38 protein-coding genes, 1 tRNA gene and 1 pseudogene are annotated in these 44,162 nt (G+C 62.6%); 23 read left to right on the top strand and 17 right to left on the bottom strand.

From position 1 onward, the window contains the following. Nucleotides 1-348: 348 nt before the first annotated feature. Both NKJ00_RS29745 and NKJ00_RS29740 read right to left on the bottom strand, forming a co-directional pair. Nucleotides 349-867: a disulfide bond formation protein B gene (locus NKJ00_RS29745; RefSeq protein ID WP_352613258.1), complete on the bottom strand. Its 519-nt coding sequence runs from the start codon at nt 865-867 to the stop codon at nt 349-351. A gap of 34 nt (nt 868-901) precedes the next feature. Further along, nucleotides 902-1,489, bottom strand: a complete 588-nt coding sequence (locus NKJ00_RS29740) for a YqaA family protein (protein WP_023811139.1) — start codon at nt 1,487-1,489, stop codon at nt 902-904. A gap of 276 nt (nt 1,490-1,765) precedes the next feature. On the opposite strand from NKJ00_RS29740, the gene NKJ00_RS29735 reads away from it, so the two are divergent. Further along, nucleotides 1,766-1,850, top strand: a tRNA-Leu gene (locus NKJ00_RS29735). A gap of 42 nt (nt 1,851-1,892) precedes the next feature. Here NKJ00_RS29735 and NKJ00_RS29730 read toward each other — a convergent pair. The 6 genes from NKJ00_RS29730 to NKJ00_RS29700 all read right to left on the bottom strand — a co-directional run bounded on the left by NKJ00_RS29730 (nt 1,893) and on the right by NKJ00_RS29700 (nt 9,495). Then, a complete protein-coding gene (locus NKJ00_RS29730; protein WP_352613260.1) occupies nt 1,893-3,017 on the bottom strand; it encodes a coiled-coil domain-containing protein in 1,125 nt (374 codons plus the stop codon). A gap of 378 nt (nt 3,018-3,395) precedes the next feature. Continuing rightward, nucleotides 3,396-4,676 (bottom strand): GNAT family N-acetyltransferase, encoded by a 1,281-nt coding sequence (locus tag NKJ00_RS29725; protein ID WP_128304568.1) that lies wholly within the window; start codon nt 4,674-4,676, stop codon nt 3,396-3,398. Beyond that, on the bottom strand, nt 4,676-6,076 hold the full coding sequence (locus NKJ00_RS29720; protein WP_128304567.1) for a lipopolysaccharide biosynthesis protein: 1,401 nt from the start codon (nt 6,074-6,076) through the stop codon (nt 4,676-4,678). Before NKJ00_RS29720 ends, NKJ00_RS29725 begins: the two co-directional genes overlap by 1 nt. 1,641 nt (nt 6,077-7,717) lie before the next feature. Further along, a complete protein-coding gene (locus NKJ00_RS29715; RefSeq protein ID WP_128304566.1) occupies nt 7,718-7,912 on the bottom strand; it encodes a hypothetical protein in 195 nt (64 codons plus the stop codon). Between the two features lie 215 nt (nt 7,913-8,127). Beyond that, nucleotides 8,128-8,313, bottom strand: coding sequence for a DUF6471 domain-containing protein (locus NKJ00_RS29710; RefSeq protein WP_352613262.1), 186 nt, complete (start codon nt 8,311-8,313; stop codon nt 8,128-8,130). Between the two features lie 192 nt (nt 8,314-8,505). Further along, a complete protein-coding gene (locus NKJ00_RS29700; protein ID WP_128304564.1) occupies nt 8,506-9,495 on the bottom strand; it encodes a hypothetical protein in 990 nt (329 codons plus the stop codon). Nucleotides 9,496-9,905: 410 nt separating this feature from the next. On the opposite strand from NKJ00_RS29700, the gene NKJ00_RS29695 reads away from it, so the two are divergent. After that, nucleotides 9,906-10,115, top strand: a complete 210-nt coding sequence (locus tag NKJ00_RS29695; RefSeq protein WP_128304563.1) for a hypothetical protein — start codon at nt 9,906-9,908, stop codon at nt 10,113-10,115. A gap of 309 nt (nt 10,116-10,424) precedes the next feature. On the opposite strand, the gene secA is transcribed toward NKJ00_RS29695, so the two are convergent. Then, nucleotides 10,425-13,157 carry a preprotein translocase subunit SecA gene (gene secA, locus NKJ00_RS29690; RefSeq protein WP_128304562.1) on the bottom strand — a complete coding sequence of 911 codons (2,733 nt, stop codon included), beginning with the start codon at nt 13,155-13,157 and terminating at the stop codon, nt 10,425-10,427. 268 nt (nt 13,158-13,425) lie between these two features. Here secA and NKJ00_RS29685 point away from each other — a divergent pair, with 268 nt between their 5' ends. Continuing rightward, nucleotides 13,426-14,343 (top strand): peptidylprolyl isomerase, encoded by a 918-nt coding sequence (locus tag NKJ00_RS29685; protein ID WP_023811146.1) that lies wholly within the window; start codon nt 13,426-13,428, stop codon nt 14,341-14,343. Nucleotides 14,344-14,409: 66 nt separating this feature from the next. Here the strand turns inward: NKJ00_RS29685 and NKJ00_RS29680 are convergent, their stop codons facing one another. Further along, complete coding sequence (locus NKJ00_RS29680) at nt 14,410-15,009, bottom strand: TetR/AcrR family transcriptional regulator (protein ID WP_352441706.1); 600 nt, start codon at nt 15,007-15,009, stop codon at nt 14,410-14,412. Nucleotides 15,010-15,312: 303 nt separating this feature from the next. Next, nucleotides 15,313-16,542 (bottom strand): caspase family protein, encoded by a 1,230-nt coding sequence (locus NKJ00_RS29675; RefSeq protein WP_023811148.1) that lies wholly within the window; start codon nt 16,540-16,542, stop codon nt 15,313-15,315. Between the two features lie 169 nt (nt 16,543-16,711). On the opposite strand from NKJ00_RS29675, the gene argJ reads away from it, so the two are divergent. The 5 genes from argJ (at nt 16,712) to NKJ00_RS29650 (ending at nt 19,888) form a co-directional block, all read left to right on the top strand. Further along, a complete protein-coding gene (argJ, locus tag NKJ00_RS29670) occupies nt 16,712-17,953 on the top strand; it encodes a bifunctional glutamate N-acetyltransferase/amino-acid acetyltransferase ArgJ (protein ID WP_352613265.1) in 1,242 nt (413 codons plus the stop codon). Nucleotides 17,954-17,982: 29 nt separating this feature from the next. Beyond that, nucleotides 17,983-18,735 (top strand): GNAT family N-acetyltransferase, encoded by a 753-nt coding sequence (locus tag NKJ00_RS29665; protein WP_352613267.1) that lies wholly within the window; start codon nt 17,983-17,985, stop codon nt 18,733-18,735. Beyond that, nucleotides 18,728-19,150, top strand: a complete 423-nt coding sequence (locus NKJ00_RS29660) for a (deoxy)nucleoside triphosphate pyrophosphohydrolase (protein ID WP_352613269.1) — start codon at nt 18,728-18,730, stop codon at nt 19,148-19,150. The genes NKJ00_RS29665 and NKJ00_RS29660 overlap by 8 nt, the downstream gene beginning before the upstream one ends. A gap of 128 nt (nt 19,151-19,278) precedes the next feature. Next, entirely contained in the window at nt 19,279-19,593 is a 315-nt protein-coding gene (locus NKJ00_RS29655) for a hypothetical protein (RefSeq protein ID WP_352613271.1), read from the top strand. 109 nt (nt 19,594-19,702) lie between these two features. Further along, a complete protein-coding gene (locus tag NKJ00_RS29650) occupies nt 19,703-19,888 on the top strand; it encodes a Flp family type IVb pilin (protein WP_128304558.1) in 186 nt (61 codons plus the stop codon). A gap of 28 nt (nt 19,889-19,916) precedes the next feature. On the opposite strand, the gene NKJ00_RS29645 is transcribed toward NKJ00_RS29650, so the two are convergent. Beyond that, nucleotides 19,917-20,792, bottom strand: coding sequence for a class I SAM-dependent methyltransferase (locus tag NKJ00_RS29645; RefSeq protein WP_352613273.1), 876 nt, complete (start codon nt 20,790-20,792; stop codon nt 19,917-19,919). Between the two features lie 65 nt (nt 20,793-20,857). On the opposite strand from NKJ00_RS29645, the gene NKJ00_RS29640 reads away from it, so the two are divergent. The 4 genes from NKJ00_RS29640 to NKJ00_RS29625 are packed head-to-tail and all read left to right on the top strand — an operon-like array spanning nt 20,858 to nt 23,254. Then, nucleotides 20,858-21,658 carry a ComF family protein gene (locus tag NKJ00_RS29640; protein WP_023811155.1) on the top strand — a complete coding sequence of 267 codons (801 nt, stop codon included), beginning with the start codon at nt 20,858-20,860 and terminating at the stop codon, nt 21,656-21,658. 27 nt (nt 21,659-21,685) lie between these two features. Further along, entirely contained in the window at nt 21,686-21,955 is a 270-nt protein-coding gene (grxC, locus tag NKJ00_RS29635; protein ID WP_023811156.1) for a glutaredoxin 3, read from the top strand. A gap of 10 nt (nt 21,956-21,965) precedes the next feature. Beyond that, nucleotides 21,966-22,832 carry a carbon-nitrogen hydrolase family protein gene (locus tag NKJ00_RS29630; RefSeq protein WP_352632297.1) on the top strand — a complete coding sequence of 289 codons (867 nt, stop codon included), beginning with the start codon at nt 21,966-21,968 and terminating at the stop codon, nt 22,830-22,832. Then, on the top strand, nt 22,829-23,254 hold the full coding sequence (locus NKJ00_RS29625) for a DUF1178 family protein (protein WP_023811158.1): 426 nt from the start codon (nt 22,829-22,831) through the stop codon (nt 23,252-23,254). The genes NKJ00_RS29630 and NKJ00_RS29625 overlap by 4 nt, the downstream gene beginning before the upstream one ends. A 4-nt stretch (nt 23,255-23,258) precedes the next feature. Here NKJ00_RS29625 and NKJ00_RS29620 read toward each other — a convergent pair whose 3' ends face one another. Next, a complete protein-coding gene (locus NKJ00_RS29620) occupies nt 23,259-23,744 on the bottom strand; it encodes a MarR family winged helix-turn-helix transcriptional regulator (RefSeq protein WP_023811159.1) in 486 nt (161 codons plus the stop codon). Nucleotides 23,745-23,843: 99 nt separating this feature from the next. Between NKJ00_RS29620 and NKJ00_RS29615 the strand changes: the two genes are divergently transcribed. Beyond that, nucleotides 23,844-24,770 (top strand): DMT family transporter, encoded by a 927-nt coding sequence (locus tag NKJ00_RS29615; protein ID WP_023811160.1) that lies wholly within the window; start codon nt 23,844-23,846, stop codon nt 24,768-24,770. Here NKJ00_RS29615 and NKJ00_RS29610 read toward each other — a convergent pair. The 3 genes and pseudogenes from NKJ00_RS29610 to NKJ00_RS29600 form a co-directional block, all read right to left on the bottom strand. Continuing rightward, nucleotides 24,767-25,107 (bottom strand): annotated as a pseudogene (locus NKJ00_RS29610) (MmcQ/YjbR family DNA-binding protein). The gene NKJ00_RS29615 and the pseudogene NKJ00_RS29610 sit on opposite strands and share 4 nt — an antisense overlap. A 26-nt stretch (nt 25,108-25,133) precedes the next feature. Then, nucleotides 25,134-25,883 (bottom strand): bifunctional 2-polyprenyl-6-hydroxyphenol methylase/3-demethylubiquinol 3-O-methyltransferase UbiG, encoded by a 750-nt coding sequence (gene ubiG, locus NKJ00_RS29605; RefSeq protein WP_023811162.1) that lies wholly within the window; start codon nt 25,881-25,883, stop codon nt 25,134-25,136. Between the two features lie 211 nt (nt 25,884-26,094). After that, complete coding sequence (locus tag NKJ00_RS29600) at nt 26,095-27,936, bottom strand: CHASE3 domain-containing protein (protein ID WP_352632295.1); 1,842 nt, start codon at nt 27,934-27,936, stop codon at nt 26,095-26,097. 256 nt (nt 27,937-28,192) lie between these two features. On the opposite strand from NKJ00_RS29600, the gene NKJ00_RS29595 reads away from it, so the two are divergent. The 9 genes from NKJ00_RS29595 (at nt 28,193) to NKJ00_RS29555 (ending at nt 41,727) form a co-directional block, all read left to right on the top strand. Continuing rightward, nucleotides 28,193-29,446 (top strand): aspartate kinase, encoded by a 1,254-nt coding sequence (locus tag NKJ00_RS29595; protein WP_023811164.1) that lies wholly within the window; start codon nt 28,193-28,195, stop codon nt 29,444-29,446. 83 nt (nt 29,447-29,529) lie between these two features. Continuing rightward, on the top strand, nt 29,530-31,800 hold the full coding sequence (ptsP, locus tag NKJ00_RS29590; protein ID WP_352632293.1) for a phosphoenolpyruvate--protein phosphotransferase: 2,271 nt from the start codon (nt 29,530-29,532) through the stop codon (nt 31,798-31,800). Between the two features lie 10 nt (nt 31,801-31,810). Further along, the gene (gene prfA / locus NKJ00_RS29585; RefSeq protein ID WP_352632291.1) at nt 31,811-32,890 is read left to right on the top strand and encodes a peptide chain release factor 1; all 1,080 of its coding nucleotides are present in this window, start codon (nt 31,811-31,813) and stop codon (nt 32,888-32,890) included. Continuing rightward, on the top strand, nt 32,883-33,758 hold the full coding sequence (prmC, locus tag NKJ00_RS29580) for a peptide chain release factor N(5)-glutamine methyltransferase (protein ID WP_352632289.1): 876 nt from the start codon (nt 32,883-32,885) through the stop codon (nt 33,756-33,758). Before prfA ends, prmC begins: the two co-directional genes overlap by 8 nt. A gap of 303 nt (nt 33,759-34,061) precedes the next feature. After that, complete coding sequence (locus NKJ00_RS29575; protein ID WP_352632287.1) at nt 34,062-34,985, top strand: DUF4167 domain-containing protein; 924 nt, start codon at nt 34,062-34,064, stop codon at nt 34,983-34,985. 219 nt (nt 34,986-35,204) lie between these two features. Beyond that, a complete protein-coding gene (clpB, locus tag NKJ00_RS29570) occupies nt 35,205-37,811 on the top strand; it encodes an ATP-dependent chaperone ClpB (RefSeq protein ID WP_023811169.1) in 2,607 nt (868 codons plus the stop codon). Between the two features lie 116 nt (nt 37,812-37,927). Further along, nucleotides 37,928-38,293, top strand: a complete 366-nt coding sequence (locus tag NKJ00_RS29565; protein ID WP_023811170.1) for an MmcQ/YjbR family DNA-binding protein — start codon at nt 37,928-37,930, stop codon at nt 38,291-38,293. Between the two features lie 148 nt (nt 38,294-38,441). After that, a complete protein-coding gene (locus tag NKJ00_RS29560; RefSeq protein WP_023811171.1) occupies nt 38,442-39,947 on the top strand; it encodes a L,D-transpeptidase family protein in 1,506 nt (501 codons plus the stop codon). A gap of 220 nt (nt 39,948-40,167) precedes the next feature. Beyond that, the gene (locus NKJ00_RS29555) at nt 40,168-41,727 is read left to right on the top strand and encodes an MFS transporter (protein WP_352632284.1); all 1,560 of its coding nucleotides are present in this window, start codon (nt 40,168-40,170) and stop codon (nt 41,725-41,727) included. A gap of 6 nt (nt 41,728-41,733) precedes the next feature. Here NKJ00_RS29555 and NKJ00_RS29550 read toward each other — a convergent pair whose 3' ends face one another. Next, nucleotides 41,734-43,701 (bottom strand): M23 family metallopeptidase, encoded by a 1,968-nt coding sequence (locus tag NKJ00_RS29550; protein WP_164892966.1) that lies wholly within the window; start codon nt 43,699-43,701, stop codon nt 41,734-41,736. Between the two features lie 252 nt (nt 43,702-43,953). Here NKJ00_RS29550 and NKJ00_RS29545 point away from each other — a divergent pair. After that, nucleotides 43,954-44,162: hypothetical protein (locus tag NKJ00_RS29545; protein ID WP_352441783.1), on the top strand; the 209-nt coding region annotated here is incomplete at its 3' end.

Here is a 44,162-nt window from a genome sequence, read left to right as displayed (position 1 = left end):
ATCTTTCGAAACATCAACTCCACAAATAATCCTGTTCACGGTAACCTGCCTTGTGCGTACGGTTGGAACCAAGCGACTGTTCGGTTGTGCGTGACGAAGGCGAAGATCCCAAGCTCTCCCGCGGTTGTAACCTCAGGTGGTACGGGCGACTTCGCCAAGCCAAGGTCCGGGCGGCCGCCCGGACCTTGGCTCAATCGCTCTAATCCCACGAAATCTCTCTCGTGTAGATACAAGGTGGCTCGGCGAAGCCGAGACGGAGTGGGGGTCGATCTTGCTCGGACGTCGAAAGTCGCGCCATCCGGCTCAGTCTGGCGAATTTTTGCTCGAACTCTGCGTCGCGCTGCTCAATCAGTCGCGCGTGAAAGCGCCGCGGAAGGCTACGGCGGCGAGGATCAGGCTGGCGATGGCGTTCCAGCCGGCCAGCGACAGGCCGAGGATGCGTAAGGCGGCCTTGTCACAGGACGGCGGCACGAATTTGTCGAGCGCGTCGAGCACGCCCTTGCCGCCGGTGTCGACCGGCCCGGCGCCTGCGGTACAATCGGTCGGGCCGGCCCACCACTGCCATTCGACGCCGGAGTGGTAGACGCCGAGATAGAGGCCGTAGAGCATCAGGATGCCGCCGACGGCCAGCAGGCCGCGCGTTAGCCATGCCGGTGCGTGCAGCATCGACGCAATCACCGCCAGCACCATCAGCGGCACGCCGATATAGTAGGGCGTGCGCTGTTCGAGGCAGAGGTGGCAGGGGATGTAGCCGCCGAGATACTGGAAGCCGAGCGCCGAGCCGACGGTGGCGGCCATGGCGACGGCGAGGAACAAGGCGGTTAGCGTGCGCTGGCGTCCGGTGTCGGCATTCATGGTCGCTGTCATTTCAATCGGTCCGTCCGGCTCGCAATGGTTCTGTTCAGAACGCGTATTTGACCAGGATATAGAGCAAAATCAGGGCAGCCGCGCCGGCGCCGGCGATGAGGCCGAGGCGCTTCTCGATGAATTCGCGGATCGGTTCGCCATAATGGCGCAGCAGCCAGGCGAGCAGCAGGAAACGGCCACCGCGGGCCACGATCGCCAGCACCACGAACAACAGCAAATTGACGCCGATGACGCCGGACAGGATCGTCACCACCTTGATCGGCGGCAGGTGGGCAGCGCCCGATGTGATCAGCATCAGGACGATGAAGCCGACGCCTGCCCCCGCGCGCAGCGCTTCGAACTCGTCGTACTTGCCGTAGAATTCGAGGATCGGCCGCGCCACCGCGTCATAGGCGTAGTGGCCGATGAACCAGCCGGCGATGCCGCCCAGCACCGAGGCGACGGTGGCGATCAGCGCATAGCGGTAGGCGCGATCCGGCCGCGACAGCGCCATCGGCAGATAGAGCACGTCGGCCGGCACCAGGAACACCGAGCTCTCGACGAAAGCGATGAAGGCCAGCCACCATTCGGCGGATTTGCGGGCCGCCAGCGACAAGGTCCAGTCGTAAAGTCCGCGAAGCATCGGCACTCCTAATGCGTGTCGTTCAATTGCGCAGGCAGGTTGGGGTGTAACGGCATGCACAGAACAAAGACCCAGAGCACGCCATCCGTCCCCGCAGACGTGCCGCGCTTTGATGCGCCGCCTGTCTAGAAAGATTTTCCGCGCTGCACAATGGCAGCCCCGTCACGAAATCGAAAGGCGCAGTTTGGTCGCATCTTGAGAGCGCCGGAGAATTGGCCAGTTGACGAACAGCCCTCCAACCGTATAGTCCCGCGCCATCCAGGCCGCCCGGCCTGAGCCCCTATGGCGGAATTGGTAGACGCGCTCGACTCAAAATCGAGTTCCGCAAGGAGTGCTGGTTCGATTCCGGCTAGGGGCACCACCCTTCACTCTTCGAGCTTTGGGTGGCAAATCCCCAACGCGATCAAGACGCCTTGCGCGTCGCGGTGGGATCGCCGTCATTGGCCGCGCCAAGCTCGCCAGCCGCCAGCAATTCGTCGAATGTCCGTTCGAGATCGGCATTGTCATCCGCTGCCGGTCCGTTGGGCGGATCCTGGCGTGTCAGCGTTTCCAGCCTGTGGTGAAGCTGGCGGTTCTCATCGCGGCAACGGGCATGCCCGAGCTCGTCGGTCATGTCGCGCAAGCGGAGATCGGCGAGTTGAACCTTCACCGCGCCATAGTCTCGGCGCGCCGCGTCGCGCTCCTGGCGCAACGTCGCAATCTCGGTTTCCGAGGTTTGGCGCCGATGCTCGGCCACGTCCTCGGCGGGCTGTCCCACGCTCGGCGTTGCGCGGACCACGCTTTGATCGGCGGCGCTGCGCTGGAGCGAGCGCAACCTCTTTTCAAGTTCGACGGCCCGTACCTGCGCGGTGGCGGCGCAATCGCCGAGAACGCCGCGCTGATGCTCGACCGTGGACAGCCGCACCTGCAGGTCCTGCTGCACCAGCATCTGCGCAGACAGTTTGCCGGTCAGTCTTTCGTTTTGGAGCTGGTAATCCGCGACCTTGGAACGAAGCAGCATGGCGGCCTGTTGCAAGCTGGCGAGCCGCGATGCAACGTCCTCACGCGCCTGCTCGGCGGCTTGCCTGGCGATGATCTCGTCGCGAAGTTGCCCCGACACGCGCGCCAGGTTCCGGCCCAGACGCTCAACCTCGACATTCGCTTCGAGGAACCGCGTTGCCCGCTGGCCGGCATGCCTGTCCGCTTGCGCAATGGTCTGCCGTGCCTTGTTGAGTTGGACCTCCAGGTCGGCGATTGTCTTACTCGCGATCGATAGCTCGCGCGATTTTCGCCCAAGCTCTTTCGAGGTGCGATCCTGCAAGCGCTGCAGCTTCGCCACCTCTTCCTGCAATTCCCATTTGTCGGTATCGGGAGCGTCGGCATCGTGATCAACCAACGACCACGCCAAGTCGTCATCGGCACGTGGATCCAGCCTATCGTTGGACAAGAGCGAGGAGCCGCGCATGGCGCGGGCCTGGCTCGAGCCCGTCCGGGCCGAAGTCGAGCCGAGGGAGGCGGCCAGCGTGTCTGACTGGGCCAACCCGGTCACGGGCTCCTCTTCGAAGAGAGGCAAAGCTTGATGCGTTGCGGCTCGAATGCTTCGAATCAGTTCTTCGAAGTCTTCGTCGGCCCTTCGGACAACGGCGCTGTCCTCCGCACTGATGTGCCGGGCGCCGTTGGCCTCATGATTCAGCGACATTTCTCTCTCATCGCTACCGAATCACTAGATTATCGTGAATTAAGAACAAGAATGCGAGTAGGTCTTATGGGCTTTCACTGGAAATTTCTGCGAGAAATCTCGTTTTTTTATAAGCAGAGATCAATATTCGCGTTTGCCTGCTGGCAACCGAAGTAAATTCCCGGTCACCCACCTGTCAAATATTGCAGCGAAGATGTGCCATTCTCCAGAACCGCACCCTGCCTTTTCTTACCGCCGCCCCAGCAAGCTCTTCATCCGGTTGCGCAGCAGGCGGGCCATGTTGCGGGTTTCGCGGTAGAGGTGCAGTTGCGAGGCGGCCTGGCGGGTGAGGCGGTCGGCGTCCGGCGCCAGGCCGATCACCAGGGTGCCCATCGGCTTGCGCTCGGCCCATAGCCGGCTCATCACCGGATGGTCGGGCACCGCGCAGGAATCGGTCATCATGATGTTGGGATCGTCGAGATGCTGCCTGGTCACCTCGATCATCAGTAGCGTGCCGGGCGAATAGCTGGCCAGCGTCTCGTCATAGGCCGTCTTCCAGGTGTAGGCGATGCCGGCTTCGACGAAGACGATCAGGCAGGCGATGGTGCGGCCGTCGAGCGTCAGCGAGTGGATGCGGCACATGTCCTGTTCGGCCAGCCGGTGCACGGCTTCGCGGGCGAAGGCGGCGCGGAAGCGGTCGATCGCCATGGCGGTGCGTTCGCGGCCTTTCCAGCCGGCCGCTTCCAGCGACAGGAAGCCTTCGATAGCATGGCGGATGTCTTCGGGGCCGCGCGCCACGACATGCTCAAGCTTGCCAAGGTCGCCAAGGCGCCGCTTCAGGCGGCGGAACTCGCGATAATGGTGCGAGCGCAGCGAGGCCTTCAGATAATCGTCTCCATCGAGCTCGCTCTCCAGCGCCGGGCGCTGGCTCTGGCCGGTGGTGACCAGCGTCAGGCCGCGAGCCTCGGCCACGGTGGCAAGCAGGCTCGCCACCGGGCCATCGAGCCGGATGTCGGGCAGGACGAACACTTTCGGCAGCTTGAGATGCGGGCGCGACAGCATCGCAAAAAAGTCCTCGACGACGCCGACCGGGTCGTCGCGGTCGACCAGCGGCGTGCCGAGCGGACCGAACGGGCTCGACCATGTGCGCATGACCGGAACGCCGAGCGGCACCACCGGCCGCTCAACAGAGAACGGCACCAGAAGGCGCAGCCGGTTGCGGTATTCGTCGCCGTCACGGATGACCGCCAGCCGCACCTCGCGATCCTCCAGCCGCGGCATGGCCGGGGCCAGGAAGCGCGGATTGAAGAAAACATTGGGCTCGACCGTGCGGGCGCAGAGATAGTCCAGTTCCTCGACCAGGTCGAAGCCGGCCGATGCCGGGTAGATGGCGAGCTTGCGCTCGGGCCGGTTGTTGGCGAGGATCTCGATATGGGCGGGGTCGGCATCGCGGGTCAGCCCGGCGAGCCCCGACACCATGGCGCCGGCGGTGCCGCCGCTGGTTTCCTCAAGCAACGGGATGGCAGCCATCACGCGGCTCCTTTGGCAGGCACGAAGATAAGCATGGCGATGCCGAGCTTGCGCCACACCGTGAAGGAGAGCGCGCCGGCTTCGAAGATCATGGCAAAGGCGGTGGCCATTGCCGCGCCCCACAGGCCGAACATCGGGATCAGCACCACATTGAGGGCGATGTTGAAGGCCAGCGTCATGGCATAGACGGCGGCGCAGATGTTCTGGTTGCCGCTCATCGTCAGCAGGCTTTCGCAGGGGCCGACGGCGGCCCGCGCCACGACGCCGAAGACGAGCAGGAACAGCAGCGGATAGCCTGATGTGAATTCAGGGCCGAACAGCACCAGCATCGGCTCGCCGAGCGCCAGCACCAGCAGCGCCATCAAGAGCGATGGCCAGAACGTCCACGACACCGTCTCGCGGGCAAAGGCGGCAAGCCTTTGCGGGTCGCCATGGGTGAACTGGGCGTAGCGCTGGGCAACGCCGGCCTTGACGGCGAAGTAGACGAAATGCACCAGCGCCAGCGTCTTCACGGTGGCGAAATAAACGGCGACGTCGTTGGGATCCATATAGGCGCCGACCATCAGCACGTCGGCATTGGTCAGCAGGAAGAAGAAGCTCTCGACCAGGAAGATCGGCAGCGAGACGATGAACCATTGCGCGAAATGCACCTTCATCGGCCCGGCCGGGATCTGCCTTTCCATGCGCTGGGTGACACCGACGAGTTGTCCCAGCGTGGTGGCGTAGGTGGCGGCGATCGAGGCGAAGATGGCGGTCCTGGCATCGGGTGCGTAGCCCACGAACAGCATCAGCGCCATGAACAGCAGGATCAGCACGGGCCGCACCAGATAGGTCGGCGACAGGGCAAACAGTGCCCAGCTGTTGGCGCGTGCCAGGCCCGACAAAAGGTCGGACATGGCGATCATCGGCAGGCAGATGACGCCGAGGATGAACGGGATCACATAGTAGTTCTCGATCCAGGGTGCCGCCAGCCAGACGCCGAGCGCGCCGAGCCCGGCAATCAGCGTGGAGGCGATCAGCACGAACAGGCGGCTGGCCAGCACGATGCCGCGCAGTTCGTCCATCAGGCCGCGCTCGCGATATTCGGGAATGTAGCGGATGACGGAGGTGTGGAAGCCCAGGCAGGCGAGGTTTCCGACGATGACCATCGTCACCCAGACGAGGACGAAGATGCCATATTCGAACGAGCCCATCCACCGTGCCATCAGCACCTGGCTGACGAAGGCGATGACGGCGCTGACGATGCGGACCGAGAAGGCGATGACCGACATGCGGCTCGCCTCGCCGCGCTCGTCGGCGGTGAACAGCACGGCATCGATGCGGCCAAGCAACGGCCCCATGCGCAGCGCCCAACGCTGCGGCAAGAACCGCCCGGCAGTCGTGGCCGCGGAAAAGCGCACCCCGATTTCTCTCCGTTTTCCGCTTCTTTTCAGGGTTGGGTGTAGCGGAGACACATTAAGAAACGGTTGGGTGAGGGCGGGGTGCGGCGGGCGAAAAGTCAGCGATTTGGCTTTTTCGAGTGACGAACGTCCGGTGCCATAGCGGAGGGCCGGTAGGGGCGGTGCGTGGCACGCGCATAAGTCATGCCGATGGCGTCGCCATAACGAGGGTGGTGCCGTCATCCATTCGAACACCATCGAAAGCTATCTCTCGGCGTTCAAGCGTGGCATGCGCGGCAAGGTGTCGTCGGCAACGCCTGACTTATGAAACGACTAGTGCAAGGTGAGGCACCCTATGGTGTCTGGCGACCGTCTAAATATCGCTCCAAAGCCAAAGCCAAAAAGGGCTGGAGAGCTTAGTCAGAAAGGGCAATCCGAGCGGTTTAAACAAGCCGCCCGGGAAGCTGAGGCCGACGAAACGGATCAGGCTTAGCGGTATTATGGAGCAAACTCGCCAAATTTATTGATGTTTGCCGTCAATAATCGTGCAAATTGCGACTTGTTTGACAAACTTGGGGCGCGGGAGTACCCCATACATGCCAGTCCTGCAGTATGAAGCGTAGGAAACGCACCTCAAGTTTCTAGTTAGCCGAAAATGGGCGATCCGGATCGTTCCTAGGCGCGCTTGAGGAGTCGAGGTTCGAGTCCTCTGAATGGGTGTGTGGATTGTCGCCCGGTATGGGAAAACATAGGAAACGCTGGAAAAAGCCGTAGGCATTGGAAAAATCAGGAAAATAGAACGGCCTTCCAAGCGCTTGGAAGGCCGTTCGCGTTTAGCCACCTACTTTGGTGCCGCTACCTTGCGTTTATGAGATCCGAAAATTCGGCTAATCAAACTCGGCGTAGGGTCAGCATAATAGAAGCTTTCGAAGTGAACGTTTTCGATCTCAGAGCCTGATACAAACATTTGGCCTCGGCTTTGCTCCTGCCTCGATACCCGTCGAGCCTCTCCAAACGTCGTCGTGGGTACAGGATCGTCAAAAACCATATAGAACTTCTCTGGGTCGGAGAGAATTATATGGTCGATGTTATTTCCTTCCCGGAGGCAAATTTCCTCAGGATATCCGCAATACATCAACCTCTGTTTGTCGTGGCCGACTTTGGTAAGGACAAAACACGTTAGGAACGGCGCGCCTTTTTGTGAGAGCATCGGATAGATAGGTCCATACATCATCCGGCCAATTAAGCCGATTTGGCGGGAAAGTCGCTGGACGGTGCGAGCCAACACGTATGCGAGTAGGCACACCAAGGAAAACATGGCAACAGTCCTCATCGGATAATTTATGAGGAAGTTCGCTATTGTAAATCGCCTATTTTCTTGTAGGTGGTCATCAAAGATATAAACAATGTCATTTAGCTCGGCAATGCCGAACCTTATTCCATTGCCTATTTCATTTGCGATATACGTGTTTATCTGCAGAATTGATATCGTAAGCGTAAATATCATCGTCGAATACAATATGACCGCTATCGACGAATACAACGTTCCAGATGCCAAAAAGGGCCGCCTCACGGGCGACCCTTCATATAAAGAAAACCTAAAAATGAGACCAGGAACGAGAAACAGGAAAAGCGCTAGGGTAGATACGCTTAGCGACATGCCTAGTTGGCTTCGACGGCTTGTTCCCTGATGATAGCACGAATGCGCCGCTTCACGTCCTCAACGTCCAGGTTTTTATCCTTCTCATGGTTCGCTTTCGCTGCCTCAGACATAGCGCGATAAACGACCGAAAACGATGCGTTAGATTCCCGACGCAATTCGTCGAGAACCTTATCCCGATATGCGAATGCGTTCATCGAATTGCTCCCTACGAATCCGCGCTAATCCCAACGGATGCATGCAGCCATTGTTCCGAATCAAACGTTTCCAGTTTGTTAATCGCAGATTTTTCAATCCTTACGTACATTCGAATCGTACGTCAATTGCAACGATCAGCGCAATGGTTGCGGATGCAATCGCTGCAAGCGACTTATGCATTACGATTAATACGTTCAAGAATGTGCGCGAAAATTCACACTTCCAAGCTAACATGGCGAACGCCGATCACGTCTATGCAGATCATAAAAAATGCAGCGGTGAAGCTACCACGGCTTATCTTGTTGGCCAGATTGCGCTCGCTTTTGTGGGCGTCCTTCTCGGTCAGTTTTTCGGCAAGCGCCGCATAGGTTATGCCCCGGCGCTTCAGCTCGCCCTTCAATTCTTCTCGCGTATCAGTCGCGCCGCATCGCTGGCAACTATTTCGGCTCCTATGCCGCCGAGATGGTATGGCGCGAAGACAACCGCCGCGAGGCAAACGGCACTCAGTACGCGATGGTTGTCAGCGCGGTAGGTGTCGCGCCGAAGTCGGATCAATGGTGCGGGTACTGGCAGCGCCGCGCAAGGCAAGCCTTTAGGCGCCGGCCTTCTTCTGCTCTTTCTTTAGGAAGACATCCAGATACTGACCAAGAACGGCAAGCCCGTCAGCGGACATGTTTTCCGGGAAGATCAGTGTCACGTCCCCTTCCTCTACGGGGAATACCGCCTTTCGCGATCCCTTTTTCGCTTCAATCACTACAGTTTCGCCTGGGCGGTGGACCACGTAGTCCACGAGATGTTGCGGCATGGCCGGAGGCGTCTGTGCGGGAGAAGGTTCCATAACTTTGATCTCTTTTACTGGAATCCCCGACATCCCCCGATCGGTGAAGATCCATTGATTGTCAGCCGAAAACCCTAAGACGGTCGCGCCGTTCGGGAACTGGTCCGAACCTTGACTGGTCCACTGGATCTTATCACCGACCTTAACATCAGGGGGAGACTTGTCCGCCCCGTCATTATGATTCCCGGCGCCATTTTTGTCCACATCTTTATCGGGACCGTACAGACCGATGTATTGGGCTGTCTCCTTAAATTCGGCCAAAAGCTCGTTGGCTGCGTCCCTGTTGAAATGAAGATCGAAGACCAAAAAATGGATTAGGGAGCCGTCCGATGCTAGCCCCGTGGGGTATTTTTCGAAGATCGCCTTATGTGCCGTTGGGTTAAGAGCAACCCGCCGTACCAAAACTTTTTTCTCCGTGTCGTCTTCGCGCTGGTCGAGCAGAATGCGTCGCGCGATTTCAGAGACTTTCACTTTGCGCGTGTCGCCTTCACCTTGGACTTCGATTAACCCATAATATCCGAGAGTTGCAAGAATCTGGCGCCCCCCACTGCTCTTGGAGCTATAGCCCCATGCGGTTGCCGCCGATTCGATTGGCGCTGCATACTCCCCCTCTCTTTCATAAAGGGCCTTGGTCTTCTCCACGGCCTTCTGGACGCTGATGGCGGGGTAAGAGGGGCTGCGCCCGACCCGACGCTTCTGCGCGCTCTTGGTCTCAGCGCTCATGGTCTCGCTCTGGTCCGACATTTTGGCCTCCGGCTCTGATTTCCAAGCCTTCATATAGGAAGAGGCTGGCAAAGTCAAAAATCCGAATATGTCCAGACGACGTATTGCATTATGACCACATTGCCCGCAGGATGCGCCGTGGAGATTCGTTCCCCACGGTGCATCAAGTAAAGGTATCGGCATGGAACCCATATAGCTTGACCGCTTCCTGATCTGACGAGGTCTGATCCACCTGGTCAGTTTCAGCAGCCGCCGCTGGGCGGTAGGAGCCGGGGCGCGAATGCTCCGGTTCCACAACTGGTCCGGGAATGGTCCCAGATCAGAAACATGCGACCGAATAAACGGCGCACTTACAACCCGGCGACAATGATTCATCCTTGAATCAGCGTCAACTGTTTATTCGGTCGCATCCTTTTCAGAAAGGAAAAGGGATGAACGACCGTAAGGTGACGCCGGATATGGTTCCGGTGATCAAGTTGGCCCGCTATCTAGGAATCCCGTATTCATGGATTTCGGGCTATTACCCCGGCCTCAACTTTGGCCGGATTGCCGACGTGATGGCGGGGCGCTTGTTCCCCGAAATCCCGCCGGCGGCAGAACTCCCGCTTGACTTCCCGCTGCCGGAAGCAGAAGCGGCTTAAGGCGATTAGATAGGGGCGACCTATAGGTCGCCCCTTTTCAGTTTCCACAGCTTGTAAGGGCCGAATGCGTCTTGGTCGTCGGTCCAGCCACAGTCGCTCACGCCACCAGCGAGAAGGCAGCTGTAACTAATGAATTAACCACCATAAGAACCCTAGCGAACCTAGATACGCGCTCTGTGCAAAGGGCATTTGCAGTTCTGAAACGATCCCAAAGATGTTCGAACGAGGGTTTTCGTTCTGCCTAGGTATCTTAGCCTCGCTGATAGCGTCTTTCATTTCTGATTGGTGGCGGTAGTCCGAGCTACGAGACTACGCGAACGCCCCGTGGCAGTGCTTGTACTTCTTCCCCGATCCACACGGGCAGGCTTCGTTGCGGCCGACCTTGCCCCAGGTGGCCTGGTTGTTGGGGTCGCGGTCTTCGGGAGCGACGACGGCGGTTGTCTCCGGGCGGACCAGGAGGGCGGTCTCGCCGCCTTCGAAGTCGTTTTCGCCGGTTGTGCCGTCAATATGGGTGCCGAACATGTCGGGGGCTTCCGGAGGCGGCGCTTCGGCGGCCTGGCGGACCAGTTCGACGCGCATCAGCTGCGCGGTGACGGCCTGGCGCAGATTGCCCAGCATGGCCTGGAACAGCTCGAACGCCTCGCCCTTGTATTCCTGCAGCGGATCGCGCTGGGCGTAGCCGCGGAAGCCGACGACCGAACGCAGATGGTCGAGATTGACGATGTGCTCGCGCCACAGATGGTCGAGCGTCTGCAACACAACCGAGCGCTCGACGTAATTCATCACCTCGGGGCCAAAACGCTCGGCGCGCTCCTTGGCGGCGGCTTCGGCGGCCTGCCCGATGCGCTCGCGGATGTCGTCCTCGGCGATGCCCTCTTCCTTGGCCCAGTCCTCGACCGGCAGGTCGAGGTTCAGGAACTCGGCGATCTCGGCCTTCAGCCCGGCAACGTTCCACTGCTCGGCATAGGCGTTTTCGGGAATGGCCTTGGCGACGATCTCGTCGATGACGCCTTCGCGCATCTCGGCGATCGTTTCGGAGAGGCCCTCGCCGTCCATCAGCTCGATGCGCTGCTCGAACACCACCTTGCGCTGGTCGTTGGAGACGTCGTCATATTTCAGAAGGTTCTTGCGGATGTCGAAGTTGCGCGCCTCGACCTTCTTCTGCGCTTTTTCCAGCGCCTTGTTGATCCACGGATGGATGATCGCCTCGTCTTCCTTGAGGCCGAGCTTCTGCAGCATGCCGTCCATGCGCTCGGAGCCGAAGATGCGCATCAGATCGTCCTGCAGCGACAGGAAGAATTTCGAGCGGCCGGGGTCGCCCTGACGACCGGAGCGGCCGCGCAACTGGTTGTCGATGCGGCGCGATTCGTGGCGTTCGGTGGCCAGCACGTAGAGGCCGCCGGCGGCTAGCGCCTTTTCCTTCAGCCGCTCGATGTCGGCAATGATTTCCTTTTCCCGCGCCTCGCGCTCGGGTCCGGCCGGCATGTCGCCGAGTTCTTCCTCGATGCGCATCTCGGCATTGCCGCCGAGCTTGATGTCGGTCCCGCGGCCGGCCATGTTGGTGGCGATGGTGATGGCGCCTGGCTTGCCGGCCTGGGCGACGATCGCCGCCTCGCGCTCGTGATGGCGGGCGTTCAGCACTTCGAAATCGGTAAAACCTTCCTTGCGCAGGCGCTCGGCCAGCTGCTCGGACTTTTCGATGGAAGTGGTGCCGACCAGCGTCGGCTGGCCCTTGGCGCTGGCTTCGCGGATCTCCCTGACGATCGCCTTGTATTTCTCCTCGACAGTCCGGTAGACCTCGTCGTCCTCGTCGATGCGCACGACGGGCAGATTGGTCGGGATCTCAGTGACTTCGAGACCGTAGATGTTGCCGAATTCCTCGGCCTCGGTCAGCGCCGTGCCGGTCATGCCGGAGAGCTTCTTGTAGAGGCGGAAATAGTTCTGGAAGGTGACGGAGGCCAGCGTCTGGTTCTCCGGCTGGATCGCCACATGCTCCTTGGCTTCGAGCGCCTGGTGCAGGCCTTCCGAATAGCGGCGGCCCGGCATCATGCGGCCGGTGAACTCGTCGATGATGACGATCTCGCCATTGCGGACGATGTAGTCCTTGTCCTTCTGGAACAGCCGGTGCGCCTTCAGCGCATTGTTGACGTGGTGGACTATGGCGACGTTCTCGACGTCGTAGAGCGACTCGCCCTTGAGCAGGCCGGCGTCGCGCAAAAGGTTCTCGAGCTTCTCGGTGCCTTCCTCGGTGAAGATCGAGGTCTTCTGCTTCTCGTCGACCTCATAATCCTGCGGCTGCAGCTGGATGATGAAGGTGTCGATGGTGTTGTACATTTCCGAACGGTCCTCGAGCGGACCGGAAATGATCAGCGGCGTGCGCGCCTCGTCGACCAGGATGGAATCGACTTCGTCGACGATCGCGTAATTGTGACCGCGCTGCACCATCTGGGCGCGCTCGTATTTCATGTTGTCGCGCAGATAGTCGAAGCCGAGCTCGTTGTTGGTGGCGTAGGTGACATCGGCGGCGTAGGCGGCGCTGCGCTCCTCGTCGGACAGGCCATGGACGATGACCCCGACCGAGAGGCCGAGGAACTTGTAGACGCGGCCCATCCATTCGGAGTCGCGGGTGGCCAGATAGTCGTTGACGGTGACGACGTGGACGCCCTTGCCGGCGAGCGCGTTGAGGTAGACCGGCAGCGTCGCGACCAGGGTCTTGCCCTCGCCGGTGCGCATCTCGGCAATGCCGCCATTGTGCAGCACCATGCCGCCGATCAGCTGGACATCGAAGGGGCGCATGCCGAGCACGCGGCGCGCGGCCTCGCGGGCGGTGGCGAAGGCCGGCACCAACAGGTCGTCGAGCGTGGCGCCGTTGGCGATGTCCTGGCGGAATTTTGCGGTGCGGCCGACCAACTCCTCGTCGGAAAGCGCCCGCATCTCGTTTTCCATGGCGTTGATCGCCTCGACACGAGGCCGGGTCGATTTGACCCGACGGTCATTGGAGGAACCGAAAACCTTACGGGCGAGACCGCCGAGACTGACCATCCAATGGTCCTTTCGATAGAATTCTCAATCTTGAGATGAGCGCCGGCCGGCCCCATCAATTCCACGTGAACACTGGCAAACACATTAGTGAACACTGGCAAACACAAAAAGCGCCCGGAAAACGGTTCTGGACGCAAAGTCGTTGGACAGATAAGAGGGGGCTCAACTGATGTCAACGCCGCGCCGGCCCTGCTGGCTGCGCCAAATTCCGCCACAATCTGGCCGATCTGGAAGCCACCCCTCTTTCAATCCCCACCGGAGTTACCCCATGTCCTTGTTGTTCCGCCGCGCGTCGCTCGCCAGCCTTGGCTTGGCAGTCGGCCTGTCGGCCCTTTCGCTCTCGCCGCTGATGGCGCAGCAAACCGCTCCCGCTCCGGCGGATGCAGCAGCGCCGGCCGCGGCACCGGTCGATCCGAACAAGGTTATCGCCACGGTCAACGGCCAGCCCCTGACCGAAGCAGATCTGGTGCTTGCCGAAGGGGAATTGTCGCAGCAGTTCGCGCAATTGCCGCCCGAGCAGCGCCGTGCCGCCGCCCTTTCGGCTGCCATCGAGATCCGCGTCATGGCCGCCGAGGCGGTCACCACAGGGCTCGACAAGGATCCCGACTTCCAGCGCCGCATGGCTTTCCTGCAGGAGCGCGCGCTGCATGGCGAGATGGTCGAGAAGGGCGTCGTCGACAAGGTCACCGACGCCGAGGTCCGCGCCCGTTACGACCAGGAAATCGCCAACACGCCGCCCACCAATGAGCTGCATGCCCGTCACATCCTCGTGAAGACCAAGGAAGAGGCCGAGGCCATCATCAAGCAGCTCGATGGCGGCGCCGACTTCCAGAAGCTCGCCAACGAGCACACCAGCGATCCCTCGGGCAAGACCAGCGGCGGCGATCTCGGCTGGTTCGGACCTGGCCAGATGGTGCCGGAGTTCGACAAGGCGGCCTCCGCGCTCGAGGTCGGCAAATACACCGAGCAGCCGGTGCAAACGCAGTTCGGCTGGCATGTCATCAAGCTCGAGGACAAGCGCACCAAGCAGCCGCCGGCCTTCGAGGACGTCAAGGACCAGGCCAAGCAGGCGGTCATCCGCGACAAGTATTTCGCACTGGTCAAGTCGCTGCGCGCCGGCGCCAAGATCGAGATCCCCGACGCGAACCTGAAGAAGACGGTCGATACGCTGGAAAGCGCCAAGTAAGACTGATAGCTCCTTGAAAAAGGGCGCGGCAGCCAGGGGTTGCCGCGCCCTTTCTCATTGCCATCTTTACGGGGCGGGCGCCGCTATGCCTCGCATCACGTAGTTGACCGCCTTGCCGATGGTCGCTTCGTCCTCGTCGAGCCGGTTGGTCAACAGATGTCTCCAGGCGAAGGAGGCGATGAGGTCTGCGACAACAGCTGAATCGATTTCGGCCGGGATTTCGCCCCTTGCCTTGGCGCGTTCGATGATCTGGCCGGTATGGGACCGTCGGCCCAGCGAGTAGTCGGCAAGGGCTGCGGCAGCGGTCTCGTCGGACTGGGCCTCGGCGATCAGCGACCGGAACACGCTTCCCGACGATGTCTCGCGCCAGTGGGTGAACAGGTTTTTCAGGAAGCCGACGAGATCCTCCTCCAGCCGCCCGGTATCGGGAACATCGACGCGCTTCTGGCGCTGGTAGACTTCGAGCAGCAACGCCGCCTTGCTCGGCCACCAGCGATAGATGGTGGGTTTGCCGGCGCGGGCCCGCCGCGCCACCGCTTCGATGGAAAAACCGGCATAACCGGCTTCGACCAGCACGGCCTCGGCGGCTTCGAGAATGGCATCGGCGCTGTCGGGGTTGCGCCGCGCACCGATCGATCTGCGCGCCGGATCGGCGTCCTCGGCCATCTCTGTCTCCTCGCCAACACTATCGCCGGCAATATAGGCGACCCGACGCTCAAACGAAACGGCGCGTTTTCAAGCTTCAGGAACGGATGGTAGCGGCAGGGGTTAAGTTTATTCTCTGGAAGTCTACCGGCGTGTCGGTTGGCGAAGCTCCAAAGGCAAAAACCCGCCGGGCGGCGGGTCACTGGCGCAAATCAGCACCATGGGCAAAAATGTAGCATAGCTGCCCTCACCGAGTCAAGAAAAAATTCCTATCGCTATGAGACGCTGCCGGCTTAAATTGCCCGGCTGGCCGTGGGATCACGCCTACTGCATCGCCTGCGATGTCTCGGATTCGATACGCCAGCCGCCGCCGGCCTTGACCAGCCCAAGCGTGACGCGCGCCTTGCCGGTCAGGCGTGCCGCCGACGTGTCCTTTGGAAGATAGTCGTAGCGCATCGCAAAGACTGCCTCGGCGCGATCTTCGCCCTGCGGAGCGACTTCCAGGCTGCCGGCCTCCATGCTTAGCGACCAGGAGGCCCACTGCGCGAACCAGTCGGCCTTGACCTTGACGATGGCGTCGGCGTCGTAGCGGGTTCCGAAGATGATGGCGGATGGGCCGTAGAGCCGTTTGACGGTCTCGCTCATCGCCCTGGTGTCCGGCGTCAGATAGTCCTGGCGCAGGAATTTCTCGATCGATCCCTTGTCGTCGCCGACAGAGCGTTCAAGTGCGGCGACTTCCGTCGAAGGCGCCGGCGCCGCGGCCGGCCTTTGTGGCTCTGCGGGTTGTCCGTCCGAGACGAATTCGAAGCGTTCGAGCAGCGATCCCTGCTCCCAGGGGCGCTGGGTTTCGCGGGTTTGCGAAACCACGTCGCGGCGCACCGCGATCATCATGTCGTTGATGCTCTGGCCGGGCTCGGCGATGTGGCGCAGCAGGGCGGCGGCGAAGGGCGAGTTGCGTCCGCTGCCGTCCATGGCGACAGCGCCAGGTGCCGTCGAGAAGGCGATGAACGAGCCGCGCGTCGAATCGAATTGCGCCAGCCCGGCCAGCGCCTTCGCCGAGCGCGTGGTGGCGGTGCGGCTGAGACTGCGGGCAAATGGATTGTTGCGGCAGGCATCGAGAAACACCAGGCTGACCTTGGTCTGCTGTTCCATGATGTCGAGGACTTCGTCGATCGGCACGGCCTCGAGCTGCAGCTTGACCGGTACGTCCAGCCTGGCGTCGACCGGCACGATGTAGTTGCGCCCGTCGACCTGCAGGCCGTGGCCGGCATAATAGAAAAGCCCGACGCCGGCGCCCTGGAGCGCATCGGAAAACGCGCCGATGCTGCGTTCGAGTTCACGCTTGCCGAGATCATTGCCCTCGATGACCTCGAAGCCGATCGAGCGCAGCTTGTCGGCGATGTCGAGGGCGTCGTTCACAGGATTGGCCAGCGTGCCGGCTTCGGCGTAAGTGCCGTTGCCGATGACAAGCGCTACCCGCCGTTGCGGCTGCGCATCCGCGCTCAGCAGCAAAAGTCCCAGAAATGCCCATGCAAGGATCGCAAGCCTGCCCATGGGGCAGATCATAACGCCATCGGCCCCGGCGACGCCATCGGATTTGAAATGCAGGCCTAACCACGAGCGGGTTCGAGCTCCCGGGCAAGAGCGACGAAAACGCCTTGCGCCCGCGCGGTCTATCGGGCAAACCGGCCTTCCCCTGCGATTTTTCCCGCCCGAGGCCTCCATGTCCACGACGATTTCGCCGCTCGCGCCGAAGAAATACCCCAAAATGCCGGAAATCGAAGGGGTGCGCATCGCCACCGCCGAGGCAGGGATAAAGTACAAAAACCGCACCGATCTTTTGACCATGGTCTTCGATGAAGGCACCGCGATCGCCGGCGTGTTCACGAAATCGAAATGCCCTTCGGCGCCGGTCGACTTCTGCCGGCAGAATCTCGGCGCGGGCAAGGCCCGGGTGCTGGTCGTCAATTCCGGCAACGCCAACGCCTTCACCGGCAAGAGAGGCCGCGAGTCGACCGCGCTGACCGGCGAGGCGGCCGCGAAGGCGGCCGGCTGCACGGCAGCGGAGGTTTTCCTGGCCTCGACCGGCGTCATCGGCGAGCCGCTCGATACCAGCAAATTCAGCCATCTGCTCGCGGGACTGGTCAGCAACGGCAAGCCTGAGCTGTGGACCGAAGCGGCAAAGGCGATCATGACCACGGATACCTATCCGAAACTGGCGACCGCGACCGTCAAGCTCGGCGATACCGACGTCACCATCAACGGCATCTCCAAGGGCGCCGGCATGATCGCGCCCGACATGGCAACGATGCTCTCCTTCATCGCCACCGACGCGCCGATCGCCGCCCCTGTTCTGCAGGACCTGTTGTCGCGCGGCACGGCCAAGACCTTCAACGCGGTCACCGTCGACAGCGACACCTCGACCAGCGATACGCTGCTGATCTTCGCCACCGGCAAGGCTGCCAAGCGTGGCGCGCCAGAGATAACCGACCCCAAGGATGCCCGTCTCGGCGCGTTCCGCCGGGCACTCGGCAAGGTGTTGAAATCGCTGGCGCTGCAAGTGGTGCGCGACGGCGAGGGCGCCCGCAAGCAGGTCGAAGTCACCGTCACCGGCGCCAAATCGGCGCGCTCGGCCAAGCGCATCGCGCTGTCGATCGCCAATTCGCCGCTGGTCAAGACGGCGGTCGCCGGCGAGGATGCCAATTGGGGCCGCGTCGTCATGGCCGTCGGCAAGGCCGGCGAGCCCGCCGATCGCGACCGGCTGTCGATCTGGTTCGGCGACAACAGGCTGGCGCATGAAGGCGAGCGCGATCCTGGCTATTCCGAGCAGGCGACGTCGGCCTATATGAAGCGCGACGACATCCGTATCCGCGCCGATATCGGCATCGGCCGCGGCAAGGCGACGGTGTGGACTTGCGATCTCACCAAGGAATATGTCGCCATCAATGGCGATTATCGGAGCTGATGGTTTTGGGTTCCAGGCATCCGGCAAGCATGCTCGCGATCGTGCGCCGCTACGAGGCGGCCGGCTTTCGCGCCTGGCCGGCAGCCGCCATCCATTATGACGGCACCTGGGTGGTGCGGCTGACCGCCGGCCATCCGGCCAAGCGGCTGAACTCGGTCAATCCGCTCGATCCAGGCGATACCCAGCACATTGCCGACCGTATCGGCCGGGCCAGCCGCCGTTTCGATGCCTATGGAAGGCCGCTGACGTTCCGCATGTCGCCGCTGTCGGGCCCAGATCTCGCCAGCCATCTCGACCGCGAGGGCTGGAGCCGGTTCGACGAGTCGCTGGTCATGCGGCTGCCGCTGGCCGGCGCGCAGCTCGACGCCGCCATGGACCAGATTCCGCTCAAGGACATCAGCCGCTTCATCGGCGCGTCGCTCAAGGTCAGCGGTTCGGATGTTTCGCTGCGGCCCGGCCTGTCGGAGATCATCGGCGCCATCCAGCCCGAAGCCGGGCTGTTCGCGCTCGAAGATGGAGCCGAGGCGCTGGCGACGCTTATCTGCGTGCATGACGGCGATCTCGCCGGCCTGTTCGAGGTCGCCACCGACAAGTCGGCACGCAACAGGGGCCATGGCCGCAACCTGATCCTGTCGGCGCTCAAATGGGCGCGACTGCGGGGCGCGCGGGAAGCCTGGCTGCAGGTCGAGGCCAACAATGTGCCGGCGCTGGCGCTCTACCATTCGCTCGGCTTCGAGGAAGTCTATCGCTACCACTATCGCCGGCCCCCGGGTCATGAATGATGTCGTGACCGCCGGCAAACGCCTGCTCCTGGTCGCCGCCTGCGCGCTGGTCGATGCCGACGGCCGGGTGCTTCTGGCGCAGCGGCCTCAGGGCAAGCAACTTGCCGGGTTGTGGGAATTTCCCGGCGGCAAGGTCGAGCCCGGCGAGACGCCCGAACAATGCATCATTCGCGAACTGCATGAGGAAATCGGCATCGAAACCGACATCCCGTGCCTGGCGCCGCTTACTTTCGCCAGTCATTCCTACGACGATTTCCACCTGCTGATGCCGCTGTTCGTCTGCCGCCGCTTTCGCGGCATAGCCCAGCCCAGGGAAGTGCAGACGCTGAAATGGGTGCGGCCGAAGCAGATGCGCGACTATCCGATGCCGCCGGCCGATGCGCCGCTGATCCCGTTCCTCATCGATCTTCTCTGAGGCTCGCGTTCGGTCGGTTCCTGGCCGAGGCGTGTATCAGCCAGCGTTAATGGAAGATTTATCTCGTCGTGAAAAATTGAGGCATGGCCGTTCGCGGCCGAGCCGTCGATTTGCCGGGGAGCGATAGCATGAGCCTAGACAGGGATTGGGACTCGATCCGGCCCGAGCGCGGCTTTCGCGCCGCCGATGCGGGCATGGGCATATTGCGCATCACGCTGCTGTTCGGTTCGGCCGCGGTGGCGCTGGCGCTGATCGCAACCCCTTTCCTCGACAGCCAGACACGCTCGCTCTCGGCCCGTGATGGTTTAGGCGGGCTCGACATGGCGGCCACAGGCTCGATCGGCCATCGCGAAACCTACACGCTGCGCCGCAGCGTGCTGCAGCCGCAGCCGAGCTCGGTCTGCATCATCAGGTCCAATGGCAGGAGCAGCGGCGACTGCTGACATGGTTAAGAGATTTTGGAAAGGCGGCAGCTTCATCGCCTGTTAAGCCTTTGCCGTTAACCTTTCTTAACAGGTCGGCTGTAAGGTCCCGGACAGAGGGGTTAAGGCCATGAAAGCAGTGCTGCTGCGTTTTCTGAACGACGAGACCGGCGCCACGGCCGTCGAATATAGCCTGATCGTCGCCGTGCTGTCACTGGCTATCGTCGGCGGCATCGGCCGGGTCTTCGACTCGCTCACCTGGCTGTTCAGCGACAATAACAGCAAGCTTGCGAACGCTTTCGCACCCACTCCCTGATCCGGCTTTTCCGCGCCTGCGGGCAGGATCATTGCCCGCCGGGCGTCTCCAGAATTGTTTTCAGCGAGACCTTGGCCGACCCTGGCTTCAGCGGTTTTTGCTGCGATGCGTCGGGCGCCCAGCCGGACATCCAGACAATCGAGAAGCTTGCCCTCACGCGCCCGTCGGGGTCGGAAAACCGCTCGGCGTAGATTTCCGCCGCACGGGCAAACAGCTTGCGCGAGCCCGGCCGCCGGCTGCGATCGGTGAGCGCATTGGTCTCGCCCATGGCCCGCAAATCGGCCATAAGGTTAAACAGGCTGGCATAGCGCACGGTCACCGTCTCGACGTCGGCGACCGGCAGAGCGAGACCGGCGCGCTGCAGCAGCCCACCGGCATCGCGCACGTCGGTGAACGGGGCGACACGCGGGCTGGCGCCGCCGTAAAGCTCGGTCTCGGCCGAAAGCAGGCTTTCGCGCAACTCGAAAAGCGTACCGGCGCCGGCAAAGGCGCCGAGGAAAAGCCCATCCGGCCGCAACGCACGGCGGATCTGGATCAGCATGCCGGGGATGTCGTTCATGGCCTGCAGCGACAGAAGCGACACCGCCAGATCGAGGCTTTCCGCTTCGAACGGCACGGTTTCGAGCGGTGCGATCAAGCCGGCGCCGCCACCGCTCAGGAAGGCCGTGTCCGCCTCGACGCGGACAATGTCGGCGACCTTGCTGCTTTCGGCGAGCGTTTCGGCCGCCGCCGGCGTCTGGCAAAACAGCACAGCCGCCTTGCCGAACCTGCGCTCGACGGCGCCCAGCCGGTCGGCAAGGTCCTCGGCCGTGCGGCGCATGAGAAAGTCCGCACCGTCGACCGGATGGGCAAGCGCGCGCCGCTTGTGCGCCAGCCACAGAGAGGTATCCATTATCGGCTGCAACGGGCAGATCCTTTGTTTGTCCACGCTCCGAGATCGTTGATATAGTGGCGTGCAGGAGCAACCACCTGGCCGATCCGATGCCCAAGATCAAGTCCATCGGAATAACGAACCTGGCCCGGTCGGTTGTCGGCTGGCCGGCGCGGATGCTGTTTCCGCCGGTCTGCGCCGGTTGCCGCCGGCATGTCTCGCAGCCAGGCGTGCTGTGCGGCGCCTGCTGGCCGAAGCTCAGGCTGCTGGAGCGGCCATGGTGCCCGGTCATGGGCACGCCGTTCACCCACCATATGGGCGAAGGCTTTCTGTCGGCCGAGGCGATTGCCGATCCGCCGCCTTTCGAGCGGGCGCGGGCGGCGGTCGCCTATTCCGGCGTCGCCCGACAGATGGTGCAGGGGCTGAAATACCAGGATCGCACCGATCTGGCACCATGGATGGCGCGCTGGATGGTTCGCGCCGGTGCCGATCTCATCGCCGACGCGGATGTGGTGGTGCCGGTGCCGCTGCACTGGCGGCGCTTTTTCAGGCGGCGCTTCAACCAATCTGCGGAACTGGCGAGGGCCGTCTCGACGCTCAGTGAATTGCCCTTCGCCCCCTCGGCGGTGCGGCGCGTGAAACTCACCCGCCAGCAGGTCGGGCTGGAGCGCGGGGAACGCGAGGAAAATGTGCGGGCCGCCTTTCGGGTACCCGCCGAGGCGGAAATCGAGATCGCCGGCCGCAGGGTGCTTTTGATCGACGATGTCTACACCACCGGCGCCACGGTGCGCTCCGCCACCAAGGCGCTGAAAAGGGGAGGTGCGGCCGCCGTCGACGTGCTGACCTTTGCCCGTGTGTTGCCGGGGGACTTCCGGGCGGACGAGTCCGCGACTATATAAGTCGGCAACGAACAGCGGAAATTCGTCATGGTCGATGTCACGATCTACACCCGCATGATGTGCGGCTATTGCACGGCAGCCAAGCGGCTGCTCGAGCGCAAGGGCATAGCCTTTACCGAGCACGATGCCTCCTTCTCGCCGGAACTGCGCCAGGAGATGATCTCCCGGGCGCATGGCCGCTCGACCTTTCCGCAGATTTTTATCGGCGATACGCATGTCGGTGGCTGTGACGATCTCCACGAGCTGGAGGCCGAAGGCCGGCTCGACAAACTGCTCGCTGACGGCGCGACGAATTAAGGGAATGACGATGGGTGTTTTCAAAGCCGCTGCGATCCAGATGCGTTCAGGCGAGAGCCCCGAGCGCAACGCCGTCGATCTCGAACGGCTGGTGCGTGAAGCAGCTGGCCAAGGTGCCGCCTACATCCAGACGCCGGAAATGACCGGCGCGCTGATCCGCGACAAGGAAGCTCGCGCCGCCTCCTTCACCTCCGAGGACAACGATATCGTCGTTTCGACCGCGCGCAAGCTGGCCAAGGAACTCGGCGTCTTCCTGCATATCGGCTCGACAGCCATTTTACGCGCCGACGGCAAGCTCGCCAACCGGGCGCTGCTGTTCGGGCCGGACGGCGCCACGCTCGCGACATACGACAAGATCCACATGTTCGACGTCGATCTCGACAATGGCGAGAGCTGGCGCGAATCCGCCGCCTATGAGCCGGGCACCGAGGCCGTCGTCACCGAGATCGAGGGTGCAAAGCTCGGCTTCGCCGTTTGCTACGATCTGCGCTTTCCGCAACTCTTCCGCGCCGAGGCACTGGCCGGCGCCGACCTGCTTTCCGTACCTGCCGCCTTCACCCGGCAGACGGGTGAGGCGCACTGGCATGTGCTGCTCAGGGCCCGCGCCATCGAGAATGGCGCCTATGTCGTCGCCGCCGCGCAGGGCGGCTTGCATGAGGATGGCCGCGAGACCTACGGTCATTCGCTGATCGTCGATCCGTGGGGCCGTATCATCGCGGAAGCCGCGCATGACGAGCCGGCGGTGATCATCGCCGAGATCGACCCGGCGCAGTCGCTTGCCGCGCGCAAGAAGATCCCCAATCTCAGGAATGCGCGGGATTTCGCCGTCAATGCTGGCTTGGGCGAGGCGCCGCGGCTCAGGGGTGCAGCCTCTTGATCCGTTTTGCCCTGATCTGTGAGCACGAGCACGAATTCGAAGGCTGGTTCCGCAGCAACGACGATTTCGACACCCAGAAGAAGCGCGGCTTTGTCGATTGCCCCACCTGCGGTTCGCACAAGGTGCAGAAAGCGCTGATGGCGCCGGCTGTCTCCACGGCGCGCAAGCAGGAAACCATAGCGCTCGCCATGGGCGAGGCGCAGAAGCAGGCTCTGGCGCAGCTGAAGGCGATGGCCGAGAAGGTGCGCGAGAATGCCGACTATGTCGGCGACAAGTTCGCCGAGGAAGCGCGAAAGATCCATTTCGGCGAGAGCGACCCGCGCGGCATCTATGGCGAGGCGACGCTGGACGAGGCCAAGAGCCTGGCCGAGGATGGCGTCGAGTTCATGCCTATCCCGGTATTCCCGGACGATCGCAACTGACCGGCTAGCTGACGCTACCGATCAATTTCTCAAGCAGCCGAGAGAGCGTTTCGCGTTCCGCCTGCGTCAAGCCCGAGAGAACCGCGTGCTCGTTGGCCACGTGGGCGGTAACGGCCTCGTCGACCAGCGCCAAGCCCTTTTCGGTCAGCCTCACGACAATGCCGCGTCTATCGTTGGGATGAGGCCCACGCAGGATCAATCCGGACGTTTCGAGCCGGTCGAGCCGGTTGGTCATGGCGCCCGATGTGACCATCGTCGCTTCATAGAGAGCGGTCGGCGTCAGCGCATAGGGTGAGCCAGCGCGGCGCAGCGTCGCCAGCACGTCGAACTCGCCCGACTGCAATCCATAGCGGGCAAACAACGGCGCCAGGCGCTCGCGGGCGATCAGCGAGGAGGCCTCGTTCAGCCGTCCGAGCACGGCCATCGGCGAGACATCCAGATCGGGCCGCTCCCGCTTCCATTGCTCGATCGCTCTTGCTGCCCTGTCCAACTGTCTCACCATTATTTATCTTGACGTTAAGAATCTTGCCATTATCTTATCGTAACATGCAATGCCGGCCAAGAGCCGCCGCGCTACAGGATTCGGTCAATGAAACTTCTCTGGGATTCGGCGCTCGGCCTGCTGGTCGTCACCGGCGGCCTGCTCGGCCTGACGCTGCCCTTCGGCAAGCTCGCCACGGCTGCCGGCGTGCCGGCCATGGTCTGGGCCTTCGTCATCTCGCTCGGCGCCGGCGGGGTCTTGCTGTGCGTGCTCTTGGCTCGCGGCAAGCGGGTCCGGCTCACCGCGCACAAACTGCGCTATTTCTTCGTCACCGCCGCGGTGTCCTATGCTGTCCCCAACCTCCTGATGTTCTCGGCCATCCCGCATCTGGGCGCCGGCTACACCGGCATCATGTTCACCCTGTCGCCTGTCATCACACTGGTGTTCTCGATCCTGTTGCGTGTCCGGCGCCCCAACATGCTGGGCATTGTCGGCATCGCCGTCGGCTTCGTCGGCGCTGTCATGGTGGCGGTGACGCGCGGCGAGGCCGGCCAGCCGGCCGATTTGTTCTGGGTGGCGATGGGGTTGCTCATTCCGGTCAGCCTTGCCGTCGGCAACATCTACCGCACGGTCGACTGGCCGGACGGCACCGGCCCGATCGAGCTTGCCGTCGGCAGCCATCTGGCGTCAGCGGCGATGCTGCTTGCCGGCATTCTTCTCCTGTTCGGCGGCGAGGCTTTCGTGCCACTCGGCGGCGTGCCGCTGGTGGTGGTCGCGCAGGTCGCGTCGGCGTCGGCGATGTTTGCCTTCTTCTTCAGGCTGCAGGCGGTTGGCGGTCCGGTCTATCTCAGCCAGATCGGTTATGTGGCGGCCGCCGTCGGCCTGTTTGCCGGAACCATCTTCCTCGGCGAGCACTATCAGTTGCTGACCTGGGCAGGCGCGCTCATCATCACTGCCGGCGTGTTCATCACCACCAGGGCACAAAGCCAGAAGGGTCGAGTTCCTGCAGCCGGAGCCGCCTTGCCGATCCGTTAGGCCTGGCTCGCGTCAAAGATTTTCCTGAGAGCCGGCGGGGCAACATTTCGCCATGACATCCGTATTGCGCTGCGAAATGTCTTTCATCGCATGCGTCAAGAATGATCGACGTCCAGCCCTTTCGTCCCCATCCACCAGGCACTGGCTTGAAAACCAGCGGTTCGGCTGCAGTCGTCATCTCTTGCTGGCCGATGTCGAGCTTTATGACGGCGCGATCGTTTTCGGGCAGCGACATGAAGATGCGATTGCGTACCCGGAAGTCGGCCTTGCCGAAATGCGATTTCTCGGCCGCTTCGGGAAGCTCAAGCGCCAATTGTCGGGCTCTCACACTGTCCACGGTCCGACAAATCTCCAGATCAGCCTTCAGACCGAGCCTTTTTCCGCCAGGACCATGTAGTTGACGTCCATGTCCTTCGACCGCGCCCAGCGGTCGGCCAGCGGGTTGTAGGTGACGCCGGTGCGGTCGATGATGGTCAGGCCGGCGCCGCCAAGCGCCTTTTCGAGCTCTTCCGGGCGCACCAGCTTGCCGAACTGGTGGGTGCCGCGCGGCAGCCAGCGCAGCACATATTCGGCCCCGATGATGGCTAAGCCCAGCGCCTTCAGCGTGCGGTTGATGGTGGCCACGAACATGATGCCGCCGGGCCGCACCATCTCGCCGCATTTGGCGACGAACAGGTCGATGTCGGCGACATGCTCGACCACTTCCATGTTGAGGATGACGTCGAATTTCTCGCCGGCGTCGGCAAGGTCCTCGGCCGTCGTGGCGCGATAGTCGACGCTGACATTGCCCTCGGCAGCGTGCAGTTTGGCCACCTCGATGTTGGTTTCGGAGGCATCCGCGCCTACAACTTCGGCGCCAAGCCGCGCCATCGGCTCGCACAGAAGTCCGCCGCCACAGCCGATGTCGAGGATGCGCAGGCCCTCGAAAGGCCTTGCAGCGCGTGGGTCACGGCCGAAGCGCGTCGCTATCTGGTCGCGGATATAGGCCAGCCGGACCGGATTGAATTTGTGCAGGGGACGGAACTTGCCGTTCGGGTTCCACCATTCGGCGGCAAGGGCGGAAAAGCGTTCCACTTCTCCGGCATCGATCGTCGATCGTCGGGGCTCTGGCATCGGTTGGTCTCCTCGACACTACAGCGCCGCGCGTCCTCTTGGACGCGCAAAGGACGCTGTAGCACTTTAGATTCTGCGCATGATCCTTTCCGAAATCGACTTCGATTTCGGGGTCATGCGCTAGGAAGTCGGGCGTGAGGCCGCGAATGTCAAGGCAACAATTTTCGATGCTGCCCAAGGGACTGACAGACTGGCCGAGCTGGCAGCCTGCCTAGTTCGTGCCGAGCACGTCACGCAGTTTCGCCGCCAGTTGCTCGATGGTGAAGGGCTTGGCGAGGAAATGCACGTCGTGGTCGAGCACGCCATTGTGGACCACGGCGTTCCTGGTGAAGCCGGTGGTGAAGATCACCTTCAGCAGCGGCATGCGGGCAAGGGCCTCTTCCGCCAGCTTGCGGCCGTTCATGACGGGCATGACGATGTCGGTGAACAGAAGGGCGACGTTCGGGTTCTCCGCCAGTTTCTGCAACGCTTCCTCGCCACTCGCTGCATGAATGACGGTGTATCCGAGTTCGCGTATGGCCTCGGTCGTGGAGACCCGCACGCGGGCATCATCCTCGACGACAAGGATCGTTTCGGTGACCGGTGTAGCGATGTTGTCGCCTCGCCCCGTGGTCACGGCCGGCTCTTCGGCGCCGAAATACCGCGGCAAGTAGATCTTGATCGTCGTGCCTTCGCCCGGTTCGGAATAGATATTGACGTGGCCGCCCGACTGTTTGACGAAGCCGAACACCTGGCTCAATCCCAGGCCGGTGCCCTTGTTGACCGGCTTGGTGGTGAAGAAGGGTTCAAAGGCCTTGGCCATGACATCGGGGGTCATGCCCGAACCGGTGTCACTGACGGCGATCATCACATACTGGCCGGCCGCGACTTCGGCATGGGCGGCGGCGTAGCTCTCATCGAGATGGCTGTTGGCGGTCTCGATGGTCAGCTTGCCGTCATCGCCCATGGCGTCGCGCGCGTTGACGGCCAGGTTGAGAACGGCGTTCTCGATCTGGCTCGGGTCGGCATGGGTTTTCCACAAGCCTCCCGCCAGCACCGTTTCGATGCGGATGGTTTCGCCGAGTGCCCGCCGGATCAGGTCGGACATCCCGGTCAGCAGGCGGTTGGCGTCGACGATCTGCGGCGCCAGCGGCTGCTGGCGCGAGAAGGCGAGCAGCCGGGCCGTCAGATTGGCGGCACGGGTCGCGGCATCGATCGCCGCGTCGATGAATTGTGCGATGTCGTACTCGCCGCGCGCCAGCTTGCGCTGGGCGAGATTCATGGCGCTGATGATCACCGCCAGCATGTTGTTGAAGTCGTGGGCGATGCCACCTGTAAGCTGGCCGACCGCCTCCATCTTGTGCATCTGGCGGATCTGGGATTCGGCCTTTTCGCGCGTATCGATCTCCTTGCCGAGGGCGACGTTCTTGCGCACCAACTCATCTTGGGCAACGGCAACCTCACGGAAGCGGCGGCGCGATTCCCTGATCGCGTAGCCGGCAAGCAGGAAGATCGCCAGCAGCGCCGCCAGCGAACCGATGCGCAGCCAGGCCTCGACCTGGTCGGTATGCGCGTCGCGCGCGGCGACGGCTGCGGCGCTGATGCGTCGGACCGTGTCCATGCTGGTCCGGATTTCGTCCATGACGGCCTTGCCCTGTCCGCTGCGAACCAGATCCAGCGCATTCGTCGCATTGCCCTGGTCGTACAGGGCAATCGTCTCGGCCAGTTCAGCCTGCTTTTGCGAAAGCGCGTCCTTGATATGGCTGATCTGCTGGACGAGCTGGTCGTCGGGGGCAGTCAAGCTGTCGATGCGGGCAAGTTGCCCCGGAATGGCGCCGACAGCGCGCTGATAGGGATCGAGATAGGTTTTCTCGCCGGTCAGCAGATAGCCGCGTTGGCCGCTCTCTGCATCTTGCGCCAGCGAAAGCAGTCCCGAAAGCAATTGCTGATATTCGATTGCCTCGCGCGCGGCGGCGCGGTTGGCCCGCTGTTCCTCGACCAGAATGGCACGGCTGCCGACAATCAGCGCCAGCACGGCAAAGCCGGCGACAAGCGGGAGCGATTGCCATCGCATGGCACGTCGAAGACGAGCAATCATCATCTGTTATGCCGAACCAAAAGAATTCCCCGCAGGCAGCATTTCGTAGGCGGCGGCGGGGCGGAAGGCAATATGCCTGCTTCTGGAGCCGCAATCGGCCGCCAGCCTTGCGAAACCTTCATCATTTGGCTAAGGAGGCCGCGCATTCAGCGGCCGGCGTCAGCCGGCCTTCCGCTTTTCGGGATTCCGGCTTTTGGCCGGGTCCGGCTTCAGGCAAAGGCATTTCGCTCCCATGGCGCGCATCGTGATGAAATTCGGCGGAACCTCGGTCGCCGACATCGCCCGCATCCGCAACGTGGCGCGTCACGTCAAACGCGAGGTCGACGCCGGCCATGAGGTGGCGGTGGTCGTTTCGGCGATGGCCGGGAAAACCAATGAACTGGTCGGCTGGACGCGTGAGGCCTCGCCGATGCATGACGCACGCGAATACGATGCGGTCGTCGCTTCCGGCGAGCAGGTCACCGCCGGCCTTCTGGCCATCACCTTGCAGAACATGGGCGTGCATGCCCGCTCCTGGCAGGGCTGGCAGATCCCGATCAAGACCGACAATGCGCATGGAGCGGCGCGCATCCTCGACATCGACGGCGCGTTCCTGATCAAGCGCTTCGGCGAGGGCCAGGTGGCGGTGATCGCCGGGTTCCAGGGCATCGGCCCGGACAATCGCATCGCCACGCTCGGCCGCGGCGGCTCCGACACCAGTGCTGTCGCCATCGCCGCGGCGGTCAAGGCCGATCGCTGCGACATCTATACCGACGTCGACGGTGTCTACACCACCGATCCGCGCATCGAGCCCAAGGCGCGGCGGCTGGCCAAGATCTCGTTCGAGGAAATGCTTGAAATGGCCTCGCTCGGCGCCAAGGTTCTGCAGGTGCGTTCGGTCGAGCTTGCCATGGTGCACAGGGTGCGTACCTTCGTGCGGTCGTCCTTCGACGATCCCGACGCGCCCGGAATGGGGGATTTGCTCAATCCGCCCGGAACGCTCATTTGCGACGAGGAAGAGATCGTGGAACAGCAGGTCGTCACCGGAATTGCCTACGCCAAGGATGAAGCGCAGATTTCGCTGCGCCGGGTCGGCGACCGGCCGGGCGTTGCCGCCGGCATCTTCGGGCCGCTGGCCGAGGCCAACATCAATGTAGACATGATCGTCCAGAACATTTCCGAGGACGGCAAGTTCACCGACATGACCTTCACCGTGCCGTCGGGCGATGTCGACAAGGCGCTGGCCGTGCTTGAACGGCTAAAAGCCGAGATTGGCTACGACGTCGTGCAGTCGGAAGCCGGCATGTCGAAGGTTTCGGTCATCGGCATCGGCATGAGGAGCCATGCCGGCGTCGCCGCCACCGCTTTCAAGGCGCTGGCCGACAAATCGATCAACATCCGCGCCATCACGACCTCCGAGATCAAGATTTCGATCCTGATCGACGGTCCGTATACGGAACTTGCGGTTCGTACTTTGCATTCCGTCTACGGTCTGGATAAGCAGTAGCGAGAACGATTTGAGTTGTTGCGTGTGCGCCGGTCGCGGTGGAAACTGCGGCGGGCAGAATGCCCATTGGAGAACAAGCCGCGATGCGTGATCAGGCCAGTGGCCCGCGCGTTTTGCTCAAACGGCTCCGCGAGCTCATGCAGGAGCCGCTGGAGCCGCAGGAGCGGCTTGACCGGATTGTGCGCGACATCGCCTCCAACATGGTCGCGGAAGTCTGCTCGCTCTATGTGCTGCGCGCCGATTCGGTGCTCGAACTCTATGCCACCGAAGGTCTGAACCCGAACGCCGTCCATTTGGCGCAGTTGCGGCTGGGCCAAGGTCTGGTCGGCACGATCGCCGCCAGCGCGCGGCCGCTCAACCTGTCCAATGCGCAGGAACACCCTGCCTTCGCCTATCTGCCGGAGACCGGGGAAGAGATCTACAACTCGTTCCTCGGCGTGCCGGTGCTGCGGGCAGGGCGCACGCTGGGCGTGCTGGTGGTGCAAAACAAGACCATGCGCCACTACCGCGACGACGAGGTCGAGGCGCTGGAAACCACGGCGATGGTGATCGCCGAGATGATCGCCACCGGCGATCTGGCGCGGCTGACCCGGCCCGGCCTCGAACTCGATCTGCGCCGTCCTGTCAGCTTCACCGGCCTGTCCTTCAATGAGGGCGTCGGGCTTGGCCATGTGGTGCTGCACGAGCCGCGCATCGTCGTCACCAATCTGTTCAACGAAGACAGCGAGGAAGAGGTCCGCCGGCTCGAGACCTCACTCAGCTCGCTCAGGCTGTCCATCGATGACATGCTGGAACGCCGCGATGTCGCCTTCGAGGGCGAGCATCGCCAGGTGCTGGAAGCCTATCGCATGTTCGCCAACGATCGCGGCTGGGTGCGGCGGCTGGAAGAAGCCATCCGCAACGGCCTGACGGCGGAAGCCGCGGTGGAAAAGGTGCAGAGCGACATGCGCGCCCGCATGCTGCACATGACCGATCCCTATCTGCGCGAGCGGATGAGCGATTTCGACGACCTCGCCAACCGCCTGCTGCGCCAGCTGATGGGGCGCGGGCCGGAAGATGTTGCGGCATCGCTGCCAAAGGACGCCATCATCGTCGCCCGTTCGATGGGGGCCGCCGAGCTGCTCGATTATCCGCGCGACAAGATGCGCGGGCTGGTGCTCGAGGATGGTGCCGCGACCAGTCACGTCGTCATCGTCGCGCGTGCCATGGGCATTCCCGTCGCCGGCCAGATGAAGGGCGCCGTTTCCATGGCGGAAAACGGCGATGCCATCATCGTCGACGGCGAAGAGGGCGTGATCCATTTGCGGCCGCAGCCAGATCTCGAGGCCGCCTACGCCGAAAAGGTGCGTTTCAGGGCGCGCCGGCAAGAGGTCTACCGCGAGCTGCGCAAGAAGCCGTCGACGACCAGGGATGGTGTCCAGGTCGATTTGCTGATGAATGCCGGTCTTGCCGTCGACCTGCCGCAGCTTGCCGAAGCGGGCGCGGCCGGCATCGGCCTGTTCCGCACCGAATTGCAATTCATGGTCGCTTCCACTTTTCCCCGGGCCGAGGCCCAGGAAAAGCTCTACCGCGACGTGCTCGAGGCGGCGCGCGGCAAGCCGGTCACCTTCCGCACCATCGATATTGGCGGCGACAAGGTGCTGCCCTATTTCAAGGGTGCGATCCAGGAAGAGAACCCGGCACTTGGCTGGCGGGCGATCCGACTGACGCTCGACCGGCCGGGATTGCTGCGCACCCAGATCCGCGCTTTGCTCAAGGCCAGCGGCGGGCGTGAGCTGAAGCTGATGCTGCCGATGGTGACCGAGTTGGGCGAGATCGCCCAGGCACGCGAGATCATCGACCGCGAGGTGCGGCATTTGTCGCGCTTTGCCCATCATTTGCCGACCAGCCTGAAGTTGGGCGCCATGTTGGAAGTGCCGTCGCTCCTGTTCCAGCTCGATGAACTGATGAAGGCGGTCGATTTCGTCTCGGTCGGTTCGAACGACCTGTTCCAGTTCGTCATGGCCGTCGACCGCGGCAACACCCAACTGGCCAACCGCTTCGACACGCTGTCGGCGCCGTTCCTGCGCGTGCTCAAGCAGATCGCCGATGCCGGCGTCCGCAACCATACGCCGGTGACGCTGTGCGGTGAACTCGCAGGCAAGCCGATCTCGGCGATGGCGCTGATCGGACTCGGTTTCCGCTCGATCTCGATGTCGCCGGCCTCGATCGGTCCGGTCAAGGCGATGCTGACGGAACTGCCGCTGGACGAGTTGGAGGCGTTTTTCGACGACAATCTGATGGCTCCGGCACAGGGCTTGCCGATGCGGGCGCTGCTGCAGGCCTTTGCCGACGACCGTTCGATCCCGTTATAGCAGCCTCATCATGGTCAATTTGCCCCGCGATCGTATGGATCAAGTCGTCAAGCGTTTCGAGATGCTCGAAGCGCAGATGTCGGCCGGCCCGGCGCCGGATGCCTATGTGCGCATGGCGTCCGAATATGCCGAAATCCAGGACATGGTGGCCAAGGTCAGGGCGCTGCGCCTGGCCGAAAATGAGCAGGCCGATCTCGAAGCCATGCTTGCCGACAAGGGCACCGATGCCGAGATGCGGGCGCTCGCCGAGGCCGAGCTGCCGGAGGTCGAGGACCGTATCGAGGCGCTGCAGAAGGACATCCAAATCCTGCTGTTGCCCAGGGATGCCGCCGACGACAAGAACGCCATTCTCGAAATCCGCGCCGGCACCGGCGGTGACGAGGCCGCACTGTTCGCCGGTGACCTGTTTCGCATGTATGAGCGCTACGCCGCCGAACGCGGCTGGCGTTTCGAGACCGCCTCGGCCAGCGATGGTGACGCCGGCGGCTACAAGGAAATCATCGCCACCGTGTCCGGCAAGGGCGTCTTTGCGCATCTGAAGTTCGAATCCGGCGTGCACCGCGTGCAGCGCGTACCGGCGACCGAGGCGAGCGGGCGCATCCACACTTCGGCGGCAACCGTCGCGGTGCTGCCCGAAGCCGAAGAGGTCGACATCGACATCAGGGCCGAAGACATCCGCATCGACACGATGCGCGCCTCGGGTTCGGGCGGCCAGCACGTCAACACCACCGATTCGGCCGTCCGCATCACCCATTTGCCGACCGGCATCATGGTCGTGCAGGCGGAGAAATCGCAGCATCAGAACCGCGCCAAGGCCATGCAGATCCTGCGGGCCCGGCTCTATGATCTGGAGCGCGGAAAGGCCGACGAGGAGCGTTCCGAATCGCGCAAGTCGCAGGTCGGTTCCGGTGACCGCTCGGAACGCATCCGCACCTATAATTTCCCGCAAGGCCGCGTCACCGACCACCGCATCAATTTGACCCTCTACAAGCTCGACCGGGTAATGATGGGCGAACTCGACGAGATTATCAACGCGCTGATCGCCGATCACCAGTCGAAATTGCTCGCCGACATCGGCATCGATGACTGACCTGCCCGATGCACTCGGGCCGCTGCTGCGGGAAGCGCAGGCTCGGCTTGCCGCTGCCGCTATCGATGATCCGGCGCTCGATGCGAGGCTGATCGTCGAGCATTTTTCCGGCACCACGCGCACGCAAGCCATTGCGGACCCCGAACGCAAGCTCGGCGCCGGCGTTGTTGCCGAAATCGATGCCGCCTTGAGACGCCGCGCTAGCAGCGAACCGGTGCATCGCATCCTCGGCTATCGTGAATTCTACGGTTTGCGCCTGTCGCTGTCGCCCGAAACGCTGGAGCCGCGGCCGGATACCGAAACGCTGGTCGAGGCGATATTGCCCTTCGTCAAGGCAGTTGCGGCGCGGGAAGGCGAGTGCCGCATCCTCGATCTTGGCACCGGCACCGGCGCCATTGCGCTGGCGCTGCTCAGTGTCGTGCCGACGGCTAACGCCACGGGCGTCGATCTGTCCGCGGGTGCGCTGGCGACGGCGGCGCGCAATGCCGGGCAACTGGGTCTTGCAGGCCGGTTCACGACGCTGCAGTCGGACTGGTTCGAAAAAGTTTCTGGCCGGTACCATGTAATTGTCGCAAACCCTCCCTATATAAACACGGAAGACATTGGAAATCTGCAGGACGAAGTCCGCAATTTCGACCCGCGCCTGGCCCTGGATGGTGGCGCGGACGGTCTGAACCCCTACAGAACCATCGCTGCGGAAGCGGCAAGGTTTTTGGAAACTGAAGGCAGGATTGCGGTCGAGATCGGCCATACGCAACGCAACGAGGTCTGCGAGATATTCGCTGCAGCCGGCTACGTGCCGGGCGGTGCTTTTCGTGATCTCGGTGGAAACGACAGGGTTGTTGTCTTTGAAAGGATAAAGCCTTGACGCAGTGCAAAAAAGCGCTTGGCAATGCCGGGGAATGCGGCTAGGGTCGCCTTAACCGGATGAGACGAAGCAGGCAGTGCTCTTAGCGATTCGGTTTTCCTTGGAAATAGCTGCCTTCTTGCGCAAACGATGCCCAAGCTTCGTGCGGGAATCGTCCGGCAAGTGATGTAACCGGAACAGGATGGCACGTGGCGCCAACGCAATCGATGCGGGCGAACGCCGGTGAAGAGACGAAACGGCTGGCTGCATGAGCGCCTCCGTTCGTGAAGAGTTTTTCGAAAATTTCAAAATGAAGAGAGTTTGATGAGGCCACAACAGCAGAACAGGCGCATGCGCGGTCGCAACAATAGTGGCGGCGGCGGTGGTAACAACAACAACAACAATAACAACAACAACCGCAAGGGGCCTAATCCCCTGACGCGCAACTACGAGAGCAATGGCCCGGATGTGAAGATCCGCGGTTCGGCTCAGCAGATCGCCGAAAAATACGCCACCCTTGCCCGCGATTCTCACAGCTCCGGCGACCGGGTCATGGCGGAGAACTATCTCCAGCACGCCGAGCACTACAATCGCATCATCGCGGCCGCACAGGCGCAGATGCCGATCCAGAACGCGCAGCAGAATCGCGATGATTTCGACGATGACGGCGACGAGGATCGCGACGATTTCGACAATGGCGGCAACAACAACAGCAACACTGTTTCCGACGTCCAGATCCCGGTGATCAACCATGGCGCCGGCCCGCAGCCGGTCATCGAAGGGACGCCTGCCGAGGTTGCCCTCAACCGGGAAGGTGGCCGCGAGGCCCGCGATAACAATGGCGGGCGTAACAATGGTGGCCGCGACAACAATGGCGGGCGCCATCGCGATCGTCGCCCCAATGGCGGTTATGGCCAGAACGGCCAGCGCGACTTTGGTTCGTCTGTGGAGCAAGGTGGTCAGCCCCAGGGCAACGAGCCCCCGGTTCAGGGCGAAGCCGTTTCGCCGACCGAATCTGTAGCGCCGGCCGAACCGGCTCCGTCGTTCGAGAATCTTTCCCCGGCAGGTCTTGCCGCCCAGGCCGAACTCAACGAGGCGGCCGCCGAAAGCGGGGCTGCCCGTCGTCCGCGTCGTCCGCGCCGCCCGCGCGTCAACGCCGATCAGGTTGATGGCGGTGGCGAAAGTGCCGAGGCGGCCCCGGTCGAAAGCGGCAATGCCCAGCCGGTCAATGTCGATATCGACAACTGATCGAACGGCACCTCAAGACATAGAACGGCGGGGAGAAATCTCCGCCGTTTTCGTTTGGGCGGCCGTGCAATATTATGAAGTTGCCGATATCGAGACGTCTTGAGGGTTCGGAGCTTGTGTACCATATCAGCCTGAATTGGACCCGGCTCGAATGGGCGGGTCCGTCACCGCAATCGGATCCGGTGCCGCAAAGCGGGCCGGTGATGGAAGGAGACAGATATGAACCTCGAGAAATACTCAGAGCGTGTGCGCGGCTTTATCCAGTCCGCGCAGACTATGGCGCTTTCCCGCAACCATCAGCAATTCACCCCTGAACATATCCTGAAAGTGCTCGTCGACGACGATGAGGGCCTGGCCGCGTCGCTGATCGAACGCGCCGGCGGCAACGTCCGCGACGTCAAGCTTGGCGTCGAGACGGCGCTCGAAGCGATGCCAAAGGTCGAGGGCGGCAATGGCCAGCTCTATCTGGCGCAGCCGCTGGCAAAAGTGTTTTCGACCGCCGAGGAACTGGCCAAGAAAGCCGGCGACAGCTTTGTCACGGTGGAGCGGCTCTTGCAGGCGCTCGCCATGGAGAAATCGGCCAAGACCGCCGACATACTGGCCAAGGCCGGCGTCACCGCGCAGGCGCTCAACCAGGTCATCAACGATGTCCGCAAGGGCCGCACCGCCGATTCGGCGAGTGCCGAACAGGGCTACGACGCGCTTAAGAAATACGCGCGCGACCTGACCGCGGATGCCCGTGCCGGCAAGCTGGACCCCGTGATCGGCCGTGACGACGAGATCCGCCGCACCATCCAGGTGCTGTCGCGCCGCACCAAGAACAATCCCGTGCTGATCGGCGAACCCGGCGTCGGCAAGACGGCGATCGCCGAGGGCCTGGCGCTGCGCATCGTCAATGGCGACGTGCCGGAATCGCTGAAGGACAAGCAGCTGATGGCGCTCGACATGGGCGCGCTGATTGCCGGCGCCAAATATCGCGGCGAGTTCGAGGAGCGGCTGAAGGCAGTGCTCTCCGAAGTCACCTCGGCCAACGGCAACATCATCCTGTTCATCGACGAGATGCACACGCTGGTCGGCGCCGGCAAGGCGGATGGCGCCATGGATGCGTCGAACCTGTTGAAGCCGGCTTTGGCGCGCGGAGAGCTGCACTGCGTCGGCGCCACCACGCTCGATGAGTATCGCAAGCATGTCGAGAAGGATGCAGCGCTTGCCCGCCGCTTCCAGCCGGTGTTCGTCGACGAGCCGACGGTGGAGGACACCGTTTCGATCCTGCGCGGCCTGAAGGAAAAATACGAGCAGCACCACAAGGTGCGTATTTCGGATTCGGCGCTGGTGGCGGCGGCGACGCTGTCCAACCGCTACATCGCCGACCGCTTCCTGCCGGACAAGGCGATCGACCTGGTCGACGAAGCCGCATCGCGGCTGCGCATGCAGGTCGATTCCAAGCCCGAGGCGCTGGACGAGATCGATCGCCGCATCATGCAGCTCAAGATCGAACGCGAGGCGCTGAAGGTCGAGACGGACGACGCCTCGAAGGATCGGCTTGCCCGCCTGGAAAAGGAACTCGTCGGCCTTGAGGAAGAATCGACCGAGATCACCGCCAAATGGCAGGCCGAGAAGCAGAAGCTCGGGCTTGCCGCCGATCTGAAGAAGCAGCTCGACGAGGCGCGCAACGACCTTGCCATTGCCCAGCGCAAGGGTGAATTCCAGCGCGCCGGCGAGCTTGCCTATGGCAAGATCCCGGAGCTGGAAAAGAAGCTGAAGGAGGCCGAGGCCCAGGACGGCAAAGCCGGCATGGTCGAAGAGGTGGTCACCCCCGATCATGTCGCCCACATCGTCTCGCGCTGGACCGGCATTCCGGTCGACAAGATGCTGCAGGGCGAGCGCGACAAGCTGCTGCGCATGGAAGACGAGATCGGCAAGCGCGTCGTCGGCCAGGGCGAGGCGGTGCAAGCTGTCTCGAAGGCCGTGCGGCGTGCCCGCGCAGGCTTGCAGGATCCGAACCGGCCGATCGGCTCGTTCATGTTCCTCGGACCGACGGGCGTCGGCAAGACCGAATTGACCAAGGCGCTGGCGAGCTTCCTGTTCGACGACGAGAGCGCGATGGTGCGCATCGACATGTCGGAGTTCATGGAAAAGCACTCGGTCGCCCGGCTGATCGGCGCACCTCCCGGCTATGTCGGCTATGAGGAAGGCGGCGCGCTGACCGAAGCGGTGCGGCGCCGGCCTTATCAGGTCGTGCTGTTCGACGAGATCGAGAAGGCGCATCCGGACGTGTTCAATGTGCTTTTGCAGGTGCTCGATGACGGCCGCCTGACCGACGGGCAGGGCCGCACGGTCGATTTCCGCAACACGCTGATCATCATGACGTCGAACCTGGGCGCCGAATATCTTGTCAATCTCACCGAGGATCAGGACGTCGATCTGGTTCGCGACGAGGTGATGGGTGTCGTCAGGGCGTCGTTCCGGCCGGAGTTCCTCAACCGCGTCGACGAGGTGATTCTGTTCCACCGGCTGCGCCGGCAGGATATGGGCCGCATCGTCGAGATCCAGCTCAAGCGGCTGGAGAGCCTGCTTGTCGATCGCAAGATCACACTTTCGCTGGACCAAGAGGCGGTCGATTGGCTGGCGGCCAAGGGCTACGACCCTGCCTATGGCGCGCGACCGCTGAAGCGAGTGATGCAGAAGGAATTGCAGGACCCGCTGGCGGAGAAGATCCTGCTCGGCGACATCCTCGACGGCTCGACCGTCAAGGTGACAGCCGGTTCCGACCGGCTGAACTTCCGCTCGAAACCGACGATCGTCGCGGCGGAAGTGGCAGCCTGATCCAAAGCCGCGCGTCCATCCCGGACGCGCGGCTTTTTAGGTCTTTGTCATATGCATGTCGTTCTCCCAAAACCGGGGCCACTTTTGGGGCGATATGCGCAAAAAAGCGGGCGCGGATGACACTGGACGATTACAACAGCTTCTGCGCCTCGCTGCCCGCGACGAGCCATGTCGTCCAGTGGGGCGGCGCCCATGTCTGGAAAATCGGGGCCAAGATCTTCGCGATCGGCGGCTGGGACCAGGGCCAGCAGCTCTTCGTCACCTTCAAATGCTCCGATATCGCCTATGACGTGCTCAAGGAGCAGCCGGGCCTGCGGCCCGCGCCCTATCTTGCCTCGCGCGGCATGACATGGATCCAGCGTCGGACAAGCCAGAGTATGGATGATGCCGCGCTGAAGGACTATTTGCGCGAGAGCCATCGCCTTGTAGCCCTGAAACTGACCAGGCAGGCGCGCAAGGAATTAGGACTTGCCGCAAGCTAGTCTATATTCCTCGAGGCGCCGGAAAACCGCCATCTTCATGCCCGGTTCATGTTGGAACCATATGGTGGGTAACTGGTTTGCTGGCGAGGGGCTTCGCCAGAGAACAATGTCGGGCGTCGGCAATTACGGACCGGAGAGTTTCGCCACTATGCTGCGTACGATCTTCACCCTTTCGGTACTTGCCGGCGGGCTTTTGTCTGCCAATGCAATCGCTGCCCCAACGCAGGACAGCGCACCACCGATTGTCCGTGCCGCCGATACCGGGGGCATCCTTATCGCCCAGGACGGCAATCTCGACATCTACTACGACGCTAGAGGCAACCGCGTCATCGTCGATGCCGATACCGGCAAGGTCATCGCCATCCAGCCGCCGCAGACCCGGCTCGACCGTCGTGCCCTGCGCCGGGAGACACGACTGCGCGAATTGGGCCGCGCCCCCGACGGCGACGACCGCTACTATCTCGACGATCCGGAAGACATGGCGCGGTTCCGCCGCCAGCAGTTGGAAGAGGAAGGCCGCGTTATCCCGCCGCCGGCGGACGAGTACGATCCCTATGGGGACAATTCCGTCGAAGCCTATCCTACCCCACCGCAGGACGATGGCAGCTACGACGACAATTATCCCGACGCGCCGCAGCCGGCGAAGCCGGGCACCATCAAGCGCCAGCCGCTGAACGAGGCCTCGATAGACCCTGCCCAGCCGGCGATACCCGCCGATCAGGCGGCTCTGCCACCAAAGGCTGGCGACAAGACCACTGTTGCCCCGGCACTTTCGCTGGGAGCGCGCCAGGATGTCGCCGCCCTTCAGGTGCTGCTCGACCGGGGTGGCGCTTCGCCTGGCGTCATCGACGGGCGTTTCGGTTCGAATGTCGACAAGGCGCTCGCTGCCTACAACCAGATCACCGGCGCCAATCTGCGATCGACCGACGCGGTCGCCATCCAGGCGGCACTTGCGCAATCCGGCGGCGATGCCTTCGCCAACTACACGATCACAGCGGAGGATGCGGCCGGTCCCTATGTCGCGTCGATCCCGGAAGACTACAGCCAGAAGGCGCAACTCGACCGCATGGGTTATACGTCCGTGACCGAGGCGCTCGCGGAGCGCTTCCACATGGACGAGAATTATCTCAAAGCGCTCAACCCGGACGTCGATTTCAATCGTCCCGGCACAACCATCAAGGTCGCCAATTTCGGAAAACTGGTTTCGACGCCGGTGGCCCGCATCGTCGCGGACAAGGACAAGAAAGAGGTTTTCGCCTATGATGCCGGCGGCAGACTGGTCGCGGCCTATCCCGCAACCATCGGCTCATCGGACACGCCGTCACCGTCCGGCATACACACGGTGTCGCGCGTCGCGCTCGATCCGAACTACACCTACAACCCCAGCATCAATTTCAAGCAGGGCCAGAACGACAAGGTCCTGACCATCCCGCCGGGCCCGAACGGCCCGGTCGGCTCGGTCTGGATCGCCCTGGACAAGCCGACCTACGGCATCCATGGCACGCCGGATCCGTCGAAGATCGGCAAGACCGAAAGCCATGGCTGCGTGCGCCTGACCAACTGGGATGCGCGTGAACTGGCCAAGCTGGTGTCGCCGGGTGTGACGGTGGAGTTTGTCGGCGGACCTTCAGCCGATGATTTTGCGCAGCAGTGAACTGTGAAGTGCGGCGGCATAGACCAGATGCACGATCAGAATGAAACCGAGCTTTCAAGTGGTCGCCTCACCGAAATCCCCGCTGGCTGCGTGTAACGGCGCCAGCATGACTGTGCCATTTGCGCCCTGACAGAGTGCGACCTGGCCAAACGGCTGGTTTCAGCGACAGCAAGCCACTGGCTGGTTGTTGCCGGTGCGCTAGGGGTTTAAGCAAGATTTCATGCATTCACCGAGTAAAGCTGCCGCCGTCCCGCTGACCAGCCCGGTCAGGAATGGGACGTTCTGTCCGCAGTCGCAGCGGCGATTTGTGCTGATCGCGGCAATTCTGGCCTCGGCGCTTGGCTTCATAGACGGCTCGATCCTGGCCATCGCCACACCGGCGATCCGCGTCAACGTCGGCGCCAGCCTTGCCGAGGCGCAGTGGATTTCCAATGCCTATGCGTTGACGCTGTCGGCGCTGATCCTGGCCGGGGGTGCCGCCGGCGACCGATTCGGCCTACGCCGCGCCTTCGTGGCCGGCATTGCGCTGTTCATCGTCGCTTCGCTTGCCTGTGCGCTGGCGCCGAATGCCATTGTGCTGATCGCATTTCGTGCCGTCCAGGGCATTGGCGCAGCGATCATGGTGCCCGGCAGCCTCGCCATCATCGCCAAGGCCTACCCGAAGAAAGAACGCGGCCGCGCTATCGGCATCTGGGCGGCGGCTTCGGCGCTGACCACGGCACTTGGCCCGGTGCTCGGCGGCTTCGTGCTGTCGGCCTTCGGCGACGGCATCTGGCGGGCGATCTTCGCCATCAACCTGCCGCTCGGGCTTATTTCGATCTGGCTTCTGCTGGCCAAGGTTCCAGCCGATACGCCGACGGAGAAACGCAGCCTGGATCTCGGCGGTGCAGCGCTCGCGACATTGGCCTTCGGCGCGCTTGCCTATGGGCTGACCTCGATGAGCGCCAGCGGCGAGGGCCTCATGGCAGGGCCGAGCATTGCCGCAGGCGTCGTATTGCTGGCTGTCTTCATCATCTTCGAGCTTCGGCAGCGCGAGCCGATGATCGACCTCAGCCTGTTTCGCGTCGGTGCTTTCGCTGGCGCCAATGTGGCGACGTTCTTCCTCTATTTCGCGCTATCGGCCAACCTTTTCTATCTGCCGATGCTGCTGATCGCCGGCTGGGGACTGAGCACGGCCGAGGTCGGCTTCATCTTCCTGCCCTTGTCGGCAGCGATCGCGCTTTTGTCAGGACCTGTCGGCAAGCTGTCGGACCGGATCGGACCGCGTTTTCCGATCGCCTGCGGCAGCCTGGTCGTGGCTTTTGCGTTTGCCGGGCTGGCCTTGCTCACCTACGCCGGTATCCATAATTTCTGGACCGGAACATTCCCGCTGATGGGGCTGATGGGGCTCGGCATGGCTCTGGTCGTATCGCCTTTGTCGACCGCGATCATGACGGCGGTGGAAGACAAGGACACGGGGGCGGCCTCCGGCATCAACAATGCCGTCTCACGCATCGGCGGTTTGATCGCGGTGGCGGCGATGGGCTCGCTTGCCGCATGGGTTTACGCGAATGCGCTGGACGCGAGCGCAACGCCGGGCATCCCAGGATTTGGTGAACCGGCGCCAGCCGGGCTTGGGCCGGCCATCGATGCGGCGAGGCTCGCCGCCAGCGACGCCGCTTTTGCCGCGGTCTCTTCGGTGACCGCGCTGCTTTGCCTGTTTGCGGCTGTCATCGCCTGGACGACCATTCCCGGTGAGCGATTGCCATGGTCGCGACAGGCCGAAGATCAGCAAGGCTGAAGCGGGTCAACCGTCGATCTTGGCGCTCGCAACCTTCAGCGAATCGCTGTCTTCCTGCTTCAGCAGTTCGTCGATGCGCTCGCGCTCGCGCTTGAAGGCAACGAGGTCATCGCCCTTCAGCACCTTGCCGACCGGCAGGCGGACACGCATCGGATCAACCTTGGTGCCGTTGACGATCAGTTCGTAGTGAAGATGCGGGCCGGTGGCGAGGCCGGTCTGGCCGAGGAAGCCGATGGTCTGGCCCTGGCGGACGTGCACGCCCGGTTCGATGCCTTTGGCAAAAGCGCTCTGGTGATTGTATGATGTCTCATAGCCATTGGCATGGCGGATGATGATCTGCTTGCCGTAACCGCCGGCCCAGCCGACCTTCTCGACCGTGCCGTTGCCGGCGGCGATGATCGGCGTGCCGATCGGCGCGGACCAGTCGACGCCGGTGTGCATGCGGACATAGCCGAGGATGGGATGCCTGCGGGCGCCGAAACCGGAGCGGAATTTCCCGGCGGGCAGGGGATTGCGCAACAGGAACTGCTCGGCGCTCGAGCCGTCCTCATCGAAATAGTCGGTGCCGCCGTCCTGCATCTGGAAGCGGTAGAAGTTGCGGGTCTGGCCGCCGAACGTCGCCGAGACGTAAAGAAGCTCGGAGCTGTCCGAGGTCTGGTCGTCACCGTCGGGCTGCGAGAACAGGACTTCGATGCGGTCGGCGGGGCTGAGGCGGGATTGGAAGTCGACGTCGGACGCCAGCAACTTGATCAACCGCTGCGTCATCACCTTGGACATGCCGTAGGAATAGGCGGCGCGGTAGATGCCGTCATAGACGTTGGGCAGGTTGCCGCGCACCACCACGGGCGCCGACGAATCATCGAAGGCCGTCAGCAATTCGGGGTTCGGATCCGGTTCCTGCGCCGGCACATACTGGCCGCGATCGTTGAGCGCGATGGTGACGATGTGCTGGGTCCGGTCATAGACGCTGGTGCGCACGACCTTGGCGGCATCGCCGTGAACCTCAAGACCGACACGCAGCACGGTTCCAGCTTTGAGCGCCGTTGCGTTGAGCAACTTGGCGATAGCTTCGGCCATTCCGGTGGCATCTTCACCCGTGTAGCCCGAATTAGCAAAAGCCTCGGTGACGTCGAGATCCTTGGTGAAGGGGATGATTTCCTCGGCGAAAGCCGGCGCCTGGTCGTCAACAGTGGCGCGGGGCGCCACCGAGACATTTTCCGGCACGATCTTGACGTCGTAGGAGCCCGCCATGCTCTCGGCAAAAGCTTCGCCGAATCGCTGCGGGTCGACATAGTGAAGTGAAGCGACCTGCACGGCGCCGTCGCTGAGGTCGGTGCCGGCTTCGCGCACCACTTTTTCCACCTCGTCGGCGGAGAGGTCACTCTTTTCGTCGAAGGAAGCCGTTTCGATCGGAAAATCGATGGTCTTCAGGCTCATCTCGCTTTCGACCTTGGCGCCGTAGATCTGGCCGGAAGCGGCAGAGGCCGTCGCCGGCTGGGCATTGTCGTCGCTGTCGTCGCCGAACACCTGCATCGGGTCGAAGGGTGGGTAGGCGCGGCTGGTGGTGTGGCCGGCGGCAAGGGCCATCTTGATCTGGACGAAAGGCATGGTGTGGATGACGTCGCGGTCGCCGACCTTGGTGACCATCGACACTTCCATGCGGCGGCGGTCCTTGGCCTTTGCGATCTGACGCGGCGCCACCAGCCTGGTGGTCTTGGCGACTTCGCCAGAATCCCCGTTGCCGGCAAGGCTGATCAACTCGGCGATCTCGGGTGGGGTGGCTAGTTGCTGGCGGCCGTCAAGGGCGGCGAACAGCGCCACGCCCATCAGCACGCTCGAGGTGACGCCAGTGAGAAATGTTCCCGACAGCCAGCGTGCAGAAACCTCGCGCCGGTCGGGCGGGCCGCTGCGGCCATCCGCGACAAGCGGCGGCTCGTTGCCGAGTTCGGCTATGACATCTTCCGTGTCTGGCATCCAGAAAGGCTGCTTCTTCCCCGGGCGGAACGGCTTGTCGCTTTTGTTGTGGCCGTGACATTTGCCTGTCATGGCAGGTGAAGTCAACGAAGCGCCAGGCTCCGAACGAATTGCCCCCAAGCACTTCTCTTATAGAGCGCCCTACCAGGCGGGGCGGTGTACCTTCTCTGCAAGGCCATCGCACACTCCTATATAGGAGGGCTCATAAGAGAGGGGCTGCTCCGTCGGCGGCGCCCACTTTCGTTGGCTTTGGTGTCGAACGGCAATGCGGCGGCAATAGGGCTCCTTCCTGGCCGTCCAATCGGTATTGCCAGCGTTCCCCTGGGGCAGTCGGCTATCGACAGATCCGGTCCGAAATTTCTGTCGCAAAAACTTCAAAAACATTGTCGATGTGTGTTGACAGTTGTCGAGTGTGGCGACTATATACGCCTCACGAACGAGGGCGGCTCGCCGCTGGCGAC

It is taken from the genome of Mesorhizobium sp. M0227 (genome assembly GCF_040321855.1).
Taxonomy (GTDB): Bacteria; Pseudomonadota; Alphaproteobacteria; order Rhizobiales; family Rhizobiaceae; genus Mesorhizobium.
Note: the sequence above shows the minus strand (reverse complement) of the source record. Positions and strands in the feature narration are given on the sequence as shown.

Bases quoted from the DNA above. Each gene is read 5' to 3' on its own strand.
- NKJ00_RS29745 (WP_352613258.1), bottom strand. From the start codon at position 867: ATGACAGCGACCATGAATGCCGACACCGGACGCCAGCGCACGCTAACC.
- NKJ00_RS29740 (WP_023811139.1), bottom strand. From the start codon at position 1,489: ATGCTTCGCGGACTTTACGACTGGACCTTGTCGCTGGCGGCCCGCAAA.
- NKJ00_RS29725 (WP_128304568.1), bottom strand. From the start codon at position 4,676: ATGGCTGCCATCCCGTTGCTTGAGGAAACCAGCGGCGGCACCGCCGGC.
- NKJ00_RS29715 (WP_128304566.1), bottom strand. From the start codon at position 7,912: ATGAACGCATTCGCATATCGGGATAAGGTTCTCGACGAATTGCGTCGG.
- NKJ00_RS29700 (WP_128304564.1), bottom strand. From the start codon at position 9,495: ATGTCGGACCAGAGCGAGACCATGAGCGCTGAGACCAAGAGCGCGCAG.
- NKJ00_RS29695 (WP_128304563.1), top strand. From the start codon at position 9,906: ATGAACGACCGTAAGGTGACGCCGGATATGGTTCCGGTGATCAAGTTG.
- secA (WP_128304562.1), bottom strand. From the start codon at position 13,157: ATGGTCAGTCTCGGCGGTCTCGCCCGTAAGGTTTTCGGTTCCTCCAAT.
- NKJ00_RS29685 (WP_023811146.1), top strand. From the start codon at position 13,426: ATGTCCTTGTTGTTCCGCCGCGCGTCGCTCGCCAGCCTTGGCTTGGCA.
- NKJ00_RS29680 (WP_352441706.1), bottom strand. From the start codon at position 15,009: ATGGCCGAGGACGCCGATCCGGCGCGCAGATCGATCGGTGCGCGGCGC.
- NKJ00_RS29675 (WP_023811148.1), bottom strand. From the start codon at position 16,542: ATGGGCAGGCTTGCGATCCTTGCATGGGCATTTCTGGGACTTTTGCTG.
- argJ (WP_352613265.1), top strand. From the start codon at position 16,712: ATGTCCACGACGATTTCGCCGCTCGCGCCGAAGAAATACCCCAAAATG.
- NKJ00_RS29665 (WP_352613267.1), top strand. From the start codon at position 17,983: ATGCTCGCGATCGTGCGCCGCTACGAGGCGGCCGGCTTTCGCGCCTGG.
- NKJ00_RS29660 (WP_352613269.1), top strand. From the start codon at position 18,728: ATGAATGATGTCGTGACCGCCGGCAAACGCCTGCTCCTGGTCGCCGCC.
- NKJ00_RS29655 (WP_352613271.1), top strand. From the start codon at position 19,279: ATGAGCCTAGACAGGGATTGGGACTCGATCCGGCCCGAGCGCGGCTTT.
- NKJ00_RS29650 (WP_128304558.1), top strand. From the start codon at position 19,703: ATGAAAGCAGTGCTGCTGCGTTTTCTGAACGACGAGACCGGCGCCACG.
- grxC (WP_023811156.1), top strand. From the start codon at position 21,686: ATGGTCGATGTCACGATCTACACCCGCATGATGTGCGGCTATTGCACG.
- NKJ00_RS29630 (WP_352632297.1), top strand. From the start codon at position 21,966: ATGGGTGTTTTCAAAGCCGCTGCGATCCAGATGCGTTCAGGCGAGAGC.
- NKJ00_RS29615 (WP_023811160.1), top strand. From the start codon at position 23,844: ATGAAACTTCTCTGGGATTCGGCGCTCGGCCTGCTGGTCGTCACCGGC.
- ubiG (WP_023811162.1), bottom strand. From the start codon at position 25,883: ATGCCAGAGCCCCGACGATCGACGATCGATGCCGGAGAAGTGGAACGC.
- NKJ00_RS29600 (WP_352632295.1), bottom strand. From the start codon at position 27,936: ATGCGATGGCAATCGCTCCCGCTTGTCGCCGGCTTTGCCGTGCTGGCG.
- NKJ00_RS29595 (WP_023811164.1), top strand. From the start codon at position 28,193: ATGGCGCGCATCGTGATGAAATTCGGCGGAACCTCGGTCGCCGACATC.
- ptsP (WP_352632293.1), top strand. From the start codon at position 29,530: ATGCGTGATCAGGCCAGTGGCCCGCGCGTTTTGCTCAAACGGCTCCGC.
- prfA (WP_352632291.1), top strand. From the start codon at position 31,811: ATGGTCAATTTGCCCCGCGATCGTATGGATCAAGTCGTCAAGCGTTTC.
- prmC (WP_352632289.1), top strand. From the start codon at position 32,883: ATGACTGACCTGCCCGATGCACTCGGGCCGCTGCTGCGGGAAGCGCAG.
- NKJ00_RS29575 (WP_352632287.1), top strand. From the start codon at position 34,062: ATGAGGCCACAACAGCAGAACAGGCGCATGCGCGGTCGCAACAATAGT.
- clpB (WP_023811169.1), top strand. From the start codon at position 35,205: ATGAACCTCGAGAAATACTCAGAGCGTGTGCGCGGCTTTATCCAGTCC.
- NKJ00_RS29565 (WP_023811170.1), top strand. From the start codon at position 37,928: ATGACACTGGACGATTACAACAGCTTCTGCGCCTCGCTGCCCGCGACG.
- NKJ00_RS29560 (WP_023811171.1), top strand. From the start codon at position 38,442: ATGCTGCGTACGATCTTCACCCTTTCGGTACTTGCCGGCGGGCTTTTG.
- NKJ00_RS29555 (WP_352632284.1), top strand. From the start codon at position 40,168: ATGCATTCACCGAGTAAAGCTGCCGCCGTCCCGCTGACCAGCCCGGTC.
- NKJ00_RS29550 (WP_164892966.1), bottom strand. From the start codon at position 43,701: ATGCCAGACACGGAAGATGTCATAGCCGAACTCGGCAACGAGCCGCCG.